General features: G+C 64.0%; 48 protein-coding genes and 1 other RNA gene. 33 read left to right on the top strand and 16 right to left on the bottom strand.

What is annotated here, in order from left to right:
* Positions 1-101 precede the first annotated feature (101 nt).
* On the top strand, positions 102-1,322 hold the full coding sequence (locus tag AC5E6W_RS00245; RefSeq protein ID WP_491750240.1) for a hypothetical protein: 1,221 nt from the start codon (positions 102-104) through the stop codon (positions 1,320-1,322).
* A 163-nt stretch (positions 1,323-1,485) separates the two neighbouring features.
* A complete protein-coding gene (locus AC5E6W_RS00240) occupies positions 1,486-3,009 on the top strand; it encodes a DUF8832 domain-containing protein (protein WP_491750239.1) in 1,524 nt (507 codons plus the stop codon).
* A gap of 189 nt (positions 3,010-3,198) precedes the next feature.
* Here AC5E6W_RS00240 and AC5E6W_RS00235 read toward each other — a convergent pair whose 3' ends face one another.
* Positions 3,199-5,256: an ATP-dependent DNA ligase gene (locus AC5E6W_RS00235; RefSeq protein WP_491750238.1), complete on the bottom strand. Its 2,058-nt coding sequence runs from the start codon at positions 5,254-5,256 to the stop codon at positions 3,199-3,201.
* 312 nt (positions 5,257-5,568) lie between these two features.
* Between AC5E6W_RS00235 and AC5E6W_RS00230 the strand changes: the two genes are divergently transcribed.
* The 3 genes from AC5E6W_RS00230 to AC5E6W_RS00220 all read left to right on the top strand — a co-directional run bounded on the left by AC5E6W_RS00230 (position 5,569) and on the right by AC5E6W_RS00220 (position 8,716).
* Complete coding sequence (locus AC5E6W_RS00230; RefSeq protein WP_491750237.1) at positions 5,569-6,654, top strand: carboxypeptidase-like regulatory domain-containing protein; 1,086 nt, start codon at positions 5,569-5,571, stop codon at positions 6,652-6,654.
* A gap of 419 nt (positions 6,655-7,073) precedes the next feature.
* On the top strand, positions 7,074-8,138 hold the full coding sequence (gene prfA, locus AC5E6W_RS00225) for a peptide chain release factor 1 (RefSeq protein ID WP_491750236.1): 1,065 nt from the start codon (positions 7,074-7,076) through the stop codon (positions 8,136-8,138).
* Between the two features lie 170 nt (positions 8,139-8,308).
* Positions 8,309-8,716, top strand: a complete 408-nt coding sequence (locus AC5E6W_RS00220; RefSeq protein ID WP_491750235.1) for a hypothetical protein — start codon at positions 8,309-8,311, stop codon at positions 8,714-8,716.
* A gap of 77 nt (positions 8,717-8,793) precedes the next feature.
* Here the strand turns inward: AC5E6W_RS00220 and AC5E6W_RS00215 are convergent, their stop codons facing one another.
* Positions 8,794-9,366, bottom strand: coding sequence for a DUF1003 domain-containing protein (locus AC5E6W_RS00215; RefSeq protein WP_491750234.1), 573 nt, complete (start codon positions 9,364-9,366; stop codon positions 8,794-8,796).
* A gap of 82 nt (positions 9,367-9,448) precedes the next feature.
* Between AC5E6W_RS00215 and AC5E6W_RS00210 the strand changes: the two genes are divergently transcribed.
* The gene (locus AC5E6W_RS00210) at positions 9,449-11,650 is read left to right on the top strand and encodes a S9 family peptidase (RefSeq protein WP_491750233.1); all 2,202 of its coding nucleotides are present in this window, start codon (positions 9,449-9,451) and stop codon (positions 11,648-11,650) included.
* 169 nt (positions 11,651-11,819) lie between these two features.
* Complete coding sequence (locus AC5E6W_RS00205; RefSeq protein ID WP_491750232.1) at positions 11,820-12,752, top strand: hypothetical protein; 933 nt, start codon at positions 11,820-11,822, stop codon at positions 12,750-12,752.
* A 235-nt stretch (positions 12,753-12,987) separates the two neighbouring features.
* Here AC5E6W_RS00205 and yiaK read toward each other — a convergent pair whose 3' ends face one another.
* Positions 12,988-14,007, bottom strand: coding sequence for a 3-dehydro-L-gulonate 2-dehydrogenase (gene yiaK, locus AC5E6W_RS00200; protein ID WP_491750231.1), 1,020 nt, complete (start codon positions 14,005-14,007; stop codon positions 12,988-12,990).
* A 212-nt stretch (positions 14,008-14,219) separates the two neighbouring features.
* Between yiaK and AC5E6W_RS00195 the strand changes: the two genes are divergently transcribed.
* The 6 genes from AC5E6W_RS00195 to AC5E6W_RS00170 all read left to right on the top strand — a co-directional run bounded on the left by AC5E6W_RS00195 (position 14,220) and on the right by AC5E6W_RS00170 (position 20,396).
* Positions 14,220-15,689, top strand: coding sequence for a metallophosphoesterase (locus AC5E6W_RS00195; protein ID WP_491750230.1), 1,470 nt, complete (start codon positions 14,220-14,222; stop codon positions 15,687-15,689).
* A 63-nt stretch (positions 15,690-15,752) separates the two neighbouring features.
* Positions 15,753-16,676 (top strand): methylisocitrate lyase, encoded by a 924-nt coding sequence (gene prpB / locus AC5E6W_RS00190; RefSeq protein ID WP_491750229.1) that lies wholly within the window; start codon positions 15,753-15,755, stop codon positions 16,674-16,676.
* Complete coding sequence (locus AC5E6W_RS00185; protein ID WP_491750228.1) at positions 16,673-17,179, top strand: DUF6197 family protein; 507 nt, start codon at positions 16,673-16,675, stop codon at positions 17,177-17,179. Before prpB ends, AC5E6W_RS00185 begins: the two co-directional genes overlap by 4 nt.
* Positions 17,180-17,213: 34 nt before the next feature.
* Complete coding sequence (prpC, locus tag AC5E6W_RS00180) at positions 17,214-18,392, top strand: bifunctional 2-methylcitrate synthase/citrate synthase (protein WP_491750227.1); 1,179 nt, start codon at positions 17,214-17,216, stop codon at positions 18,390-18,392.
* A gap of 83 nt (positions 18,393-18,475) precedes the next feature.
* Positions 18,476-19,930: a bifunctional 2-methylcitrate dehydratase/aconitate hydratase gene (locus AC5E6W_RS00175; protein WP_491750226.1), complete on the top strand. Its 1,455-nt coding sequence runs from the start codon at positions 18,476-18,478 to the stop codon at positions 19,928-19,930.
* Positions 19,931-19,934: 4 nt separating this feature from the next.
* Positions 19,935-20,396 carry a nucleoside deaminase gene (locus tag AC5E6W_RS00170; protein WP_491750225.1) on the top strand — a complete coding sequence of 154 codons (462 nt, stop codon included), beginning with the start codon at positions 19,935-19,937 and terminating at the stop codon, positions 20,394-20,396.
* A 583-nt stretch (positions 20,397-20,979) separates the two neighbouring features.
* Here the strand turns inward: AC5E6W_RS00170 and AC5E6W_RS00165 are convergent.
* Complete coding sequence (locus AC5E6W_RS00165; RefSeq protein ID WP_491750224.1) at positions 20,980-21,504, bottom strand: cupin domain-containing protein; 525 nt, start codon at positions 21,502-21,504, stop codon at positions 20,980-20,982.
* 221 nt (positions 21,505-21,725) lie between these two features.
* Here AC5E6W_RS00165 and AC5E6W_RS00160 point away from each other — a divergent pair, with 221 nt between their 5' ends.
* The 5 genes from AC5E6W_RS00160 (at position 21,726) to AC5E6W_RS00140 (ending at position 26,773) form a co-directional block, all read left to right on the top strand.
* On the top strand, positions 21,726-23,033 hold the full coding sequence (locus AC5E6W_RS00160; RefSeq protein WP_491750223.1) for an NCS2 family permease: 1,308 nt from the start codon (positions 21,726-21,728) through the stop codon (positions 23,031-23,033).
* Positions 23,034-23,205: 172 nt separating this feature from the next.
* Positions 23,206-23,631 carry an OsmC family protein gene (locus AC5E6W_RS00155; RefSeq protein WP_491750222.1) on the top strand — a complete coding sequence of 142 codons (426 nt, stop codon included), beginning with the start codon at positions 23,206-23,208 and terminating at the stop codon, positions 23,629-23,631.
* 118 nt (positions 23,632-23,749) lie between these two features.
* Positions 23,750-24,355, top strand: a complete 606-nt coding sequence (locus AC5E6W_RS00150; RefSeq protein ID WP_491750221.1) for an RNA polymerase sigma factor — start codon at positions 23,750-23,752, stop codon at positions 24,353-24,355.
* Positions 24,352-25,722: a putative outer membrane beta-barrel protein gene (locus AC5E6W_RS00145; RefSeq protein WP_491750220.1), complete on the top strand. Its 1,371-nt coding sequence runs from the start codon at positions 24,352-24,354 to the stop codon at positions 25,720-25,722. Before AC5E6W_RS00150 ends, AC5E6W_RS00145 begins: the two co-directional genes overlap by 4 nt.
* Before the next feature lie 205 nt (positions 25,723-25,927).
* A complete protein-coding gene (locus AC5E6W_RS00140) occupies positions 25,928-26,773 on the top strand; it encodes a hypothetical protein (RefSeq protein WP_491750219.1) in 846 nt (281 codons plus the stop codon).
* A gap of 142 nt (positions 26,774-26,915) precedes the next feature.
* On the opposite strand, the gene AC5E6W_RS00135 is transcribed toward AC5E6W_RS00140, so the two are convergent.
* The gene (locus tag AC5E6W_RS00135; RefSeq protein ID WP_491750218.1) at positions 26,916-27,887 is read right to left on the bottom strand and encodes a cation diffusion facilitator family transporter; all 972 of its coding nucleotides are present in this window, start codon (positions 27,885-27,887) and stop codon (positions 26,916-26,918) included.
* A gap of 217 nt (positions 27,888-28,104) precedes the next feature.
* On the opposite strand from AC5E6W_RS00135, the gene AC5E6W_RS00130 reads away from it, so the two are divergent.
* Positions 28,105-28,794 carry an MBL fold metallo-hydrolase gene (locus tag AC5E6W_RS00130; protein WP_491750217.1) on the top strand — a complete coding sequence of 230 codons (690 nt, stop codon included), beginning with the start codon at positions 28,105-28,107 and terminating at the stop codon, positions 28,792-28,794.
* Positions 28,795-28,803: 9 nt separating this feature from the next.
* Here the strand turns inward: AC5E6W_RS00130 and AC5E6W_RS00125 are convergent, their stop codons facing one another.
* Both AC5E6W_RS00125 and rnpB read right to left on the bottom strand, forming a co-directional pair.
* Entirely contained in the window at positions 28,804-29,526 is a 723-nt protein-coding gene (locus AC5E6W_RS00125) for a hypothetical protein (protein ID WP_491750216.1), read from the bottom strand.
* 77 nt (positions 29,527-29,603) lie between these two features.
* Positions 29,604-30,031, bottom strand: an RNA gene (gene rnpB / locus AC5E6W_RS00120) — RNase P RNA component class A.
* 226 nt (positions 30,032-30,257) lie between these two features.
* On the opposite strand from rnpB, the gene AC5E6W_RS00115 reads away from it, so the two are divergent.
* The 4 genes from AC5E6W_RS00115 to AC5E6W_RS00100 all read left to right on the top strand — a co-directional run bounded on the left by AC5E6W_RS00115 (position 30,258) and on the right by AC5E6W_RS00100 (position 34,758).
* Entirely contained in the window at positions 30,258-31,508 is a 1,251-nt protein-coding gene (locus AC5E6W_RS00115) for a sensor domain-containing phosphodiesterase (protein WP_491750215.1), read from the top strand.
* 262 nt (positions 31,509-31,770) lie between these two features.
* Entirely contained in the window at positions 31,771-32,997 is a 1,227-nt protein-coding gene (locus AC5E6W_RS00110; RefSeq protein ID WP_491750214.1) for an ABC transporter permease, read from the top strand.
* Between the two features lie 81 nt (positions 32,998-33,078).
* Complete coding sequence (locus AC5E6W_RS00105) at positions 33,079-33,462, top strand: four helix bundle protein (protein WP_491750213.1); 384 nt, start codon at positions 33,079-33,081, stop codon at positions 33,460-33,462.
* 81 nt (positions 33,463-33,543) lie between these two features.
* Positions 33,544-34,758 (top strand): ABC transporter permease, encoded by a 1,215-nt coding sequence (locus AC5E6W_RS00100; RefSeq protein WP_491750212.1) that lies wholly within the window; start codon positions 33,544-33,546, stop codon positions 34,756-34,758.
* 299 nt (positions 34,759-35,057) lie between these two features.
* Here the strand turns inward: AC5E6W_RS00100 and AC5E6W_RS00095 are convergent, their stop codons facing one another.
* The gene (locus tag AC5E6W_RS00095) at positions 35,058-36,485 is read right to left on the bottom strand and encodes an MATE family efflux transporter (RefSeq protein ID WP_491750211.1); all 1,428 of its coding nucleotides are present in this window, start codon (positions 36,483-36,485) and stop codon (positions 35,058-35,060) included.
* A gap of 83 nt (positions 36,486-36,568) precedes the next feature.
* Positions 36,569-37,555: a TolB family protein gene (locus AC5E6W_RS00090; protein WP_491750210.1), complete on the bottom strand. Its 987-nt coding sequence runs from the start codon at positions 37,553-37,555 to the stop codon at positions 36,569-36,571.
* Positions 37,556-37,917: 362 nt separating this feature from the next.
* Between AC5E6W_RS00090 and yajC the strand changes: the two genes are divergently transcribed.
* The 8 genes from yajC to AC5E6W_RS00050 all read left to right on the top strand — a co-directional run bounded on the left by yajC (position 37,918) and on the right by AC5E6W_RS00050 (position 45,116).
* A complete protein-coding gene (yajC, locus tag AC5E6W_RS00085) occupies positions 37,918-38,235 on the top strand; it encodes a preprotein translocase subunit YajC (RefSeq protein WP_491750209.1) in 318 nt (105 codons plus the stop codon).
* Positions 38,236-38,373: 138 nt separating this feature from the next.
* Entirely contained in the window at positions 38,374-40,002 is a 1,629-nt protein-coding gene (gene secD, locus AC5E6W_RS00080; RefSeq protein ID WP_491750208.1) for a protein translocase subunit SecD, read from the top strand.
* Between the two features lie 174 nt (positions 40,003-40,176).
* Positions 40,177-41,130, top strand: coding sequence for a protein translocase subunit SecF (gene secF / locus AC5E6W_RS00075; RefSeq protein ID WP_491750207.1), 954 nt, complete (start codon positions 40,177-40,179; stop codon positions 41,128-41,130).
* A gap of 365 nt (positions 41,131-41,495) precedes the next feature.
* Positions 41,496-42,227, top strand: coding sequence for an energy transducer TonB (locus AC5E6W_RS00070; RefSeq protein ID WP_491750206.1), 732 nt, complete (start codon positions 41,496-41,498; stop codon positions 42,225-42,227).
* A gap of 281 nt (positions 42,228-42,508) precedes the next feature.
* Positions 42,509-43,258: a MotA/TolQ/ExbB proton channel family protein gene (locus AC5E6W_RS00065; RefSeq protein ID WP_491750205.1), complete on the top strand. Its 750-nt coding sequence runs from the start codon at positions 42,509-42,511 to the stop codon at positions 43,256-43,258.
* Between the two features lie 232 nt (positions 43,259-43,490).
* The gene (locus tag AC5E6W_RS00060; protein WP_491750204.1) at positions 43,491-43,925 is read left to right on the top strand and encodes an ExbD/TolR family protein; all 435 of its coding nucleotides are present in this window, start codon (positions 43,491-43,493) and stop codon (positions 43,923-43,925) included.
* Positions 43,926-43,987: 62 nt separating this feature from the next.
* Positions 43,988-44,422 carry a biopolymer transporter ExbD gene (locus AC5E6W_RS00055; RefSeq protein ID WP_491750203.1) on the top strand — a complete coding sequence of 145 codons (435 nt, stop codon included), beginning with the start codon at positions 43,988-43,990 and terminating at the stop codon, positions 44,420-44,422.
* Between the two features lie 256 nt (positions 44,423-44,678).
* On the top strand, positions 44,679-45,116 hold the full coding sequence (locus AC5E6W_RS00050; RefSeq protein WP_491750202.1) for an ExbD/TolR family protein: 438 nt from the start codon (positions 44,679-44,681) through the stop codon (positions 45,114-45,116).
* 182 nt (positions 45,117-45,298) lie between these two features.
* Here the strand turns inward: AC5E6W_RS00050 and AC5E6W_RS00045 are convergent, their stop codons facing one another.
* The gene (locus tag AC5E6W_RS00045; protein ID WP_491750201.1) at positions 45,299-46,024 is read right to left on the bottom strand and encodes a hypothetical protein; all 726 of its coding nucleotides are present in this window, start codon (positions 46,022-46,024) and stop codon (positions 45,299-45,301) included.
* A 454-nt stretch (positions 46,025-46,478) separates the two neighbouring features.
* Here AC5E6W_RS00045 and AC5E6W_RS00040 point away from each other — a divergent pair, with 454 nt between their 5' ends.
* The gene (locus tag AC5E6W_RS00040) at positions 46,479-47,408 is read left to right on the top strand and encodes an oxidoreductase (RefSeq protein WP_491750200.1); all 930 of its coding nucleotides are present in this window, start codon (positions 46,479-46,481) and stop codon (positions 47,406-47,408) included.
* Positions 47,409-47,557: 149 nt separating this feature from the next.
* On the opposite strand, the gene AC5E6W_RS00035 is transcribed toward AC5E6W_RS00040, so the two are convergent.
* The 4 genes from AC5E6W_RS00035 to AC5E6W_RS00020 form a co-directional block, all read right to left on the bottom strand.
* The gene (locus tag AC5E6W_RS00035) at positions 47,558-48,958 is read right to left on the bottom strand and encodes an MFS transporter (RefSeq protein WP_491750199.1); all 1,401 of its coding nucleotides are present in this window, start codon (positions 48,956-48,958) and stop codon (positions 47,558-47,560) included.
* Between the two features lie 135 nt (positions 48,959-49,093).
* Complete coding sequence (locus AC5E6W_RS00030; protein ID WP_491750198.1) at positions 49,094-49,675, bottom strand: response regulator; 582 nt, start codon at positions 49,673-49,675, stop codon at positions 49,094-49,096.
* 250 nt (positions 49,676-49,925) lie between these two features.
* Positions 49,926-52,364 (bottom strand): phosphoketolase family protein, encoded by a 2,439-nt coding sequence (locus AC5E6W_RS00025; RefSeq protein WP_491750197.1) that lies wholly within the window; start codon positions 52,362-52,364, stop codon positions 49,926-49,928.
* Positions 52,365-52,419: 55 nt separating this feature from the next.
* A complete protein-coding gene (locus tag AC5E6W_RS00020; protein WP_491750196.1) occupies positions 52,420-53,655 on the bottom strand; it encodes an acetate/propionate family kinase in 1,236 nt (411 codons plus the stop codon).
* 386 nt (positions 53,656-54,041) lie between these two features.
* Between AC5E6W_RS00020 and infC the strand changes: the two genes are divergently transcribed.
* Positions 54,042-54,704: a translation initiation factor IF-3 gene (infC, locus tag AC5E6W_RS00015; protein ID WP_491750195.1), complete on the top strand. Its 663-nt coding sequence runs from the start codon at positions 54,042-54,044 to the stop codon at positions 54,702-54,704.
* A 144-nt stretch (positions 54,705-54,848) separates the two neighbouring features.
* Here the strand turns inward: infC and AC5E6W_RS00010 are convergent, their stop codons facing one another.
* Together AC5E6W_RS00010 and AC5E6W_RS00005 are read right to left on the bottom strand one after the other, a co-directional pair.
* The gene (locus AC5E6W_RS00010; RefSeq protein ID WP_491750194.1) at positions 54,849-56,288 is read right to left on the bottom strand and encodes a phytoene desaturase family protein; all 1,440 of its coding nucleotides are present in this window, start codon (positions 56,286-56,288) and stop codon (positions 54,849-54,851) included.
* Positions 56,289-56,422: 134 nt separating this feature from the next.
* Entirely contained in the window at positions 56,423-57,136 is a 714-nt protein-coding gene (locus tag AC5E6W_RS00005) for a YoaK family protein (RefSeq protein ID WP_491750193.1), read from the bottom strand.
* Positions 57,137-57,451: the final 315 nt, after the last annotated feature.

The raw sequence follows: 57,451 nt of genomic DNA, 5'->3' as shown, positions 1-57,451 counted from the left end.
GTACCCAGGCAACCCCAGGCACGATTCCTGACAAATGTCAGTGATTGCGGCCCATTTCCCCGGTTAGGATCGTTTTCAACAACTTCAAAGGAGACCCGCGCATGGCAGGATCTGCGGCAGGAACAGGATTTCTGGGCGGGGCGCCCCCCGCGGCAACGGTCGCTGGCCCGCTGCGCACCGGGAGCGCTGGTGTACCGTGGTACCTCTGGGTTGGCGTGATCGCCGTGACCTCAGCCTCCATCGGCGGCTCGTGGGACGTCTCCTGGCACCGCTCCATCGGCCGCGACACCTTCTGGACCCCCGCACACATGGCCATCTACCTCTGCGGCGTGCTGGCGGGAATCGTCGGTATGGTGCTGGTCACACGCGCCACCTTCGGCCGCAGCGCCGGAGCCGCCGAGCTCCGCTCCGAGTCGGTAAGCGTCTTCGGCCTGCGCGCCCCGCTGGGCGTCTTCCTCGCCGGCTGGGGTGGCGTGGCCATGCTCACCTCCGCGCCCTTCGACAACTGGTGGCACAACGCCTACGGGCTCGACGTCAAGATCGTCTCGCCGCCGCACACGCTGCTCATTCTTGGCATCCGCGCGGTCAGCCTCGGCATGATGTTCCTGATCCTCGCAGCCATGAACCGCGCCGCGCTCACGCAGACTTCGCTCTTCCCGAAGCTGCAGAAGCTCTTCCTCTACCTCGGCGGCATTGCGGTCGTCGGGCAGATGTTCTTCGTGCAGGAGTACACCTGGGACATCGTGCTGCACCAGGGCGTGGCCTACGTCGCGCTCGGGATCGCCGTCCCGGTGATCCTCGCGCTGCTGTGGCAGGCCTCGCGCTACCCGTGGGCCGCGACGGTGTGCTGCTCCATCTACATGGTCTTCCTCATCGGCGAGATCCTCCTGTTCCCGCTCTTCCCGGCGCAGCCCAAACTCGGCCCGGTGTACTTCCCGGTCACGCACCTCGTGCCGGCAAAATTCCCCGTCCTTTTGCTCCCCGCCGCCATCGCGCTCGATCTCCTCTGGCAGCGCACCACGACTTGGAAGCTGTGGCAGATCGCCATCGCCTCGGGCCTCCTCTTCATGCTGGTCCTCGCGCCCATCGAGTGGAACTTCGCCAACTTCCTCCTCTCGCACCACGCCGACAACCGCTTCTTCGGCTCGGCGTACTTCGACTACACCGCCCGTCCCGGAGGCTACGAGCGCACGCGCCGGTTCTTCAAACCCGCATGGGGTGTCCCACTGTTCCGCGGCCTCAGCATCGCAACCCTCTGCGCGATGGCCTCTTCCTGGATCGGCCTGGCCTTTGGCCGCTGGATGCGCGGGGTGCAGCGATGAGCGTTTCGACAAAGTCAGCCGTCACGCGCATCCGCTCTCGGTATCTGCCGCGCGGGGTGCAGCGATGAGGAACAGGCCACCGTCTCTGCTTTGTCAGGGCGGGGCTTCAGCCCCGCCATCCCCGTCCCCGAAAACCAGAGGGGCTTTAGCCCCTGAGGGACCAATGCCCCGCAACTGCGCGCGCTCCAGCCTCTGGATCTCCCTGCTCACGCTCTTCGCGTTGTGCTCCGCCCTTCCGGCCCACGCCCACGTCGGCAACAAGGACATCTTCGAGCAGGTCCTGGCCGGTCCCTACACGCTCTTCGTCACTATCCGCCCGCCCAACGTGATTCCTGGCGTGGCGACCGTCGAGGTGCGAACCTCCGGCGCCAGCGTGACCTTGCTTTCCGTCGCACCCATGATGCTCACCGGCGAGGCCTCGAAGCATCCCCCCACGGCCGATCCGCTCACCCGCTCGGCCGACGACCCCGGCTTCTTCTCCGGCTCCTGGCAGGTCCGCTTCACCGCCAACGGAGCTTCCGGGCCTGCAACCGCAAGCGTTCCCGTTCCCGCCGCCGCCCTGAGCATGCTGCACATGGACAAGAGCATGGGAGCCCTGCTCGCGGTGCTTGGCCTGCTGCTCGTGCTTGGAGCCGTGGGCATCGTGATGGCGGCTACGAGCGAGGCGCGCTTGATCCCTCAAGCTCAGCCCACGCCCGACCGCCGCAAGCGCGCCCTGCTCGCGGGTCTCGCCACACTCGCGTTGATGGTCGCGGCGGTATGGCTCGGCGGCAAGTGGTGGAACGTCGAGGCCGCGGATTACTCCGACCGCATCTGGCACGCCAGCGAGATGCGCCCGGTACTGAACGGCTCGCTGCTGACGCTGACCATCGGCGATCCCGACAAGGACGCCGAGAACGTCTGGAAGGCCCTGAAGAACAAGGATCTGCTGCCCGACCATGGCCACCTGATGCACCTCTACGCCATCCGCATTCCGGAGATGGACGCGGCGTATCACCTGCATCCCGCGCCGGTGGGCAAGGTGGGACTGAGCGAGACGCTCCCCGCGATGCCGGCCGGAACCTACAAGCTCTTCGCGGACATCGTGTATTCGAATGGCTTCCCCGAAACCGAGACAGCCACGCTGACGATTCCCGCTGGAGCCTCGACCGCTCCCCTTGCGCCCGAAGACGCGTCTGCCGCCCCGCCGCCGCTCTCCGCAGGTGATCTGGGCACAAGCTACAAGCTCCCCGACGGTTACACCATGGTCTGGAAGAAGCCCGACACGATCGCCGCCAACCGCGGCTACGCCTTCCAGTTCACCCTGCTCGATGCCACCGGCAAACCCGCCACCGACGTCGAGCCCTACCTCGGCATGCCGGGCCACGCGGCCTTCGTGAAGGCGGATCTGACCGCCTTCGCCCACACCCATCCCGAGGGTTCGGCGGCGATGCCCGCGGTGATGCTCGCCAACGCAAGCACCAGCGCAGGCATGACCGGTTCCGACATGACGCTGGGCTCCGCGCAGAACATGCCGGACATGCCCGGCATGGACATGAACGCCATGCCCGGGATGCAACCCAAGGCGCTCTCGCCGGTGGTCAGTTTCCCGTATGGTTTCCCCTCGCCCGGCCGCTACCGCATCTTCATCCAGATGAAGCACGCGGGCACGGTGGAGACGGGCGTCTTCGACGCCGAGGTAAAGTAGCGGCTACCAGGCAACGTTGGCATACTTCCCATCCCCAGTCACTACAATGGAGATAGAGGGTTCTCCAGACCGTAGCGTTCGGCCAACCCATACACCCGCCGCAAGGCAGGTCCGGACCTATCTCCCCTCGATGGAAGACTTTGCGCAAAAGGGGGGGAGGGGGGTACCCACCCTGCTCCGAACTTCGATTTACTCCTGCGGCCGATCTGGCTGCGAGAGATAAATCTCCTCCACGCGCTCCAGCGTGTCGATCTCGCCAACCGGTTTGTCATCGCGAATCCTGAGAATCCGCGGGAAGCGCAGCGCAAAGCCCGAAGCATGCCGCTCCGAGCGCATCACGTTGTTGAACGCCACCTCCAGCACTCGCAGCGGCTCGACAGTACGGAAGTGGCCATGGTCCTCCAGTGTGTGCGCCTTCAGCCAGCCGGTGAGTTCGGCAATCTCCTGGTCCGTAACGCCCGAGTATGCCTTGCCCACATTCAGCAGCAGCGGTTCGCCGTCCGGCCCCGCCGCTCCCTGCACTGCGAACGTGTAGTCCGAGAGCAGCCCCGCCCGCTTGCCGTGCCCGAACTCCGCGCCAGTGATCACCACATCCAGGGTGCCCAGCTCACGCTTCAGCTTCACCCACGCGAGTCCACGTCTCCCAGGGATGTACAGCGACGCCGCGCTCTTGATCATCACGCCTTCATTCGCTCGCGCGCGGGCTTCGGCGTATGCGAGGTCGATGGCCTCCGCGCTCTCCACCAGCTTCGCGGGTGAGAGCATCAGGCGCGGCATGTGGTCCTCATCCGTCGCCAGTGCGGCGAACAGCCCTCCGGGAGCGAATGCCGTGTGCTGATCGAGCGCCGCCGTGGCCCCAGGAGCCAGCCGCGCGACCACCTGCTCCAAACGCTCGCGACGCTCGCGCAACGGCCGCGAGAGCAGAAGCTCGCCGCGCTCGAAGAGCAGGTCGAACGCCATGAACACCACCGGGATGCGGCGGCGCAGCTCGTTGTCCACCTTCTTACGCCCGATGCGCTGGCCGAGGATGGCAAACGGCAGCGCCTTATTCGCCTCCAGGTCCCAGCCCAGAATCTCGCCATCCAGAATCATGCCGGCAGGCGCCTCGACCACATCATGGAACGCCTCCACGATCTCGGGGTAGCTCTGCGTAATGTCCTCGCGGTTCCGCGAGTAGATCGCTACGCGCCCCGGCGCAGCCGGATCGCCGAGGTGGATCTGCGCCCGCATGCCGTCGTACTTGTCCTCAAGGAATGCTTGGAGAACAGGCGGACCGGATTTGTCATCCTGACCCTGAGCATCACGGAGGGGAAGGGCCTGCTTCTCGCCCTCGGCTTCGACATCCTCCGCCAGCGTGTCGTCGTCCCGGCCCGCAAGCGCCTCCGGCCCACTGAGGTCCTCGAAGTCCTCATCTTCAGAAGAGGACTGGTCAGCGTCCGGCTCAATCTCCAATTCAACAACCGCCTTCGCCTTCGCAGGCTTCTCCGTGAAACGAGCCACCGCCTCTTCCGGGCTCGCCACCGGCGACGCGAGCATGAAGCCCAGCGGATGGAAGAGCCGCATGCGAGCTTCCGCCAGTGCTCCGCGAAAGGCCAGCGCCGTCGCTCGCCCAAGATCGGCTTCGAGCATCACGGCATGTCGTACCGCCGCGGGCTCGGAAGCCGACGCCACCGCGATGGCCTCCTCGATCAGGCTCTGCTTCACGCCGATGCGCATGTCGCCCAGCATCAGCTTGATGAGGTACTTCGCTTCGAGTGCGGTCGCGCGCCGCAGCAGGCCTTCGACCAGCGCGGCGCGCGAACTGGATTCTCTCGCCGACGCCATCGCCATGAAGACCTCGCCCACAGCAGACAAGGTCAACACAGCCTCGGTAGGTGCATTGCCGTAAGGAGGAATCAGCAGGTCGTGCGCGGCGGATCCAAGGTCGCCATGCCGGCGATACGCCGTGGTCAGCGCGGCATCCGTGCAGCCCGACACCGCCTTGACCGCTCGAGAGAGCAGCGCGCCACCGGCATTGAGCTTGCGAGGGTCAGCCTCTGGAAACGGCGTGCCCGCGAGGTATAGGCAGAAGCGACCCAACTCGCTCTCCACCTCCGGACTGAGCACGGGCGCAGCTTCGCCATGCAGCATCTGGGGCACACCCGCCACCGCTGCCACCGCCTGCGCGATGAGGGCGCGCTTCTGCAGCCGGCTGCTCTGGTGCGACAGGTTTTCAGCCAGCCGCGCCAGCGCGGAGAACAGGGCCATCCAGGAGAACCTCGCTGCAGCTCCCCGCCAATTTGCGCAAGAGTTGCTCAGCGGATTCTAGCGTTTCTGGTTGCTTCTCCGAAGCGGCGGCCTCTCGTAATGTTGTCGGCCGCTCCGTCGGTTCGCGACGTCGTCTCCGGTCTCGCAATCCGACACGACTCCGATTCACACGCTCCCGCTAAATTCTTCGCTATGAACGAATTGTCATACCGCTGTGCGAGTCCATCCGGCGTCCAATACAGTATTCCGGACGCAGTGAATCGCGGGCGGGGAGAGTCTTACGTGGGATATTCGCTTCGCGGAGTGGCCCTGGTGGCAGCTTCGTTGGTCGCTTGTTGTGCCCCGGGCTGCGGCCAGGGTGTCGTATCCAGCGCCATCGGCGCGCCGGTTCTTCCCAACGCTCCGGGGTTCCTGCTGCAGGCGGCGGGACAGGCCCAGCCCGGCAGCGGCATCATCGATGGTGAGGTAACCGACGGCCACGGCGGAGTCATTCCGGGGGCGACGGTAACGCTCTCCGAAAAGGGGTACGCAAACCTGCGGAGTACAGCCACTGACGGTACGGGGCACTTCCGCTTCACCAGCCTGGGTTTCGGGGAATACACGATGCTCATCGCGGCGCCCCAGTTCCGGACCCTGCTCACGCGGGCGGTGGGTCTCGCGCCCGGCGAGCACGCCGAGCTGCCGCCGTTCGCGCTGACGCCAGCCACCGCGGAGACCTCGATCACGGTCTCGGCCAATTCCACCGCCGTCGCCGAGGAAGAGCTCAAGCTCGAGACGCAACAGCGCATCGTCGGCATCATCCCGAACTTCTACACCAGCTTCATCTACGACGCCGCGCCGCTCGATACCCGGCAGAAGTTCAAGCTGAACCTGCGCAGTGTAACCGATCCAACGATCTTTCTCGGAGTAGCTGCAGCCGCGGGAGTGGAACAGTATCGGAACACGTTTCCGAGCTGGGGCAACAGCGATGCGGCCTCCTACGGCAAGCGCTTTGCGGCCGGCTATGGTGATGCGATCCTCACCCACACCTTCAGCTATGCGCTTTACCCCGCGATCTTCCACCAGGATCCGCGCTACTTCTACCTGGGTCCGACGAACAAGACCAGCACCCGGCTATGGCACGCGCTGTCCTACGGCGTCATCACCCGCGGCGACAACGGCCGGCAAGAGCTGAATTACTCGCATCTGCTGGGCAGCGCGTCCGCAGGAGCGGTCTCCAGCCTGTATCACCCGCGGTCGGACAGTGCGGGCTACCTGGCAGGGATCAACCTTGGTTTGGGCATCGGCACGAGCGCCTTCGAGGCAGTGTTTCGTGAGTTCGTGTGGCCGCACTTCACCACTCACGTCCCCGCGTATGCCAATGGCCGCACGGCTGAAACGCTGTCGAGCAAGCCATAAGTCTGCAAGGGCTCCGGAAACGCACCTGACGCTGCAGGTCGGATGCGACGACCGCGCACAATCGGCGTCCCACGAGAAAACGGATGCGATCCGAACGGTATGACGTTGGCCAGCAGTACACGCTGCTGTTCCCAGACGGGTCCATGCGAAGCTACCTGGTGACGGGGATTGGGCTTCTGCCCGCCGCGAATCCCCGGTAGTCGCGGTACCATCAAATAGACGATGACTTCGGCCTATGCCAAGCCGGTGGCTGTTCGGCGCGTTCCCGCTCCCGCGGTGAGCGCTCGCCACGATTTTGCCTAGCTGCGCCTGAGACCAGCCGCGCCTGCGCTTCGTCGCGCACCCCCGATACGATTCCTGAACTGATTTCGCTCGCCCGTTTCCAAGATCCAGGGCTGGAGCGATGGAGACCCAAAGCCATGTTCGACAAGCTCGATCAACTTGAAGCCAGATACGAAGAACTGGGCGCACAGCTCGGCGACCCTGCCCTGCTCAGCGACCAGAAGAAGTTCCAGGCCGTCGCCAAGCAGCACCGCGACCTGGAGCCGACGGTGGAGAAGTTCCGCCAGTTCCGCAAGCTCAAGGAGGGTATCAGCAGCGCTCGGGCGCTGCTGGATGATCCAGAGATGCGCGAGATGGCCGAGATGGAACTCGCCGAGCTCGAGCCCAAGCTGCCCACCGTCGAGGAAGAACTCAAGGTCCTGCTGCTGCCCAAGGATCCCAACGACGACAAGAACATCGTCATCGAAGTCCGCGCCGGCACCGGCGGCGACGAGGCCTCGCTGTTCGTGGCTGAGGTCTTCCGCATGTACCTGCGCTTCGCCGAACAGCATCGCTGGAAGGTGGAGGTGCTCTCCCAAACCGACTCCGATGTAGGCGGGCTGAAGGACATCACCGCCATCTTCGAAGGCGACAAGGTGTACTCGCAGATGAAGTACGAGAGCGGCGTGCACCGCGTGCAGCGCGTTCCGGCAACCGAGACGCAGGGCCGCGTCCACACCTCCGCCATCACAGTGGCCGTGCTGCCGGAAGCCGAAGAAGTCGACATCAAGATCGAGCAGAAGGATCTTCGCATCGACACGTTCTGCTCCTCGGGGCCGGGCGGACAGAGCGTGAACACCACCTACTCCGCGATCCGCATCACCCACCTGCCCACCAACACCGTGGTCAGCTGCCAGGACGAGAAGTCGCAGATCAAGAATCGCGAGAAGGCCATGCGCGTGCTGCGCTCGCGACTCTATGAGGTGGAGGCCGAGCGCGTGCACCAGCTGCAGGCGCAGGATCGCAAAGCGCAGATCGGCTCCGGCGACCGCAGCGAGAAGATCCGCACCTACAACTTCCCGCAGAACCGCCTCACCGATCACCGCATCGGGCTCACCAACCATCAGCTCGCGATGGTGATGGAAGGCCTGCTGCAGCCCACGGTGGACGCCCTCATCGCGCACGACACAGCAGAGCGCCTGAAGGCTACCGCCGAGGCTTGATCCTATCGGACGTTTGCCCGGTACGATCCTTCTTGCAGTCCTCAGGCAACCCCGGCAGGAAGCGTCGTGTAACCGCCGAAGAATCTTCGCGTTGTGGGCAGCAACTCGCTTGCCCTCATTTGTGTCCTAGACCGCATAGGCCATTTACGGCTCAAAGTGAGGTACCAACCATGAAGACCTTTTGGAACAAGTTTGCTCTGTTGGCTGCGATCCCGGCGGTAGCGCTGGGCGTAAGCGCGACGCAGGCCCATGCGGCTCCTGCGCCTGGCCAGATCTCCATCGGCGTGGGCGTCGGGCAGGAACGCCCGTGGGACGCTCCGCCGCAGGAGTTCGACGACATGAACCGCCGCGCCTTCCACGAAGGCATCGACTCCGCGCGCTTCGACTTCCAGAATCATCGTCCGCTGGACGTGGCCCGTTCGGGCAACTTCCGCCATCCGCCCGTGCCGCGTCCCTTCCGTGACCAATACCGCAACTCGTTCGCCCGCGGCTACCAGGCGGCACAGAACCGCATGATGTCGGACCATGATCACCCGGGCAACAACTGGGGTCACGATCATGACCACTGGCACTACTAGAACGTTGTTCGTGAGCTATCGCAGAAAGAGGCCCGCCATCATGGCGGGCCTTCTTGCTGTTCCGCAATCGTCGCCGGCTATCCCAGTTCTTCGGCGCGCTCGCCGCTGAGCCCCAGCCCGATGACGGGAGGTGGAGCGGCCTCGGCGCTCTCGCTGTCGGTGATCGTCTGCTGGATCACCTGCGCAACCTCTTCAATCGGAGTCTCCCGCGAAAGCTCGATCACCTCAGCCCAGTTCGCCACCTTCTCGAGGCCGATGTGGCGCGCGATCTGGCGCTCCATCCTCAGCACCGTGGTGATCTCCTTCTCACTGAGCAGCAGCAGCTGCAACACCAGGTGGTCGCGCTCGTCCGCGCGCCGCGCAAGGCGCGTCTGCCGGATCAGGATGAAGCTGGCCGCAAGCAACGACTCCATCGCCACGCAGGTCTGCAGTAGCGAAAACGGCCGCGGATCGAAGTGGCGCAGATCCGGCAGCAGATTCCACACAATCCACACCGTAAAGAGCGCGAGATGCAACACCACGAAGGGCAGGCTGCCGATGAAGCCCGCGATGGCGTCGCTGCGTCGTTCGGCCGGCGTGCGCCGGGCGAGGAACTCCTGCTCGTGCCGTGCGATGAGCTCGATGTGCTCCTGGACGTGCGGGTGAGGCATGGGTTCTCCGGCTTCTTCCTAGAGAGGTAGATGGCAGAAGTAAGGATCGAGGCTTCGCGTAGATTTCCTTTATCCTGTGCGCATGCGAAACAACTGGTTAGGTCTGGCGGCTGGCGCAGCTTCCTTTTCGTTGATGTGCCTCTCCTGCAGCGCGCAGGCGAAGCCTTCATTCACGCTGGAGCAGGCCCTCAGTGGGCCGTACTGCACGAACTTGACCGCTGCGCCCACCGGCGATCTCTTCGCCTGGGCCGAGCATCTCTCCGGCCGCAACAACCTGTATGTGGGCGGCCCCAAGTCTCCGGCCCGCGCCCTCACGCACAACACCGCGGACGACGCAATGGACATCCTCGAGGTCAGCTTCGCTCCCGACGCCAGCGCAATCGCCTACACCTTCGGCCCGGATGATGACGACCCGACACCCGATGGCAAGCCCGCCAACCCCGCGCACCTGCAGCGCAATGTCATGCCCGAGATTTTCGTTCAACCTCTCGCTATCGGAGCTTCCACGATCAAGATCGGCGAAGGCCATGGCCTGACCTTCACGCATGACGGCAAGAGTCTGCTCTTCGTTCGCGGCGGCCAGGTGTGGATGGTAGACCTCACCGCCAAGGATCCGTCAGCCAAGGACGCCGCCAAGCAGATCGTGTGGGATCACGGGAGTGCGAGCTCATTGACGCTCTCGCCCGATGGCAGGACGCTCGCCTTCGTCAGCCGCCGCCGTGAGAGCGGTCAACCCTCGCATGCGTTCATTGCGCTCTTCGACTTCGCCTCGCACACCATCCGCTATGCTTCGCCTTCGACCGGCGTGGACTCGGCCCCAAGCTTCTCTCCCGACGGCAAGACGCTGGCCTGGCTGCGCACTTCGTTCCAGCGCCCCGGCCGCCTCGACACCGGCCGCACCAGTCCGACGGTCTGGTCGATTGAGACCATGGAGCTGGCGAAATCCGACTACAACTCCGGCGCAAGCAAGACGATCTATAGCGCCACACCCAATCAGCCCGGCAGCGTGCTTCCGCACCTCGCCACAGGCTCCCCGAGACTCTTCTACGCAGCGAACGACCGCATCGCCTTCTTCAGCGAAGCCGATGGCTTCGTGCACCTCTACGCTGTGAACCCGGAGGCCGCGACGCCACAAGCCACGCTGCTCACTCCGGGCGATTACGAGGTCGAAGACGCGACGTTGACGCCCGACCACAAGGCGATCTTCTACGCCTCCAACGATGCACCCAAGGACCCGCTGGACGCCGACCGCCGCCACATCTGGTCGGTCACCTTCGGCGCCGCGCATCCGCAGCAGTACAGCTTCGGAGCCGGCATCGAGACGCGCCCCACCATCAGCGCCAACGGCTCGGTCGCCGCGCTCATCGCGGACGCCCGCGTGCCCATGCACCCCGCGCTGCTTGAATCCCACGGCGGGTCTACCGATCTCGACCCTGCGGCGATGCCCGCCGACTACCCGGCGAAGGAGTTCGTCACGCCCAGGCAGGCGCTCTTCCCGGCAGCGGATGGCTCCATGCTGCACGGCCAGCTCTTCCTTCCGCCGCACATGACCGAGGGCAAACACCCAACGCTGATCTTCGTGCATGGCGGCCCGCGCCGGCAGATGCTGCTGGGCTATCCGGCGATGGACTACTACTCCAACGCGTACGCGATGAACCAGTACCTGGCCTCCCGCGGGTTCATCGTGCTCAGCGTGAACTACCACTGCGGTGTGGGTTACGGGCTGGACTTCCGCCAGTGCATTCACGGCGGCCCAGCGGGCGGAGATGAGTTCGGCGACGTAATGGCCGCAGCGAATTACCTGCGCGCCCGCAAAGATGTCGACCCGAAGCGCCTCGGCATCTGGGGCGGAAGCTACGGCGGCTACCTGACGGCGATGGCGCTCGCCCGTGCCTCCAACGTCTTCGCCGCCGGCGTCGACTTCCACGGCGTGCACGACTGGAACCTCGAGGACAACGCCACCGACTGGCTCTCGGGCAGCTACGCAGACAGGGATAAGCAGGCCGCGCTCGGCCTCTCCGCCTCTCCGCTGGCCGACATCAGCCGCTGGCGCTCGCCCGTGCTCTTCATCCACGGCGACGACGACGGCAACGTAGCCTACGCGCAGACGCCGATCCTCGCCGACAAGCTCCGCACCCTCAACACCACCCTGCCCGCGAACGAGCAGATCGAGATCCACGAGCTGATCTTCCCCGACGAGATTCACGGCTTCCTGCTGCACTCCAGCTGGCTGGAAGCCTACCGTCGCGGGGCAGTGTTCTTCGAGGAGAAGTTCAAACCGTAGACGGGGCCTGGGGAATGGCCCTCGCTCCTGGTGACCTGTGCGCCTCGTTCCTCTACAGCTTTCCTGTAGAGGTGTGAGGTCATGAGGCATCAAGGGGCGAGGCGGGGAGGGGTAGGAGCGGCCGGAAACGGTAGAATAAAGGGGTCAACTTTTCTCTGAAGGAACCCCGATGTCCAGCCTCTCCGCACCTGCCGTTACGCTTGAAACCGCTGCCAGGGCCGCTGGCCTTGTCCTTACTCCGCTGGAGCCGGGCAAGGACTTCCACGGCGAGCCCACGGTGCGCGCGAGCCTGACCTCCGCCGCTGCTCCCGGCCGCTCTGTCACGCTGGAGCTCAGCCAGAGCTTCGACGCGTCGAACCCCAAGTTTGCCGCCGGCATCGCCGAGTTCTTCGCCGAGGCTGCCGTCCGCCTCGGCAACCCCCAACCCGACGCCGTCGTGACCGTACACGGCCTGCCCTTGAGCTTTGCGAACTTCGCCTGGCCGTTCCATGGCTCGTCCTCGGGTGCGGATACCTTCATCGTCCACGGCGATGTGAAGCTGGAGGATGGTCTGGGCTCGCCGTTGCACGCCAAGGTCTCGGCCTCGCTGACCCGCACCTTTGCCGAGGTCCTGCCCGCACTCGAGCAGCCCTTCGCCGAAAGCTTCATCTACAACGCCGTTCGCAAGGTGCTGGACCAGGGCCAGCTGGAGATGGTGAAGAGCGGTAACCGTCAGCCGGTGCCCGTGACCACGCGCTACTACTCCACCAAGCAGAAGAAGTTCATCTTCAACGACGCATCGCCGGAGCACCGCGGCCGCTTTCTCGAAACCAAGGTCTATTGGCTGAGCTACGTGCTCACCGGTGGCACGCCCACGCCCATCTGGATCGCCGACCCACGCGACGCGCAGTACCTGAACACCACCGCCGCCGACCTTCGCAAGATCGCGCTGGGGCTGCAGGCCGAAGGCAAGCTGACACTGTCGCAGGGTGGCGACTGGGCGACCGCAACGCAGGCCACCATCGACCGCGGCGAGTACTTCCGCGGCCTGCTCGAGGAAGCTCTGAGCTTCACGCGCCCCACCTTCAACGAAGACATGCGCGCCGGCAACACGAACATGTAAGCGCTGCCATTCAGGACATCCACGAAACGCCCCGTGGCCTCGCTCGGGGCGTTCGCATTTCTCGGCCGGAGCGAGCGTAAACCATCTATCTTTCTACCCGGTACCGTGTAGGCTCTACCCCTTTGCTATGAATACTTTACACGCAGACACTGGGCTTTGCGCGCACGCTCGCTCAAGGTCCACCCCTAACCTATTTGCTTTGAGCATTTACGTAAAAGGGGGGAGGGGGGACCCGCTATCGCGAGTTCTCAAGTTTGAGGAAAGCCTCCCACGCAGCATCCTCAATCGCGCAGCCCTCGCGCAGACTCTGTTCGCGGACAGCGAGCGTTCCTTCGCCCGGATAGCGAGCAGGCTTGCCCTCGGCAATCGGCGTGGCTTCGTGAACCTTGTCGATCGCGCCCTGAATCGTCTCCCGCGCGCCCGCCTCGTCGGCCTTCATCGCGAGGAAGATCTGCGACTGGCCGACTTCCTGCAGTGGGTCCTTGCCGAACTGCCAGGTAGCCCTTCCGCCGGAGAGCATTGCACCCATCGTGTCCAGCAGGAACGCGAGCCCCGAGCCCTTCCAGAAGCCGATGGGCAACGCCCGCTGCGTCTGCTCGATGGCTCCGGCATCGGTGGTCAGCCCGCCATGCTCGTCGTAGCCACCGGGAACCGGCAGCGGTGCCCCGCGCTGGCGGTAGGAACTCAGGCTGCCATAGGAGAACTGGCTCATCGCAATGTCCAGCACGATGGGAGTTTGCTGCCCCCGCTCGTCCACATGAGGCACCGCCAGAATGAGGGGGTTGTTGCCCAGCGCAGGCGTCGTCGCTCCCCAGGGCGGCAGGTTGGGCAGCGTGTTCGACCAGCACATCGCAGCGAAGCCCCGCTCGGCAGCCTGCCAGCCGAAGGCCCCGCCGCGCATCCAGTGGGTGGTATCGCCCAGGGCAACCATGCCCACGCCGAACTCTTCCGCGAGCTCCAGCGCCCGGGACATGGCGGCGTATCCGGCGACGTTGCCGACGCCGCGGTGCCCGGCCCAGCGCTCCAGTGCGCCCATCGAGGCCACGCACTCGGGCTCGGCGGTGGCGGAAATATAGCCGAGGCGAATGCCTTCGGCAAGCCGCGGCAGGCGGGCGACGCCATGGGTGCGGACGCCGTCGCGATCGGTCTCGGCGATCAAGCGGGCGGAGAGCGCCGCGCGGTCCGGAGTCAGCCCCAGGCCCAACAGCACGCTCTCGATCCGCTGGCGAAGTTCGTCAAAAGGGAGGCAAATCATGCACCCATTAGACCAGCGTCCGGAGCAGGTTCGTCGGCGGTCGCGCAGACGCGCAGCGTTCCTCGTGGCAAGGCCAGGGCTTCCCTAAAGATGACAACGATGTCACCCCGGTTCAAGCCGGAACCGTCCAAAGCCACTCGCCCGAAGGCCGAGCCGTCGTACACTCAACGTGTTGCACCATGGAGCGTTTGGAACTGAGGATCGCCGCCCTTTTGTCGTCGCTACTGCTGTTGGCCGGTGCCTGCACCGCAGCCGCGGAGGCGCATCCCGCACCCGGCGAGCCGGTGAAAGCGGTGATGCTTTCAGATATCCACTTCGATCCCTTCCATGACCCCGCCAAGTTCGCGCAGCTGGAGTCGACCACCGTCGACCGTTGGGCGACGATCCTCAGCGAGCCGGATTCCCGCACCCAGGCGGCGGACTTCGCCGGGCTGCAGAAGACCTGTCACGCCAAGGGCATCGATACACCCTGGCCTCTACTGAAGGCGAGCCTCGCGCAGGCCACCACGACAGAACCTGCCCCGCTCTTCCTCACCGTCTCCGGAGACCTGCTGGTGCACGACTTCGACTGCCGCTATCGCGCGCTGGTCAAGGACTACACGGCCGAGGAGTACTCGCGCTTCGCCGCGCGCACGGTCACCTTCGTAGCGCTGGAGCTGAAGCTCGCCTACCCCAAGGTGCCCGTGTACATCGCGCTGGGCAACAACGACTCCGGCTGCGACGACTACAAGGAGACGCCCAACAGCATGTTCCTCGTGACCTCGGCCTGGGTGGCTGCGGCGGCCGCGGGACAGGGCGTCAACGATTCCATCGCCATGGAGGCGCAGCACCTCGGCGACTGGAGCGTGGTGCTGCCCAAGCCGCTGAACCACACCCGACTGCTGGTGATGCAGGACCTCTTCGAGTCGAAGAAGTACGAACCCTGCCCCGGAGCTTCACCCGCTCTGAAGTCCGGCGCCGCCGCCAAGCTGCAGGTGATGTGGCTCAAGCAGCAGCTGGAGGACGCCCGCGCGCACCACCAGAACGTGTGGGTGATGGGCCACATCCCTCCCGGCGTCGATCCCTACCAGACCATCAAGAACGGGGCCAATGGATGTTCTGTGAAAAGCGCGCAGCCGGCGCTGTTCCTGGACTCTGAGTCGATGCTCGATACCATCACGGCCTATCCGGATATCGTGAAGCTGGCTCTCTTCGCGCACACCCACATGGACGAGATGCGGCTGCTGAGCGGACTGGGCAATGCCGGGTCCATCGCCATGAAGTTGGTGCCGTCCATCTCGCCCGTGAACGGCAATGATCCCGCGTTCACTGTCGCCGAGATTGATCCGGCCACCGCCGAGCTGAAGGATTACACCGTGTACTCGGCCTCCAACCAGAGCGCTTCGCTGTGGCACAAGGCGCCGGCATGGAGCACGGAGTACACCTACTCGACGACCTACCGCCAGCCGGATTACTCGGCGGCCTCTGTAAAGGCGTTGATGGGCGACTTCCTCGCAGACCGCTCCGGCAGCTCGGACCTGAGCAAGGCGTATCAGCAGCACTATTTCGTGGGCGATGTCGGCGTCAGCGCGAACCTGAAGGCCGCTGCGATGCAGATGCTGTGGCCGACGTATGCGTGCGCGATGGCGAACCCGCGCTCCGCGGACTTCTCTGCTTGCGTGTGCAAGAGCCCGGCCAAGTAGCGCTCCGGGCCTGCACAGGCCGGCCAGTCGAAACCCCAAGCTGCTAGCATCGTCTGCACAATCATGGACGATCAGACGCAGGCCGCAACACTATCACATACTCCAGGAGCCCGGCTGCGCGCCGCGGTGGCAGCAGAACGTCCGCTGCAGGTCGTCGGCGCGACGACCGCATACCACGCGCTAATGGCCGAACGCACGGGCTATGAGGCGCTGTATCTCTCCGGAGGCGGCGTGGCCGCGGGCTCGCTGGGTCTGCCCGATCTCGGCATCTCCACCATCGACGATGTCCTGGTCGACGCACGGCGCATCACGGCTGTCTCCAGCTTGCCTTTGCTCGTCGATATCGACACGGGCTTCGGCGGAGCCTTCAACATCGCCCGCAGCATTCGCTCGCTGATCCAGGCCGGCGCCGCGGGCTGCCACATCGAAGACCAGGTGGCGCAGAAGCGCTGCGGCCATCGGCCCAACAAGCAGATCGTCTCGACGGAAGAGATGGTCGACCGCATCAAGGCCGCGGTGGACGCGCGTGCTGGATCGGGCGATCCGCACTTCGTCATCATGGCCCGCACCGATGCCCTGGCCAGCGAAGGCCTGAACGCCGCGCTGGATCGCGCTGCAGCCTGTGTCGAGGCGGGCGCGGACATGGTCTTCCCCGAGGCTGTCGCGAAGCTTGAGGACTACACCGCCTTCGTGCGCCGCGTGAAGGTGCCGGTGCTGGCGAACATCACGGAGTTCGGCGCCACGCCAATGTTCACCACGGAAGAACTCCGCCGCGCCGAAGTCTCGCTGGTGCTGTATCCACTCTCGGCCTTCCGTGCTGCCAATGCAGCGGCCCTCAACGTCTATCAGTACATCCGGACCGACGGCTCCCAGAAGAACGTGCTGCGCACCATGCAGACACGCTCGCAGCTCTACGATTTTCTGGGCTACCACGCCTTCGAGAACAAGCTGGATGAGCTCTTTGCGAAGGAGGGGGACGAAGAATGACGCTCCGCACCGTTGAGATGACGGCCTTGCTCCTCGCCATGTGCGGGGCAACCATCTTGCCTGCGCAGACGGCAAGTTCCCCGTCACTGAAGCCCGCGCAATCGACGGAACAGAAGGACGATTCGGAGGTGCGGCCGCCCGTCTCAGCCGATGACATCCGCATCGTAGAACGCGCGAAGCAGATCCTTAGCTCGCCTGCCGTGTGGAACCGAGCCGACAACCGCAAGTGTCCTGCCGAGGCGAAGACCTACAGCTTGTACTGTGCGCTGGAGGTGGCATCGAACGAGATCTCCGGCACGTTCGCGCATCGGGAAGCCGCGATGCAGGAGGTGCGCTTCGTTGTCGATGCCATCGCCGCAAACCGCAACTACGAGCACCGGCTGATGAACTACAACAACGACCCCACGACCACATTCGCCGACATTCAACATGTCTTGGACGTGGCCGAAGCGAACATCCGCAAGCGGCTTGCCGAGCAGCAGGCCGCACCGCAAGCGCGCTAGCGTGCAACCCATTTTCTCCCGGAAGGCACATGTGATGAGCGAAGCTGTTACCCCAGCTGCAACCCCAGTCCCGTTCAAGCCCAAGAAGTCCGTGGCTCTCTCCGGTGTGGTCGCCGGCAATACGGCGCTGAGCACCGTCGGCCGCAATGGCAACGACCTGCACTATCGCGGCTATGACATCTACGACCTCGCCGCGAAGGCCGAGTTCGAGGAGGTTGCGTTCCTCCTGCTGTACGGTGCGCTGCCCACGAGTGATCAGCTCGGTGCCTACAAGGCGCGCCTGAAGACGCTGCGCGGCCTGCCTGCAGGCGTCAAGATCGCGCTCGAGCAATGTCCGAAGAACTCGCATCCCATGGATGTGCTGCGCGTCGGCGTCAGCGTGCTCGCGACGCTGGAGCCGGAGCATCATCTTGAGAACCTGACCCATGCTCCCGGCACTGGAGCGGCGGTGGCCGATCGCATCATGGCCTCCATGGGTTCGATGCTGCTGTACTGGTATCACTTCGCGAACTCGGGCAAGCGCATCGAGGTTGAGACCGACGACGACTCCATCGCGTCACACTTCCTCACGCTGCTGCACGGCTCCAAGCAGAGCCCCGAGTGGATCCAAGCGATGCAGGTCTCGCTGATCCTCTATGCCGAGCACGAGTTCAACGCCAGCACCTTCACCGCCCGCGTCATCGCAGGCACAGGCAGCGATATGTACTCGTCGATCGCCGGAGCCATCGGCGCGCTGAAGGGCGCGAAGCATGGCGGAGCGAACGAGGTCGCGCTGGAGATCCAGCAACGCTACGCGTCGCCTGATGAGGCTGAGGCTGACATCCGCGAGCGAGTCGCCCGCAAGGAAGTCATCATCGGCTTCGGCCACCCGGTGTACACCATCACCGACCCGCGCAACGTGGTGATCAAGAAGATCGCGCATGACCTCTCGGCCACTGCCGGCGATATGACGATGTACAACGTTGCTGAGCGGCTGGAGAGCGTGATGTGGGACGCGAAGAAGATGTTCCCCAACCTCGACTGGTTCTCCGCCGTGGCGTACCACGTGATGGGTATTCCCACGTCGATGTTCACGCCGATCTTCGCCATTGCCAGGACCAGCGGCTGGGGAGCTCACGTGATCGAGCAGCGCGAGGATGGCAAGATCATCCGGCCCACGGCAAACTACACCGGGCCGGAGGATACAGAGTGGGTGGAGATCCAGGAGCGGTAGAGGCAGCAATCTTGTTCGATGAATGCCTCGCTCGCTTGCAAGCTCAGGCTAGAAGCTAGAAGCTAACAGCTAAGAGCTTCCCTATGTCCGCACCCATCAGCAACGAGCGCCCTCCTTTCGATCAGCCGATCGTCGACATCGTCGACTACGTGCTGGGTTACAACGTCACGAGCGAGCTGGCTTACGAGACAGCGCGCTACTGCCTGATGGACACGCTGGGGTGTGGGCTGGAGGCGTTGGGCTATCCGGCTTGCACCAAGCTGCTGGGGCCGGTGGTTCCGGGGCTCACGATGACGAACGGCGCGCGTGTGCCGGGCACGGCGTATGAGCTCGATCCGGTGCAGGCGGCATTCAACATCGGCGCGATCATTCGCTGGCTGGACTTCAACGACACGTGGCTGGCGGCGGAGTGGGGACACCCGAGCGACAACTTGGGGGCGATCCTTGCGGTAAGTGACTGGCTTACGCGGAACGGTACGCCTCTGACGATGCGCGATGTGCTGACTGCGATGATCCAGGCGCATGAGATCCAGGGCTGCCTGGCGCTGGAGAACAGCTTCAACAAAGTCGGGCTGGATCACGTGATTCTGGTGAAGGTGGCCAGCACGGCGGTGGCGGCCAAGCTGCTCGGCTTGACGCGCGAGCAGACGCTGAAAGCGGTGTCGCTGGCGTTCGTGGATGGACAGTCGCTGCGGACCTATCGGCATGCTCCGAACACGGGGTCGCGCAAGAGCTGGGCTGCGGGCGATGCTACGTCGCGTGGGGTGCGGCTGGCGTTGATCGCGAAGACCGGAGAGATGGGTTACCCGAGTGTGTTGAGCGCGAAGACATGGGGCTTCTACGACGTGAGCTTCAAGGGGCAGCCGTTCAAGTTCCAGCGGGCTTATGGAAGCTATGTGATGGAGAACGTGCTGTTCAAGATCAGCTTCCCGGCGGAGTTCCACTCGCAGACGGCGGTGGAAGCGGCGATGACGCTGCATAGGCAGCTGGCGGCGATGGGCAAGACGGCTGCGGACATCGCCAAGGTGACGATTCGCACGCATGAAGCGGCGATCCGCATCATCGACAAGCAAGGCCCGCTGAATAATCCGGCGGACCGCGACCACTGCATTCAGTACATGGTGGCGGTGCCGCTGATCTTCGGGCGGCTGACTGCCGAGGACTATGAGGACAAGGTTGCGCTCGACCCGTTGTGGGGCAAGCGGATCGACGAGGTGCGTTCGCGGATTGTGTGCGTGGAAGACGCGCAGTTCACGCAGGACTATCACGATCCCACGAAGCGCTCGATTGCGAATGCTCTTACGGTGGAGCTGAACGATGGAACCTTGCTGCCTGAGGTTGTGGTCGAGTATCCGATTGGACATCGGCTGCGGCGCACCGATGGGATTCCGCTGCTGATTGAGAAGTTCCAGCGCAACTTGTCCCGTAAATTCGGCGCGCAAGAACAAGACGCGATCATGGCTGCCTGCAACGAGCAGGCGAAGCTCGAGGCGATGCGAGTGGATGACTTTGTTTCGATGTTCGTGGTGAAGGAGTAAGACCGTGGCAGAAACACCGGATTATGCGGCGATGCTGGCTGTGGCGATTGAGGAAGCGCGGATGGGGCTAGCGGAGGGCGGCATCCCTATTGGGGCGGCGATCTTCCGGCGCGATGGCACGCTGTTGGGGCGTGGGCGCAATCGGCGTGTGCAGCAGGGCGATCCGAGCGTGCATGGCGAGACTGACGCGTTTCGGAACGCGGGGCGGCAGAAGAGCTATCGCCACCTGATCATGGTGACCACCCTGGCCCCGTGTTTCTACTGCTCGGGGCTGGTGCGGCAGTTTGGGTTTCGCACGGTGGTCGTGGGCGAGAGCGAGACCTTTCAGGGCGGCATCGAAGAGCTGCGGGCGCTGGGGATCGAGGTCGTCGACATGAAAAGCCGTGAGTGCATCGAGCTGCTGGGCGGGTTCATCGCGGCGCACCCTGAGGTTTGGAACGAGGATATTGGGGTGGATGAAAGCTAGCTGCTCGCTTATAGCTTCTGGCTGCTAGCCTTTCGGTATCGGCTCCCGGGGGGTACCCCCCTCCCCCCCTTTTGCGCAAAGTCTTCGATCGGGAGACTTTAGGGGTGGACCTTGGTTTTGCGGCTCTTTGCTGAGCTGTTTCGTCACGGGGTCCCTCAGCGGCTGAAGCCGGGGTTTCGGCGGCGCGTTGATGTCACGGCTGAAGTCCTTCGATGACGCTCAGGACGACCTGCCGTTCGTGGCGGGGCCACGGGGGCGCGGTGGAGACGGTTCCTGGCAGGGGATTTATGGCGGCCATTCGTGCGTAGGAATGAAGCTCCGGCACCCGGACATTGGGGCCGCTCCTTCCATTGTAGGGAGTGGAGCGAGTAGAAGCGCCAAGTCGGTGGGGTGCGTTTCGCCTGTATTGGCGCTGGGTTTCGCGGATGCGCGAGACTCCGGGAGCTTGACAGCGCTAGTGTGCAGACTGGGAGGAATCGTCGCACCAGATCTTTAGCGAGAGGTTTTGCCTTCGCTGCAAACAACAGGTCCTTCGCTCTGCTCAGGATGACAAATTCTCTGTAGTGAGTTGAAAGTCAGGACGCTAGGCTCGCGTGAGGAGCTCCAACAAAGCGCGCTCGTGGGGCCACTTTGCGATGAGCTCTGCGCGGGGAGCGTCGGCGTAGTCTTCGAACTCGAAGCCGGGGGAGACGGTGCAGCCCAGCAGGGCCCAGCTGTTGGGTTCTTCGGGGTGGAGCAGGTGGGAGCCTTGCCATACGCCTCGCGGGACCACGGCTTGCAGCAGCTCGCCTGCGGCGATGTCCTTGCCGAGGATGATGCGCTTGCTCGTGCCGTCGGGGAAGCATTGCAGCATCTCCACTGCGTCGCCGAGATAGTGGTGGAAGATCTCGTCGCTCTTCAATACGTGCATCTCGGAGAAGGTGTGGGGCTCGAGGAGGTAATAGATGGCGGTGGAGGTGCGGCGCGGGCCGGTGTAACGGCCGTCGCTGAAGCTTTCGGGCGCGATGAGTTCTTCGCTCTCCCAGGTACGGATGTACCAGCCGCCTTCGCGGGGATGGGGCTGGAGGTGGAGGAGTTTTTTGACGTCGTCGGCGGTGAGAGAGGGCATGGAGAGATGGTAGCGGGTGGGTTCAGGGGCGCAGGGTCGAACACGAACGTGGGTGGGGCGGTCGCGCTATACGCGCGATGCCCACATCTCTTCGAGATATGGGGCACCCGGGCGTAGTGGTCGGGCTAGAGGTGGGAGGGCGGTAAAAGGGTTTGGCGGGGATTCGCGATATGCTGGCTGAACAGCCCTCCAAATCTGCCACGAAAAGAGACGAGCAGCCCATGCGCGAGCGCCTCGAACGCCACTTCGGTTTTGCCGAGCACCAGACGAACTGGCGCACGGAGACGCTGGCTGGGGTGACGACGTTCATCACGATGGCGTACATCATCTTCGTGAACCCGTCGATTCTGTCGCAGACGGGGATGCCGCTGGCTTCGGTGACGGTGGCGACTTGCTTGTGCGCGGCGATTGGGAGCTTCCTGATGGGGGCGCTGGCGAATTATCCTCTCGCGCTTGCGCCCGGGATGGGGCTGAACGCGTACTTCACCTACACGGTGGTGAAGGGCATGGGCGTGCCGTGGCAGACGGCGCTGGGCGCGGTGTTTCTCTCGGGCGTGATCTTCCTGCTGCTGACGTTCGGCGGCATACGGCAAAAGCTGGTGGCGGCGATTCCGTACCAGCTGCATGCTGCCGTTGCAGGCGGCATCGGCCTCTTCATCGCGTTCATCGGGCTGGTCAATGCGCACATCATCGTGCGTAGCGCTGCGACGACGGTGACGCTGGGTGACCTGCACCAGCACGATGCGCAGCTGGCGATCTTCGGGATTGTGCTGATTGCGATTCTGCAGGCGTATCGCGTGAAGGCGTCGATGCTGATTGGCGTGCTGGGCACGCTGCTGGTGGGCATCCTCTTTCACCAGGTGCACTGGCAGCCTTCGACGATGGACCCGATGGCGATTCGGGCGACGGCGTTTCAGCTCGACATCCGCGGCGCGCTGAAGATGAATGCGCTGGAGATCATCTTCGTGTTCCTGTTCGTGGATTTGTTCGACAATATCGGCACGCTGGTGGCGGTGACGGAGCGGGCGGGCTTGATCGCGGAGGATCATACAATTCCCCGGCTGGACAAGATCTTCTTCGCGGACGCGACGGCGACGGTGGTGGGATCGCTGGCGGGGACGTCGACGGTGACGAGTTATATCGAGAGCTCGGCGGGTGTGGCTGCGGGCGGGCGCACGGGTGTGGCGGCGATTGTGACGGGGCTGCTGTTCCTGCTGTCGATCTTCGTGGCGCCGCTGGTGGGACCGATTCCGGACTTTGCGACGGCTCCGGCGCTGGTGCTGGTGGGCGCGCTGATGGTGGCGGGGTCGGCGCGGATCGACTGGGACGAGCCGCGGGTGGCGATTCCGGCGTTTCTGACGCTGATCACGATTCCGCTGACGTACTCGATTGCGACGGGGCTGAGCTTTGGGCTGATCAGCTTTGCGGTGCTGGAGATTGCCACGGGACGGGCTCGGCGGCAGCACTGGATGCTGTATCTGCTGGCGTTGCTGTTCCTGGGGCGGTTTGTGTGGATGCATGCGGGGTAACGGGGCGGGTTGTGCGTTCTACGTTGTGCGTGTTCCGAGACTCCACGGTTGGCGTAGCCGTCTGTGGGGATGTACGCCGGGCACGATTACCGTGACAGCACGGTCAAAGTCGGTCGCGGATCTCGCAAGTGGCATCTCAGCCTAGGTACAATTCGCATCGGAGGAACACATTATGGACCGCACAGCATCCGCCATCTGGCATGGTGGCCTGAAGGATGGCAATGGCACGATCAGCACGCAGAGCGGCGTGCTGAAGGACGCCCAGTACAGCTTTACCACGCGCTTCGAGAACGGCATCGGGACCAACCCCGAGGAGCTGATCGCGGCGGCGCACGCGGGCTGCTTCAGCATGGCGCTTTCCGGCCAGCTGACCAGCGTGGAGCACGTGCCGCAGAGCATTGAGACGTCTGCGACCGTGACGATGGAGAAGACTGACGACGGTCCGACGGTGACGAAGATTCACCTGCAGACCCGCGTCCGCGTGCCGAACCTCGACGCGGAGAAGTTTGCGGAGCTGGCGAAGAAGGCGAAGGAAGGCTGCCCAATCTCGCGCCTGCTGAAGGCTGCAGAGATCACGCTGGACGCGCAGCTGGTGTAATTTTTTGAGCTCAACCGAGCGCTGATGGAAGACGAGCCTCCGGAGAGATCCGGGGGCTTTTGTTTTTTCTGACGGGGACGCCTAACTACCTCGTGCTCCGGATTGTCTAAGTGGGCGAATGGACAGCGTGGAGCTGGAAGCGATCCGTCGAGTACGGGACGGGGACCGGGATGCGTTTCGCATCCTGATGGACCGTCATCTGGCCGCGGTGCTGCGCGTGACGGAGAGGATTACGGGCAATGCGGTGGACGCGGAGGAGGCTACGCAGGAGGCATTTCTTGCGGCGTATCACCGGATCTCGAAGTTCCGCGAGGAGGCCTCCTTCGGAACGTGGGTATACCGCATTGCGGTGAACCGCGCGCTGAACCTGGTGGAGCGCAGGGGGCGCGAGGTGACGTGGTCGGCGAAGGCGGTGGAGCCGACGGACGAGACGGCCTATCCGGCCTCGGCTCTGCCCACGCCGGAGGCGGAGTTGCTGCGCGGCGAGGCGATCGCGCGGCGCGAACGGGCCATGCAATGCCTTACCCCGATGGAGCGCACGGCGCTGGTGCTGCGGCACCTGGAGGACCAGTCGATGCGCGAGGTTGCGGAGGCGCTGAACATTTCTGTCAATGCGGCAAAGCAGGCGGTCTTCCGGGCCGTTGCGAAGATGCGCCGCGAACTGAGCCCACCGGCGATGAAGACCCAGCCGACGAACCGCAACTACCTTGAGGAGGCACGATGAGTTCCTTCAACGAAAACGAGCTCATCGCGTTCCATCTGCATGAGCTTTCTCCGCAGCGGGCACGCGAGCTGTATGCCGCGCTGGAGAATGATCCGCAGCTGGCGGCGGAGTCGGCAGCGATTGCGGCTACGCTCGGCGAGCTGCGTGCCGGGAGCGAAGCGCCGGCGATGACGGCGGCGGGCTTGGCGGCGATCTCCGACCATCACTGGCAGAGGCTGCGGCCGGCGCTGGTGGAGGCGCGGGGCTCGGCGTTCGGGTGGTGGAAGCCGTTCACGCTGGGGACGCTTTGCGGGCTGGTGCTGCCGAGTTTGTTCTTCCTGTTTCATGCGGCGACTCCGGCGGTGCTGCCGCCTCCATCGCCTCCGGGTGTTGCGGCGGGTGGTGGAGCTGCTGCTCCTGCGCCTCAGGCCGTGCCGGTGATGGGAGAGCATGGCGGGCGTGGGACTGGCGGTGCCGCGGGGGGCCCGGTGAGGTGGCGTGTCGCTACGTGCGCGGTGACGCCGCTGCAGACAGAGGTTGCGGAGAATTCGGAGCAGAAGCCGCGGGTTGCGAATGAGCCGGGAGAGACGCTGATGCCGCCGCAGGTTGCGAGCTTCGATTGGAGGGAGGCTCCGTTGCTGCCGGGCAGTGGGGCCGGTGGGAGGGTGATGGCTTCTTCCGAGTTGAAGAACGATGCTGAGCCGCCGGTGGCTTTGCCGGTTGCGGTGAAGCAGCCTTCGCACCATCATCCGTTCTCGGTGACGGCGGCGGCGCTGGGGAATCTCACGGTGGGGCGGAGCACGGTGAATGTGACGGACTTCGTGGGGGTCTCAACGGGGATAGCGCAGACGGTGAGCGAAAGCTCAGCGCCGGGAGCGCTGGTGAGCGTGGAGACGCCGGTCTTCCGCATGATCAGCCTGCGGTTGGATGGAGCGATGCACACCAGCCGGTACACGTACACCGCGGGGAACTTCACCTCGAGCACATCATCGAGCTCGTTCTTCCAGACGGGCAGCATTCAGGAACGGCAGGTGGAGTTCACGCCGTCGGCCGTGCTGACGGTGCCGACGAGTGGAAGGATCTCGCCGTATGTCCAGCTGGGTGGAGGCATGCTGGTGTTTGCGCCGCACGACAACCCGAACATGGCCATCCATCGCGCGTATCGCTCGACGGGACTTGTGGGCGGCGGTGCAAAGATCCACCTGACCGATCACCTGGATCTGACCGCGGGGTATCGCGGCGTGATCTATCGGACGCCGGAGATCTCGTATGGCTACATCAAGCAGGCTTCGATCAACGAGTCGTTCCCGGTTCTGGTGCGGCGCACGTTGTCGAGCCAGCCGTTTCTCGGGTTGACCTACACCTTCGGCAAGGGGAGGACCAACTGACACGCTTCCTTCGACCTGTCTTGATCCTGCGTGATGCCCTGGCCGCCTTCGACGGAACATAAGAACACGGGTTCGCTGCGCGCGCTTCTTTCCACCGTTGGCTACTCACCACGAACGGCTTCTGGCTTCTGAAGCCTGCGCGGAGGTGTGCGCCGAAAACCTCGTTCTTGGCCAGAACGCTCATCCCCAAACGCTGGAGGTTTGTATGTTGTCTGCATCGTATTGCCATTCGTTGAAACGCCTTGCGGTGGCGGTGTTTTCGTTCCTCGCGATGGTGGCGGGCGCGCAGTCTCGTTCTACTGTGGTTGTGAGTCTGCCTGAGGCTTCGGGCGCAGTGTCGGAAAGCTCTTCGAGCTCCAGCGGCGATGCGTTGCCGGAGACGCCGGCGGCTGCACCCCGGACGGCAACAGCGAAGCACCACATAGAGACGACGATCTCGCTGGGTGCGTTTGCGAGCCTTACGCCGACGCGCCTGCAGAACGAATCCCAAGGCTTCATCGCCACGGAGAGTTCCAACCCTTCGGCGGGAGTGCTGGGCACGTTTCGGCAGAGCTTTACGCCGTGGTTGGGCTACTCAGTGAACATGGGTTTCACGCGCACCACGCTGCACTACACCAACGGAGCGAGCTACGGCAGCGCGGGTACGGGCGCCAACTACTACACGCCTGCCGACCAGTATGAGCTGAGCCTTTCGTACTTCGCGCAGAAGCACATTACGCCGCGGCTTACGGGATTCTTCGATCTCGGTGCGGGCATGCAGACGTTCCTGCCGGAGAACCGCGGCGCAAAGCCTCTTGGGACGCCGCTGTATGAGACGCCGCCGGTTACGTTCCGGCCGCTCGGAGTGGGTGGGTTCGGGGTCGACTATCACTTCAGTCCGGCGCTGGCGCTGCGGGCGGAGTATCGCGGGCTGCTCTCGAAGTATCCGGACTTCGCGGGCACGGGTCCGCGGCTGATCAGTGTGTCCAGCCAGCCGACGGTGAGTGTGACGTATACGTTTGGGGGGAAGAAGAAGGAGAAGTCGGCGGAGAAGAAGCCGACGTTTTATTGAGGTGGGCAGAGGGACGGCGCGGCAGGGGGTACTCTGCTCTCTATCTTCGGCGAGCAGAGGATAGCGCCGCTACGAGCGAATACAGGGGTTCCTCGGCTGCGCCTCGGAATGACAACCTGTTGCGCTAAGCCTCAAGCGAAGCTCAGTGGGCGTGGGCGTGATCGTGGGTATGGCCGCCGGGGCCGTGGTGGTGGTGGGAGTGGCCGTCGATGACCATGGGCTCGGGTGGGGAACAGCAGCCGTCGACGGTGGGGCAGTCGGTGACCTCGAGCTGAATGGTGGTGTGGTGGATGCCGAAGTGGTCGCGGACCTCGTGGTTGATGCGGGCGAGGACGGCTTCGCACTCGGCGAGGGTCATCTCGGTGACCTGCACGTGGCAGGCGAGCGCGTGGCTCTGGGAGGTGAGGCTCCAGACGTGGAGGTCGTGCACGTTGACCACTCCTGGGGTGCTCTTCATCGCGGAGCGAATCTCGTCGAGGTCGACGCCGCGGGGCGTGCCTTCGAGGAGGATGTGCAGGGTCTCACGGACGATGCCGTAGCTGCTCCAGAGAATGAGGCCGGAGATGATGAGCGAGAGGACGGGGTCGATCCACGACATGCCGGTGAGCTGGATGACGAAGCCGCCGACGATGACCGCGGCGGTGGAGATGGTGTCGCCCAGCATGTGGACGAAGACGCTGCGGATGTTGACGTCTCCGGAGAACTTCCAGAGCAGCGTGGCGATGAGGCCGTTCATGAGGACGCCGGCGGCGGCAACGTACATCATCAGGTGGGGCTCGACCGCGACGGGATGGAGGAAGCGGCCGATGGCCTCGATGGCGATCCAGGCGGCCAGCACCATGAGGCTGAGCGCGTTGACGAAGCCTGCGAGCACACCGGCGCGCTGGTAGCCGAAGGTGCGCTTGTCGGAAGGCTTGCGGCCCTGGAGCCAGACGGCGAAGAAGCTGAGCGCGAGGGCGGCGAAGTCGGAGAGATTGTGGCCGGCCTCGGACAGAAGTGCCAGGGAATGGGCGCGGAGGCCGAAGATGAAGGTCGCGGCGATGTACAGTGCTGTAAGAGCCAGCGAGATCTTGAGGATGCGTTGCACCGCGCCGCGAGTGGTCGATAGGGCCATCAATATCAGTGTACGCCGGGCCTTGGGCCCGAAGCATTCCTCCCAGGAATGGCGATTCCGACCAGAGCCAGGAAACCGTAGAGGGGGATGGGGCAAGTGCGCTCCGCCCTGCGCTCGTCGGCATCCAACCTGCAAAGAGCCTTAGGGCGGAAAGAACGACTACGTGAGGATCAGGGAAGTCTCAGACCATGCCTTCCAGTTAACGCGCCTGGGTCTGGTGAATTGTTATTTGCTGCGGGAGGCGGATGGGTACACGCTGATCGATGCTGGTTTGCCGGGGTCGGCGGAGGCCATTCTCGTTGCGGCGAGGCAGCTCGGCGTTGCGATGGAGATCCAGAGGATCCTGCTGACGCACGCCCACATGGACCACATCGGTTCGCTGGACCAGTTGACCCACCTGCTGGGGAACGCGAAGGTGGCGATCGGCACGCGCGAGGCGCGGCTGCTGCCGAAGAAGCCGGCCCAGGATCGCTCCCGCGATGCGGGTGAGGCTCCAGGGAAGCTGAAGGGAATGTATCCGGGCGCGACGTCGAAGCCGACCCACCTGGTCACCGATGGAGAGCTGTACGGTTCGCTGCGCTGCATTGCGACGCCGGGGCATACGCCGGGGCACTTCAGCTTTCTCGACGAGCGCGATGGCACGCTGTATTGCGGTGACGTGATGACGACGGTGGGAGGACACACGAGCCTCGCGGGCTGGGCGCCGTGGTACTTTCCGCTGCCCAATTTCGCGACGTGGGATCGGGAGACGAACCTGGTCAGCGCGCGGAAGCTCTTCGAGATGGCGAGCCTGACCTCGATGGAACAGATTGCGCCCGGGCACGGTCCAGTGTGCGCGCTGAACCCGAAGGTGCTGGCGGTGGCGATTGTCGAAGCGGAGCGGACCGGGAAGCTAAGGGCGGCGTAGCTAACGTAGCTAACGGGGCTTTGCGGCCAGCTCGTCGTGCGAGAAGTCGCGGCTGAGGCCGAGCTTTTCAGCAGCAGTGTCGAGGGCCTGCTGCGTGCGGAAGAACAGCTGGCGCGGGTTGGAGCGGGGGAAGAAGCGGATGACGACCTCGGGGTGCGTCACGGACTGGTCCTTGCCGTCGCGGAAGGGGTAGCCGAGGTCCTGCAGCAGGTGCAGCGAGCCTTCGTTGCCGCTGGGATTGCCGTCATCGGCGACGATGCCATAGACCGCGCGGTGGGTGCGGTGGGAGTAGACGGCGACGAAGTCTCCGAGCCGGGCTCCGCGGCGGCGGCCTTCGTCGCCGAGGACGACATAGTTGATGCGTGTGGCGTCGACGTAGCGGAGGGGGTCTTCTTCGCGGGTGCGCGCGGGGTCGGTGAAGGCTGTCTGCGAGATGTAGTAGCCCGGTGCGGGGTCGTGCGGTCCCTGCACGATGGGGATGCTGGGGTTGTCGTCGTCGGTGAGGTAGCCGACGATGGGCGCGCCGGGACGGGCGCGGTAGTGCGCATTCTTCAGGTAGTCGAGGGTCTTCCGGGTGGGCGGGCCATAGGCCGTGGGCGCGCCGTCGACATCGACATCCATGCGGCGGGTGAGGATTTCGAAGGATGCGGGCGCGGGCTGGGGAGGCTGAGCCTGCGCTGCGGAGAGCAGCGTAGCGATCGCGAGCGGAAGTGTGAGTCGGCGATGCGGCACAGGAGGCTCTCTGTGAGGTTAGACGAGGGCAGGTACTGGCCGGGTCTCCGAACCGGGAGTCATCCGTTGTGAGAATTTTGTGCAGGCGGCCCGTAAGCCGAATTCTGTTTTAGACGGTCATTCCTCTAGGCGCCGCATTACTACGACGCTCCAGCAACCTACCCGCAGGTTTCGACTCGCTTGCGCGTCTCTTCGTCTTGCCGTAACGGGCCGCTACGTGACATCGCCTGAAGAGGAGCGATTGTCTCCCTGCCTATTTGGTCTTGCTCCGTGTGGGGTTTACCGTGCCGTTGACATTACTGCCAACGCGGTGGGCTCTTACCCCACCGTTTCACCCTTACCTCTCACTTGCGCGAGGGGCGGTTTCTTTTCTGTTGCACTGGCCGTCCACGAGCCTTGACGCTCGCGTCCCGGACGTTATCCGGCACACTGCCCTGCGGAGTTCGGACTTTCCTCCCCCCGGCGTAGCTTGCGCCCGCCGAGCGGCGACCATCCGACCGCCTGCACCTGTTCAGTGTAGCAAGCGTGGGATTTTGGGGTATCCCGGATGCCTATCTCTGGACACAACTGGGCGCGATGGAGCAGTATGCCTTGCGCAGGTAACTGGTTAAAACTGGTTACTGTCTGGGGATGCTGGTTACCGTCTGCTAGTGCCAGCCGGGGTTCCCTTACGACCAACGGTCGCGGGGTGGCCCGCACAGGCGCTGCACTTGGCATTAGTCTGAATTTCTATGTTGGCCAAACTGAGCGATCTAATCCGGGCCCTGGAAGAAGACGAGATCGTTCCGTATTTCCAGCCGATCGTCGACCTGCGCTCCGGCGAGCTGCGGGGGTACGAGGTGCTGGCGCGGTGGATGCACCCGCATGAGGGCCTGATCCTGCCGATGAGCTTTATCGGTGTGGCCGAGGACAACGGCCTGATAGGCGAGCTGACCAACCAGGTGCTGCGCAAGGCGTTCCGCGAGGCGGGCGCGCTGAGGGTCCGGGCGCACCTGGCGGTGAACATCTCTCCGCGGCAGATGCGTTATTCGAGCCTTCCGCTGCAGATCCGGAACTCGGCGGAGGAGCAGGGCTTCCCACTGGATCAGCTGACGATCGAGATTACGGAGAGCGCGCTGATCGGCAACATCGAGCAGGCCACGCAGATTGCCAAGGCGCTGAAGGATATGGGCTGCCGGCTGTCGCTGGACGACTTCGGGACGGGCTACTCGTCGCTGGCGCATTTGCAGGCGCTGCCGTTTGACCAGCTGAAGATCGACCGGAGCTTTGTGGCGTCGATTGCGACACGGCGCGAGAGCCGCAAGATTGTGGCGGCGATCCTGGGCCTGGGCCACAGCCTGGACCTGGTGAACCTTGCCGAGGGCGTGGAAGAAGATGCGCAGGCGGAGATCCTGCTGCGGCTGGGTTGCGAGCTGGCGCAGGGCTGGCGGTACGGCAAGCCAATGGCTTCCGATGAGATGCCGCAGGCTGCGGCCACCGCGCCGCACGCTGTTGCGCTGGGCAGCCACCATGCGACCAGCGGGTCCGTGCTGGAGGCGTTGCCAGCGGAGCGGCTGGCGCAGATGCAGGCGATCTACGACGGAGCTCCGCTGGGACTTTGTTTCCTCGATCGCCGGCTACAGCTGGTGAGCCTGAATCATCGCCTGGCGAACATGCTGGGCCGCCCGGTGGAATGGCACCTCGGTCGTGCGCTGAGCGAGCTGTACCCCGAGACCTTCGCGCAGACCGAGCCGTATCTTCGCCGCGCTCTCAGTGGCGAGGCGGTGTCCGACGTGCGGATCTCCGGAGAGACCGTTGGTGGGCAGGATATCCTCATCAGCTTCCAGCCGGCACACGATGAGGCCAACGAAGTGATCGGGATCTCGGTGGCGGTCTTCGAGGAGAAGGGTTCGCACCGGGCTTCGGCGGAGCGGACTCTGCGTCGCGAGGCGAGCCAACGGCGTCAGCCGCGTGGCTGGCTGCTGGCTGCGGCCGAACAGTAGACCAGCCGGCGCTCCCGGCGCGACGGAACTGATCTTCCTGACTTCGCGTATCTGCTAACCATAGGAGACGTGCGTCCGCGGTCTGGCCCCGTCGTGCGCAGGATAGACTCGACGAAGGAATATCCGATCATGTCCCGGCCTTTTCCTCCGCGGCTAAAGCCGGATCAGTTTCTGGCTTTTGTCACGGCTGAAGCCGTGACCTGCCGTTCGTGCCGCTTGTTCAATGTTCCTAAGGAATTCTGCCCGGAAGGTCTGAAAGTCCATGGAGACCAAGGAAGCATTCAAGATCGCGGCCCAGTCTCTGTGGGCGAACAAGCTGCGCAGCGTGTTGACGCTGCTCGGCGTGGTGATTGGCGTGGCCAGCGTGATCGCGGTCGTGACGCTGATCAACGGGGCGAACAGCTACGTCGCGACGAAGATCAACAAGCAGGGTGCGGATGTCTTCACGATCTCGCAGCAGCCGGGCTTTACGACCAGCTACCAGGAGTACCTGAAGTACCAGAAGCGCAAGGTCATTACGCTGGATCAATACCACGCCATCCAGCAGGGCTGCTCGATGTGCCGGCAGGTGGGAGCGTTGCAGTCGACCACCGGCAAGATTGTGTATGGCACGCAGTCCAGCACGGACACGCAGATTCGCGGCTACACGGCGTACATGCCGGAGATGCAGAACCTGGATATTGCCGAGGGCCGCAGCATCACGCAGTCGGATGAGGACCATGCGACGAACGTCTGCATCGTGGGCTCGGACATCGAGGAGAACCTGCTGAAGTTTGCCGACCCGATCGGCAAGGAGATCCGCGTCGATGGCGTGCCGTGCACGATCATTGGCCTGGGCGAGAAGCAGGGCAAGACGCTGGGCCAGAGCCAGGACAACTGGGTGGCGATCCCTCTGACGGCGTACCAGAAGACCTACGGCACGAAGAAGTCCGTGACGATTTACTCGAAGGCCGGCAGCGGCGACGCCGCGATGCAGGCGGCGAGCGATCAGGCACGGGTGATCATGCGGCAGGTGCGGCATGACCGGCCGGGCGAGGATGACAGCTTCACGCTGGAGACCTCGAGCGCGCTGGCGGGGCTGTTCTCGACGATCAGCAACTACATCGGCGGCGTGGCGGTGGCGATTGCGGCGATCTCGCTGGTGGTGGGCGGCGTGGTGATCATGAACATCATGCTGGTGAGCGTGACGGAGCGGACGCGCGAGATTGGCGTGCGTAAGGCGCTGGGCGCGAAACGTGCCGATGTGCTGATGCAGTTCCTGATGGAGAGCGCCACGCTATCGCTGGTGGGTGGGATCTTCGGTGTCATCGGCGGCGTGGTGGTGGCGAAGGGCGTGTCGATCCTGCTGGGATTTCCGGCGGAGATTGCGTTGTGGAGCGTGTTTGTGGGGCTGTTTGTGGCGTTGTCGACGGGGATTTTTTTTGGGGTGTATCCGGCGCGGAAGGCGGCGGAGCTGGATCCGATTGTGGCACTCCGGAGCGACTTTTAGCGGGCAGTGAATAGTGAGTAGTGAATAGTGAAGTAAGGCGCAATGTCGCCGCTTCCGCAGAGCGCACCCGAGGAGAGCAGCATGTCGGTGCAGAGCTTTCGAGATTCCATTGCATGGCAGCGGGCCATGGATCTGTCATCCGCAATCTATGGGATGACGAGGACGTTTCCCAGGGAGGAGATGTTTGGCCTCACTAATCAGCTTCGGCGAGCGAGCGTTTCGGTCGCGAGCAACATTGCAGAAGGTCAGGGCCGGCTTACGACAGGTGAGTTTCTTCATTTTCTCGGAATGGCGCGAGGGTCTGCACTAGAGATCCAGACCCAACTCGAGATCGCAAGGCGACAAGGCTATGGCGATTCGAATGCGATTTCAGAAACTGACGGGATTGCTTCCGAGGTGGTAAAGATTTTGAATTCGGTCATCGCCACGATACGGAGTCAGAAGGCTTCTGCCTCGCGCCACTAAGTTTTTCTTCACTATTCACTACTTCACTATTCACTCCCTCATCTGCCTATGCGCACTACTGATCAACGCGAATCTATCCGAATGGCTCTCGATACTCTGCGCACCAACAAGGTGCGGTCGGGGTTGACGATTCTTGGCATTGTCATCGGTGTGATGACGGTGATTACGATCTCTTCGGTGATCAATGGGCTGAACAGCTCGATCTCCAACCTGGTCGCTTCGTTTGGCACGAATGTGTTGTGGATCTTCCGGTTTCCGGCGATCGGCGTGCGGCCTACGGCAGAGATGCTGGCACGAAAGCAGCTGACGTACGAGGACATGGAAGAGATTGCGAAGCTGCCGCACGTGGTGGCGGCGACGGCGTCGCTGCAGTACACGAACTACCAGTTCAACGAGGGTTCGGTGATTGCGAAGTGGGGCAATCGCAAGGTCGATAACGTCTCTCTCGAGGGCGATACGCCGAAGAACGCCGAGGTCTATGACCTGGTGCTGAGCCAGGGGCGGTACTTCACGGAGATGGATCAGACACGCGCGGCGGACGTTGTCGTGCTTGGTTCCGACCTGAAGGACGGCCTCTTCGGTCCGGTCGATCCGATCGGCAAGGACATCGTCGTTGATGGCCGCACGTTCACGGTGATTGGCGTCTTCGAGAAGCAGAAGACGGCGTTCGGCGGCGGGAAGAATCCTGCGGACAGCTATGCGTATCTGCCGGTGACGACGTTCAAGAAGTTGCACCCGGAGATTCTTGACTATTGGCTGAGCGCGAAGTTCGACGACCAGAAGAACAAGGGGCTGGTGGAGGATGAGATTCGCGAGCTGCTGCGGCGGCGGCGCAAGGTGCGTAATTCCGCGCCCGACAACTTTGCTATCTTCGGCTCGGACTCAATTACGCGGCTGTGGACGCAGATCACGGGGAGCCTGTTCCTGCTGATGTTCGGGTTGAGCGCGGTGGGCCTGATGGTGGGCGGCGTGGGCGTGATGAACATCATGCTGGTAAGCGTGACGGAGCGGACGCGCGAGATTGGCGTGCGCAAGGCGATTGGCGCCACGCGCGGCGTGATCCTGATGCAGTTCACGCTGGAGGCGATCGTGCTGTGCGCGATTGGCGGGGCGATTGGGATCCTGGTGGGGTCGGGGCTGGCGATGCTGGCGCGGTTCTTCATTTCGGCGACGGTGAGCCCGATCTGGGTGGCGGTGGCGTTTGTGTGCTCGTGCGGGATTGGGTTGGTGTTTGGGATCTATCCGGCGTACAAGGCGGCGAACCTGAACCCGATTGAGGCGTTGCGGTACGAGTAGGGTCGGCAGATTGCCTCAGGGGTTTTTAAGTCCCTTTGCACATCGGGTGTTTAACGCACGAGCTGAAGGTCGTACCCTTCAAAGGGTAGATCTTCCGGTCCCCCGTATAACGCCTACAGGGAAATGCTTCAGCGAAAGTTTGAGCCAGGCTCAAACGGTCCCTCAGCGGCTAAAGCCGCGTTGATCTTGCAGCTTTGTGTCACGGCTGAAGCCGTGACCTACCGTTCGTGCCACACGCCGTTCTATGGCGGCTTCGGTCTCATGGCCGAGTGCGAGATCCCCAATAGATCAGAGGCCTTCTAGGGCAAGCCGAGCCAGGCGGCTTTCTTGGTTGTGCGCCACCACACGTAGATCATCACCATGGCTGCGCCTGCCAGCGCGATGGCCAGGCCCATCCAGACGCCGGCGGCGGCCATGTGGAAGTGGTAGGCCAGCAGAGCACCCAGAGGTGCGGCGACGAACCAGAAGCAGACGAGCTGGGTGAAGAATGGGGCGGAGGTGTTGCCGGCGCCGCGGAGAGCTCCAGTGAGCGTGGTCTGGAGGCCATCGAAGAACTGGAAGCAGGCGGCGATGCCCAGCAGCGGGATTGCGGCGTGGATGACGCCTTCGTCGGGGGTGAAGAAGCGGGCGATGGGGCGGGGGAAGGTGAAGAAGGCCACCGCGCAGAGCAGCATGAAGCCGCCTCCGGCGAGGACTCCAGCCCATCCTGCGGCGGCGGGAGCGTCCTGCGGAGCGGTGGAGGCTGTGCCGTCCGCGTGGGCGCGAAGGCGGCCGATGGCGTGGCCTACACGCACGGCGGTCGCCGCTGAGATCGCGAACGGGACCATGAAGGTGGTGGCGGCGCACTGCAGCGCGACTTCGTGCCCGGCCAAGGGCAGGGAGCCGAAGGTGGCGATGATGGAGCTGGCGAGGCCGAAGATGCCGACCTCGACGAAGACTTGCGCGGCGGCGGGCGAGCCGAGCTTGAGCAGGCGGCGCATGTGCTGGCCTTCGATGCGGAAGCGCGTGGTACGCAGGCCGTAGTTGTGGCGATGGTCGGCCCAGAGAACGGCGACGACCAGGCAGAGCATCATGTAGAAGCGGGCGAAGCTGGTCGACCAGCTGGAGCCGGCGACGCCGTAGCCTGCGAGTGCCAGCGTGTGTGAACCGAGGCGCAGCGTGTGGGGCCAGCGCAGCACATGGGGATAGATCAGGAGCCAGTCTCCGGCGGCGTTGACGAGGTTTGCGGAGACCAGCGCGAAGGCGATGGGGCGGGCATGGTGCGCGGCCTGCAGGTAGCGGCGCAGGGTGAAGTAGAGGAGCAGTGGCAGCGCTCCCCAGCTGAGGCCCTGCATGGCGGGGATGGCCTGACGGCGGACCTCGGCGTCCATGGGCAGGAAGTGGAGCAGATAGGGGCCGGCGAAGAACAGGGCCATCAGCCCACCGGCCACGAGCATTGCCAGCACGAGCCCGTGTTGCAGCCAGCGATTGGCTTCGGCGATGTCGCGGGCGCCGAAGGCCTGCGAGATAAGCGAGTCCAGCCCCAACAGCACACCGCCGGCGCCGAAGGTGCAGACGTTGAACATCACCTGCGCGATGGCGGCGGCTCCCATGGGCACGGAGGAGTGGGGCAGGCGGCCGACGAGGACCGTGTCCACGACGCTCATGGCGTTCCAGCCAAGCTCAGCCAGGATGAGTGGGGCGGCGAGCGCCAGGAGGGGCTTAAGCTCGCGGCGGATGCTGGTCATTCCGGGCATGGTTGAGGGTAGCAAAGCTGGATGAGGACTTTGCTCCAACGTCTTGCCCTTTTCCATTCGCTGCGGGATTGTTGCTACAGCGTTCGCATGGGAATGGTCCAGATGTTGGTGTTGCTGTTGTCCCACAAGTCCAGGCGTGCGGCGTCCTCGATGGCCTGGGCGTGCGTTCGGGGGAAGTGCACGATGATCGTCCGGTCACTGGAGAAGTACAGCGTGCGGCGGTCGGGGCTGAGGCGAGGGTCGTTATCCTCGCTCGAGCCGTTGGCGGTGTCGCCTTCGTAGCGAATGGGCTGGATCTCTCCCCATCCGTTACCCTTGCGGGCGACGACGAAGAGGTGCTCGTGCGCGGTCTCGCCGGGGAATGGGCGGCGGCTGGTGAAGACGAGAAACGACTCGTCGGGGGCGATCTCCGGATCGACGTCCTTCACGCTGCCATCGCTGAAGGCCAGCGGCTCCGCCTGGCGATAGACGCCGTCGACGCACTTCGAGCGGAAGAGACTCAGCTCCTTCCCGGGCATCGCCGCGGTGAAGTAGAGGCTGCCGTCCGCGGCCACGCTGGGGCGGAAGATCTGCGGAAATGCGTTGACGGCTGGTGGCAGCTCCCGGGGAACTCCCCATCCCTGCGCGGTGCGGTCCACGCGGTACAGGTGCGAGGTAGCGCGGGGCGCGTCTGTGGGATTGGCAGGCGGCAGGCGGTGCACCGAGACAAAGACGACGTAGGAGCCATCGGGAGAGAACGCCGGCGAGGAGTCCGACCACTCGCCGGAGAAGCTGGCGACTGTCGGGCGGCTCCATCGGCCGTGCCCGAGGTGCGACTCCAGGACCACGGACCAGCGCGGCGCGGAGCGCGTAAACAGCAGCGTTCGGCCGTCGGGCGAAAAGCTGGGCGTGCCCTCGTTGGCTGGTCCGGAGATTACTCCCGGGGCAAAGACCGCAGGCTTGGGCAGCGGCGTGGCCTGCTGGCCGAGTGCGGAGGACAAGGAGCCCGAGGAGAGCGCGACCGAGGCTGCCGTAAGCAAAGGCAGGCCCGCAACGTGCTGGAGCAGACGAGTCATGGACATGGAACCTCGAAGGACTTGAGTGACTTGGAGAAGCGATGCGCGCCGAGTGAGCGAATATTTGCCCGCTGGCCGCTGCACGGCAGAGTACATCCAACCGAACCGTGCGAAAACCCGCGATTTTCTTGACAGCGCAACGCCGTTCCCTGATGCTTAACGCTCAGGTGCGATTGAGCCAGCGGTGTGCGTGTGTCCTGGGTGGGAGTCCGGGGCTGCAGAACTTCGCTGGTGTTCGGACGCCGATCTTGCAGGCGCGCCGGGTAAAACGGTCCCACGAAATTTTGATGAAAGACGCCGCGGATCTCCCCCAGCGGAGGGAGCCGGGCAGCCGGGCGCGCAAGGCGCCGGCGGTAAGGAACTGAGCGTTGAACGGTTTGGCGATGGCGTTGTTGGCGGCGGGCGGACTTGGGTCCCTCGGCAGCCTGATTTACCTGGTGCCCATCGTGGCGCTGTATTTTCTGATGATCGTCCCTAACCAGCGGAAGCAGAAGAAGTGGAATGAGATGCTGGCGTCGATCAAGGCCGGGGACAAGGTCACGACCAATGCCGGCATCAAGGGCACCATCGTTACGGTTCGGGACGACGTCTTCGTCATCCGCACGGCTCCCGACGGCATCAAGCTGGAGTTTGTGAAGAGCGCCATCGCGGCGGTTACGACCGACGAGCCGGTGGACAAGAAGTAGACAGGAAACAGTAGACAGTCAAAACACTAGACCGTCAGTAGAACGAAAGCAGTTCGGAAATCGCGAGCGTACGCATTTATACGCAGAGTTGGCGTTGCGGCCTTTGGGCCCGCGCGAAGTTGAAGGAAGTCAGGATCGATGGGTAAGAATCTGGGCACAAGGCTCGCGATCATCATCGGCATACTGCTGGTGTTCGCATATGGCATCGTGGGTATCCCTCACGGCGGTCTCAAGCAGTCGATCGCGGATCGCATCCACCTCGGTCTGGACCTGCAGGGTGGCATCCACCTGGTGCTGAAGGTCCACGTGACCGAGGCGGTGAATGCGCAGACGGATCGCGATGTGCAGCGGCTCAATACGGAGCTCGCGACCTACACCGCGACCGCGGCCAAGCCCAATGCGGCCGATGCGGCGGATACGGAGAAGGCCTCGCAGCAGGGCTTCGATGTGGCCAAGGCGAACCTGATCCAGATCTCGGGCGGGACGGCGGCGCAGCAGTCGGATATCCGCGGCGTGCTGAACGGCCAGGAGTATGCGAACTACGAGGTCAACTCGACCGGCAGCGGCTATACGCTGACGCTGAAGCAGCAGGCCGTTCGCGACATCGAGTCGCGCACGCTGGATGTCTCGATTGAGACGATCCGCGAGCGCATCGACAAGCTGGGCACGCTGGAGCCGGTGGTCGAGAAGTACGGTCTGGGCGACGACGAGATCCTGCTCGAGCTGCCGGGTGTGTTTGATCCGGGCAAGGTCGAGCGCATCATCGAGACCACGCCGAAGCTGGAGATCCACGAGGTTGTGGGCAGCCCATATCCCGATCCCACGCAGGCGCTCACCGCAATCGGCGGCGTGCTTCCTCCGGATGAGCAGATCGTTACCGGCGGCAACGGCATGGGCGGTCCCGACCAAGCCTGGGTGCTGAAGCGCGCAGCGGTGGTCGAAGGCACGGACTTCCGCGATGCGCAGCCCTCGACCGATGAGAATGGCCGACCTGACATTCGCTTCTCCCTGACGACGGACGCGGGCGAGCGCTTCTACAAGTACACGTCGAGCAATGTGGGCAATGCGATGGCGGTGGTGCTCGACAACCGCGTGCGCGAGGTGGCGAGCATCAACTCGGCGATTCGCGACGACGGCCAGATCACCGGCGGCTTCACGCAGGAGCAGGCGGAGAGCTTGTCGCAGGCGCTGCGCTCGGGATCGATTCCGGCAACGATTACGCAGATTGAGACGCGCGTCGTCGGCCCGAGCCTTGGTTCGCAGTCGATCCACGACGGCGTGATGGCTTCGATCATCGGCATGGCGGTCGTGATGATCTTCATGCTGGTGTACTACCGGGGCGCGGGCATCAACGCGGACCTGGCGCTGGTGCTGAACCTGCTGATCCTGCTGGGGTTCATGGGGTACACGCACTCCACGCTGACGTTGCCGGGCATCGCCGGCGTCATCCTCACCATCGGTATGGGCGTCGACTCCAACGTGCTGATCTTCGAGCGCATCCGCGAAGAGCTGCGCAGCGGCAAGAACTCCGCCGCCGCAGTGCAGGATGGCTTCGGGCATGCGTGGATCACGATTCTGGATACACACGTGACGACGGTGGTTTCAGCCGGCATCCTGTTCCTGTTCGGTACGGGTCCGGTGAAAGGCTTTGCGGTCACGCTGACGCTTGGTCTGCTGGCCAACATCTTTACCGCGGTGTTTGTCTCGCGCACCATCTTCGACTGGCTGCTCAGCAAGAAGGAACGCGGCGCGGCGCTGTCGATTTAGCGCTCCCGAAGGGAGCGAGCTTTTAGCCGTTAGCTTCTAGCTCCTAGCTAGGGCTGCGGCTGCAAAAGGATTCGCGGTTCCTCCGCAGACGTAAGCCGCGAGGGGAACCGCTCAAGTAAGGAAGTCACTAGCTAGAAGCTAAGAGCTAATAGCTAGCAGCTATGGAAGGCAAACGTGGAATTCTTTCGGAGCTCTAACATCGACTGGCTGGGGAAGAAGTGGTACTTCCTTGGCTTCTCGCTGATCTTCTCGGTCGCGGGTCTGCTCAGCATGTTCTTCTGGCACGGCGTTCCGCGCGGCGTCGACTTCAAGGGCGGCACGCGCATCACCGTCGAGTTTGCCTCGACGCCGCATGAGGATCACATCCGCCAGGCGCTGAGCGCTGCAGGTCTTTCGAGCGCGGGGGTGCAGCGCATCTCGGGCGCGAACGGCAAGGCTGCGAATGACGTTGAGATCGCGCTGCCGGAGACCTCCGACGCCGCGCACGACGCCGGCCGCACCCAGGTGGAGAACGCCCTGCAGGCGAACTATCACGACTCCACTTTCTCGGTGCAGCAGGTGGATATTGTGGGGCCGACGGCGGGTAAGCAGCTGACGCGGCAGGCAGGGTTTGCGGTGCTGTACTCGCTGATCGGAATGCTGATCTACCTGTGGTTCCGCTTCGAGCTGATCTATGGCGTTGCGGCTGTGGTGGCGGTGTTTCACGACACGCTGATCACGGTGGGTGCGTTCTCACTGACCAACCAGGAGATTACGCTGACGGTGATCGCGGCGATCCTGACGCTGGTCGGCTACTCAATGAACGACACCATCGTGGTGTTCGATCGCATCCGCGAAAACCTGGCGCTGAGCCGCCGCGAGACGTTGAGCTCAGTGGTGAACCGGTCGATCAACCAGACGCTGAGCCGAACCGTGTTGACGTCGGGACTGACGTTCCTCACCGTGCTGTGCCTGTTCCTCTTCGGCGGTGAGGTGCTGCACGGCTTCTCGTTCGCGCTGGTGATTGGCATCCTGATCGGAACGTACTCGTCGATCGCGGTGGCGGCTCCGATGCTGGTGGCGTACCAGGACTGGCGTGCGGCGCGCGGCAAGCGCGTGTCGCTGCCGGCGGCCAAGGGCGCGCGGTAGATCGTCTCATCGAAACAGACAGAGGACGGGCTGCGGCCCGTCCTCTTGCTTTGCGGAAGGACCTTTCGGATGCGGGAGAGCGCTCTTATGCGGTCCTCTTGCATCGCGTGTTGTGCAATCGATCATGCGGCGCTGCTGAGCGGGGATTGACTATCGCCCAGCGGCTGAGATTTTTTCGGGGACGCCTGCCGAAATGGGTCGTGGGCCATGTAGGATAGCCCCAACGCACCGACTTCCAGACATAAAAAATCCTCTGCCAATCTGGGAACAATTTGGCAGGGCGTGGTGTCTAAGGGTCACAGCGAAGCCCGGGTCTTGAACCAAAGGCCACGGGAATTGAGGGGTTGCCCATGTTCGAAGATTCCATGATGGAATCAGCGGGAAAGATCAAGACGAAGTCCAGATACTGGATGATCGGCACATTTGCCCTGAACGGGACAATTGTTGCCGCGCTTGCGATCGTGCCGCTGCTGTTTCCTGAGGCGCTGCCGAAGAACTCGCTCGCAGCGTCGATCGCGGCCCCGCCGCCACCTCCTCCACCCCCCCCGCCGCCGCCGCCGCCTGCTGCGGTCAAGCCGATGCCGAAGATGACCTCGGAGATCGACCAGGGCCTGCACGCCCCCACCAAGATTCCGAAGAACATCAACCTGGTCAAGGATGAAGCTCCGCCACCGCCTTCGAGCGGCATGGGCGTGGCCGGCATGAGCGGTATGGCCGGCGGCGCACCGGGCGGCATCCTGGGCGGCATGCCCGGCGGTACGGGCGCGGCTCCCAAGATCGAAGTGGCCAAGCCCAAGCCAACGGGTCCGGCGCGTATCTCGGGCGGCGTCATGCAGGGCCAGATCCTGGTGAAGACGCAGCCGATCTATCCGCCGATCGCCAAGGCCGCGCACGTTTCCGGTACAGTCGTGCTGCACGCCCTGATCTCCAAGAGCGGGTCGATCGAGAACCTGACCGCGATTTCTGGTCCGGACATGCTGAAGAGCGCGGCGATCGACGCCGTCCGTCAGTGGAAGTACAAGCCTTACCTTCTCAACGGAGAGCCGACCGAGGTCGACACGACGATCACGGTGAACTTCAACATGAACGGCGGTTGATTCCGTGGGACGTCCCGGGGCGGACCGTTCGCGGTCTGGCCCCTGGTCCAACCAGACAACGGTAAACGCTTTTCGATAATCTACGTCCCTTTGGAAGAGCAGGCGGCTCTCACGAGAACCTTCCTGTGCTTCTGCGAAGCATGGAAGCCAGGTACGGCGGTCCCGGTGGACCTCCAACCTGGCTTCGGATGAACCCCGGGCACGACCCAGGGTCTCTCCGCAAGATCAACCTTTCAACCGCTCGATAAAACAGAAGTATCCAGCCAGGAGGAACGAATTCCGTGATTCTCGCTCATCTCACTTCGATCTCGCACAACGCCATGGTCTCCCTCGCCATGTTCCAGGACGACGCCGCACCGCAGGTGGGTTTCAGCCCCATGCAGATGTGGGGCTCCATGAACTGGCCCGCCCGTTGCATCGTCATCATCCTGTTCATCATGTCGATCTGGTCGCTGGCCGTGATGATCGATCGCTGGCTGTACTTCAACGCCGCTCGTTCGCAGTCGCGTGAGTTCGCTCCCAAGGTTGCGGGCGCGCTGAAGGAAGGCCGTCTGGATGAGGCGATCAAGGTTGCCGACCGTTCCAAGAAGTCGCACCTCGCCGAGGTTGTGACCGCTGGCCTCACCGAGTTCCGTTCCTTCGGTTCGGGTGGCGCGATCACCACGGAGCAGATCGAGAGCTCGCAGCGCGCGCTTGAGCGCACCGAGTCGATCGTTCACGCGAAGCTGAAGAAGGGCCTCGGCGGTCTCGCCACCATCGGTTCGACCGCACCGTTCATCGGTCTTCTCGGAACCGTCATGGGCATCCTCCGCGCCTTCCAGCAGATCGCCACCTCGAAGAGCCAGGGCATCGCGGCAGTCGCCGGCGGTATCTCGGAAGCTCTCGTGACGACCGCCATCGGTCTGTTCGTCGCCATCCCCGCGGTTATGGCGTTCAACTACTTCACCCAGAAGGTGGAAGCGTTCGACGTCGAGATGGACAACAGCTCGTCGGAGCTCGTCGACTACTTCATCAAGCAGTCGCACCGCTAGGCTGAGCTTTCGGGGCGGCCTCTGGAAAGAGCCGCCGTGGGAACTCACCGAACGCACACGGAACGAACGCGAGAATCCTTTTCCTGCCAGGTCCGGTCCCCGAGTGAGAGGGGGCCGGAACCGCAGGGGACCCTGAAGAGGGTGTCCCGACAGGAAGCAGGAGACCACTCGCCGGCACGCACGCTGAATCAGGACGGGGGACAACGCAACCCCGGATTTGGAGCAAACGCTTATGGCAATGGCAAAGCGGGAAGAAGGCAAGAAGGTCAACTCGAACATCAACGTGACTCCCATGGTGGACGTCATGCTGGTGCTCCTGATCATCTTCATGGTCATCACTCCCATGTTGAACGACAAGGTGAGCGTCGATCTCCCGAAGGTCAGCGCAGCGATCATCATGGACAACGCCAACAAGGACGATGCGATCTCCGTCTCGGTCACCCGTGATGGAAAGACGTTCCTAGGCGGCGATCCCGTGGCGCTTTCTGACCTGGGCACCAAGGTCGCCGACCTCGAATCCAAGAAGACCAATCCGGGCGACGATAAGAGCGTGTACATGCGCGCCGACCAGCGGTCCAACTACGGCAAGGTGATGGATACGATCGATGCGATCCGCACCGCGGGTGTGAGCCAGGTCAACCTGCTCACGTCCATGAGCACGAACTAGGACCTGATCGGAACTCGCGCGCACGCGCTTTACAGAACGACCTCGGAGAGGAGGAAAAGCTTATGGCAATGGGTGGTGGAAGTCAGGGAGGATCGGTCTCGGAGATCAACGTTACTCCGCTGATCGACGTGCTGCTGGTGCTGCTGATTATCTTCATGGTGATCGTGCCGACCACGCCCCGCGGCCTTGAGGCCCTGGTGCCGCAGCCGCCGAAGAACAATACGCCGCCGCCGCCGGACAACGATCGCACCATCGTGCTGCAGATCGAGGGCGGTTCCGGCCTTCCGGTGTGGAAGATCAACGACCAGCAGTTTCAGAGGGATGATATTCCGAATCAGCTGACGAAGATCTTTGCGACCCGGCAGGAGAAGGTGATGTTCATCAAGGGCGACCCGAAGCTGGACTTCGGCACCGTGGCGGACGGCATCGGCTATGGCAAGCAGGCGGAAGTGACGAACATCGGTATCATCACGCCGCAGATCGAAGCCGGTCACTAAGAGTCACAAGTAGCAAGGCCTGATCTCAGGCTTCTGAAAGGCGCTCCCGCGCAGCGATGGTCCCCACGGACCGGACCTGCTGCAGGAGCGCCTTTCTGCGTTTGCGTTCGTTTGTGCGGACAGGGAACTCTGCGCCCCCCCGCGGTGTCTGATAGCCAGCAGAACGTCTACTCGCCGACGACGACCTGGGACCAACGACAAACGAGAGTGCGCGCCAAGGCCCCTGACAGGGCCACTGTGGCGTCGGAGGTGCGAGATGGCAATGTCGAGCGGGGAAGTGCGGGGAGGCGTCGCTGAGATCAACGTGACGCCATTGATCGATGTGCTTCTGGTGCTGCTGATCCTCTTCATGGTCATCGTGCCGGCGCTGCCGCACGGTTTGGAGAGCGCGGTGCCGCAGCCGGCGAAGGGCGCTGCAGAGCCTAGCGTGGGGCCGGTGATGCTGGAGGTCCGGCTGGCCACTGGCGCGGCTGGGGCGGCGTACGTGTATCGGGTGGATGGGCGTCCTGTGGAGCTGGTTGCGCTCGGGGAGGCGCTGCGGAGCAAGCTTGGGGTGCGGCAGGAGCGTGGGCTGCTGGTTGCTGCGGATCGTGGCCTGACGTATGACGTCGTGGCCCAGGCTATTGGCGTCGCGCGGGAGGCGGGGGCTTGGCCGATTGGGATTGTGGGGAAGGAGTTTGCGGACCGGCAATAGGTGTTGGGCGTCAAGGGCCGAGGGCCAAGGGTCCAGGGTCCAGGTGTTGGGTGACACTCGCCAGAAGCCAGATGGCCAGTCACCAGTGTGGTGGTTGGGTGATGCAGGCGTGCAAACACTGAGGCCTCCCATGCGGGAGGCCTCAGGTGTTGAAGATTGTCGGCATGTCTGCCGGTTGCGAGCTACTGTGCCGTGATGCCGCCGTGCGATGCTGCCTCTTCCTTCTTGGCCTCATTCGCCTTGCGGGCGCCGATGGACTTCTGCACCCAGGCATCGGCCTGCGCGAGGTCGGCCTTGCGGGCTGCGTCGTCGCCGCAATCCAGGTCGGCCTTGCGGCGGTAGCTGAGGTTCATGTAGCTCATGGCGTCGTCGTAGTTCTGCCGCAGGCCGATGGCCTGGGCAAGGTACTTCTGCGCTTCTTCGACCAGCGGGGTGTTCAGCTGCTTGATCTTGGCGCAGGTGTCCTTGGACATCTTCGGGTTGCCATTGCCATCGTCCTGCAAGCCGGCGGCAGCGAGGGCGGTGGTGGCGTTCTTGTAGGACTCGGTCCAGTCGATGACGCCGATGGTGTAGGCGGCTTCAGCGTCGTTCGGAGCGAGCTGAAGGACCTTCATCTCGATCTCCTTGGCCTTGTCGAACTGCTTGATGTTGCGATAAATCGAAGCTTCCTGGCGGAGCGCGCCGAGATCGTTCGGAGTATTCGCCAGCACCTGATCGAAGCCCGAGAGGGCCTTGTGCGCGATCTTCAGGTTCTCAGGCGTATCCAGGTTGGGAACAACCTGGTAGCTGTAGGCAGTAGCGAGGTACAGCTTGGCGACGTCGTAGTTCGGATCGAGGGCGATGGCCTGTTCGAAGCGGTTGGTGGCTACCTCATACTGGCCAGCCTTGAACGCTTGAACACCCTTCACGAGCTGATCGCGTGCCTGCAACTTGGCACAACCGACAGTGCTCCCCAGGATCACTAGCAGCGCTGCCGCTGCCGAAATGCGCGCACACAGTTTCATCGGAAAACCTTCCTATTGGACAGAATCGCCTTCGGCCCCGCACCTGGAGGCAAGTCTCGGTGTGTGAATGAGGGCCTTTCGGTGTGATTGTAAAGGGAGAGAACGGCCATTGACCAGCGGTGGCATGTCAATTTGGGCAGCCTCTCCTCATCCTCCGGGCGTTCAGCACATGGCTTCGCGCCTCGGCAGGAGGAAATTGTATGACGCCGAAGCCCAATACAGAAGAGGCTTCGACCTTATTTGCAAGTGGTGACGAAAGAGGATGACGAGGAGCTATGACGAAAAGACGCATGGGGCGGATATCGGGCAGTTGGTAGCATCGAGCGTGGTAATAGGAAGTCGGCAACACGGAGGCAGTGTGGCACAGGGAAAGTGGACTGCAGCGCAGATGGCATCGCAGACGGGCAGGACGGCTCTCATCACCGGGGCGAACAGCGGCATTGGGTTCCAGGCCGCGAGCGAGCTTGCCTCGCACGGAGCGCATGTGCTGCTGGGCGTACGCAACACGGCTAAGGGGGAAGACGCGGCGGCGCGCATCCGCAGTGCTTCTCCTGGCGCGAACGTCGAGGTGGCTACGCTCGACGTGGCTTCGCTGGCTTCGGTGCGTGCGTTCGCTGAGGGCTTCCTTGCCAGCGGCCGTGCGCTGGACCTGCTGATCAACAATGCGGGTGTGATGGCGTTGCCGAAGCGCGAGCTCTCGGTCGATGGCTTCGAGCGCCAGTTTGCGACCAATCATCTGGGGCATTTTGCGCTCACGGGACTTTTGATGCCGGCGATCGAGAAGGCGGCTGCGCCTCGTGTCGTCACGGTCGCTTCGCTCGCGCACCGCAACGGGAAGTTTGAGCTGGACAACCTGCAGGGCGAGAAGAAATATGTGCCGTGGGATGTTTATGGCATGACCAAGCTGGCGAACATTCTCTTTGCGACGGAGCTGGAGCGCAGGGCTCGCAAGGCGGGGCTGAAGCTCATCAGCCTCGCGGTGCATCCGGGGATTGCGCGGACGCAGATCTTCGAGAACGGTCCGGGAACGGGCGACATCAAGGCCATCATTACCCGACTGCTCGCGCCCCTGATGACCCAGGACGATGCTCGCGGCGCTCTGCCAACGCTGTATGCCGCGACGAGCCCGGAAGCACACGGCGGCGAGTACATCGGACCAGATGGTATGGGCGAGCTGAAGGGCTGGCCGAAGGTGGTGCAGCCGCGCGCGAATGGCAAGGATCCGGTTGCGGCGAAGCAGCTTTGGGACGTGAGCGAGACGCTAACCGGCGTGCGATACCTCGATTAAGCAGAACAGCAGAACAGCAGAACAGCAGAACAGCAGAACAGCAGAACAGCAGAGCAGCAGAGCAGCAGAGCAACGCATCGGCGATTGAGGATGCGCTCCGCCGGTTTTCGCCGTTCCGTTTCTCAGCTATTCCGCTGCCCCTGCTGCTCCTAGGCGGCCAGCTTCTCGGCCGGTGCGAGGGCTTCGTGCTCGATTTCCTCGAGGCTCTTGCCTTTGGTTTCGGGAAGCATGGTTGCGGTGACGATGAGGCCGAGCACGCTGGCTGCTGCGGCGGCGGATTCCGCGGCGCGCAGGCCTCCGGAGTGCAGCAGGAACGGGAATACGAAGACTCCGAAGAAGCCTCCGAGCTTGCCCATTGCTGCCGCGATACCGTGGCCGGTGGTGCGTACGCGAACGGGGAAGATCTCCGACGGATAGACGAAGGTCGTGGTGTTGGGGCCGAACTCGGTGAAGAAGAAGCTAAGGCCATAGATGATGAGGAACGGTGTGACCTGCTGCTGCAGGCCTGGCCAGAAGGCGAGCACGAGGAACGCCACGCTCATCATTCCGAAGCCGAGGCACTGGATCGTCTTGCGGCCGAGCCGGTCCATCGTGAGTGCGGCGATGACATAGCCGGGGGCGGCGAAGATCACGAAGATGCCGAGCTGGGTCAGAGTCTTCTGCAGCAGCGTGTGATCGCTGTTGAGAGCGCTGAGGACCATGGGGCTGGAGACGGTGTTGCCGTAGTACGCGGCGTCCATGAGGAACCAGGCGGCGGAGGCTCCGATGAGCCGGATAAGCAGGCGGTTCTCGGTGGCAAGGCGGTGAAAGCCGTCCCAAAAGCTGACGGAGTGCTGTTCCTCATCGAAGTGACCGGCGCGCTTGAGTTCGCCATTGTCGCCTTCTTCCATGCCGGAGGCGGCGAGGTAGCGTGGCGACTCCTTGAGATGGCGACGCGACCAGTAGACGGCCAGCGCTGGGACGGCGCCGAAGCCGACCAGGATGCGCCAGATGATGTCGTGCGAGAGGTTCGTGGCCAGCAGGGCCGAGGCGAAGAGTGGACCGAGGATAAGTCCTGCAGCCTGCATGGCGAAGACCAGCGAGACCATCATGCCGCGTGACGCCTTGCCGGCGTACTCGGCCATGATGGTGGCGCTGACGGGATAGTCGCCGCCGATGCCGATGCCGAGGATGAAGCGGAAGCCGATGAGCCACCAGATGCCGGGGGAGAACGAGCAGGCGATGGCGCCGGCGGCGAGGACGAGTACCTCGACGCCATAGATGCGTTTGCGGCCGAGCATGTCGGCGACGCGGCCGAAGAGCAGGGCTCCAATGGCGGATGCAAGGAGTGCGGTGGAATCGACCAGCGCCTCTTCGATCTTTCCGGTGTGCCACAGGGGCTTCACGAGGCTCATCACGACGCCGATGATGAACAGGTCGTAGGCGTCGGTGAAGAAGCCCATGCCGGAGATGAACATGATCTTCCAGTGTTCGCCGGAGATCTTGGCGTTGTCGAGGTGGCTGAAGTCGGAGGCAGGAGCGGTGCGGGAAGGGACAGCGATCGGTGGCATGGCAAGGGCCCTCAGTTCCTGCTGAGGATGGATGCCCCTGTTTGTTACCGGCGTGTGAATGAGAGGTTCGGCAGACAATTCCGTGCTCATCTCATCGACAAGCTGTTTCGCTCATGAATCCCTGACGAGATCTTGCTAGCGGGAGCGTTTCTTCGAGGTCGGCTTCTTCACGACGGTGCGCTTGGCGGGCAGCTTGCGGGCGACAGCTTTGGTCGCGGTCTTCTTGGCGGCCTTCTTCGCTGGGGTCTTTGAGGTTGCGGAGGTTGCGGCCTTCACGCTGGTCTTGACCGTGGTCTTCGTCGTGGGCGACTTAGGCGCGGAGGCGGAGGCGGAGATGCGGGACAGCTTGGCGGCGTGCGACTCGAACAGCTTCTCGATCTGCTTGAGCAGCAGTGCGGTCTGCAGGGGCTTGACCAGCATCTTGTCGGCTCCCATGTCCTGCCAGTCTTCGTCGGCGAGAGGATACGCGGTGAGCAGGGCGACGGCGGGGTGGTAGGCCGCGGTGCGGGCGGCATGGATGACCTCGCGGCCGGCGGCGTCGGACTCCATGCGCATGTCGGTGATGACCATCTGGTACTCGTGCGCACGCAGCTTCAACTTGGCCTCGCGCGCGCTGGCGGCGGTCTCCACATCGAAGCCGGAGATCTCGAGCACGGCCTTCATGGTGAGTAGAACGGTGACTTCATCGTCGACAAGAAGAACGCGGCGCTTCGGCAAAGGAGTAGCTCCTGGAACGGGGTAACGAGCTGAGTCACAAGTGAGATGCGGCTCGCGGGGTTCGACTGGTATGTTCGCAGGTTGCCGCGCGCCGATGCAAGCCGCAGGAGCTGGTGGCGCGGCCATCGGTCATACCGCGACGGCACTAGCGCAGATGCGAACACCTCGCAGCTGCGCAGAAAAACGTGTGTCTGCAGAGCTGCGAGGTATGAGGTAACGAGCGACGAGGGTCGAGGGCCAAGCTCTGCTGCTATTGCTTGCAGAGCTCCAGCGGCCAGGTCCAGTTGCGGTGCTCGGGAGAGTCGATGCCGTTTTCGTGGGCGTAGTTCACGGCTTCGATGATCTGGTCCTTGAGCCATTCCTTGGTGTGGGAGGCGTTGGCCTGCAGCTTGGGCACGCGGTCGATGATGTCGATGGCGAGGTCGAAGCGGTCGACCTGGTTGAGGATGGCGAGCTCCAGCGGCGTGTTGATGTTGCCCTTCTCCTTGTAGCCGCGGACGTGGATGTTGGCATGGTTCGCCCGGCGGTAGGTGAACTTGTGGATGAGCGACGCATAGGCGTGGAAGTTGAAGATCACGGGGCGGTCGAGCGTGAAGAGCGAATCGAACTCGCGGGCTGAGAGGCCGTGGGGGTGCTCTTCCTCGGGCATGAGGCGGAAGAGGTCGACGACGTTGACGAAGCGGATCTTCACCTCAGGGCACTTGGAGCGGAGGATCGCTACGGCAGCGAGCGCTTCGGCGGTGGGAATGTCTCCCGCGCAGGCCAGGACGACGTCGGGCTCGTGGCCCTGGTCGTTAGAGGCGAAGTCCCAGATGCCGATGCCCTTGGTGCAATGCTTCACGGCCTGATCCATGTTCAGGTACTGCAGATGCTCGGCCTTGTCCGCCACGATGACGTTGACGTAGTTGGAGGACTTCAGGCAGTGGTCGGCGACGGAGAGCAGGCAGTTGGCATCGGGCGGAAGATAGATGCGCGTGACCTCAGGGCTCTTGTTGGTGACGACGTCGAGGAAGCCGGGGTCCTGGTGGGTGAAGCCGTTGTGGTCCTGCCGCCACACGAGCGAGCTGATGAGGATGTTGAGCGAGCTGATGGGAGCACGCCAGCGCAGCTCCATCTTCGACTTCTCCAGCCACTTGGCATGCTGGTTGAACATGGAGTCGATGATGTGCACGAAGGCTTCATAGGTGTTGAAGAGGCCGTGGCGTCCGGTGAGGACGTAGCCTTCGAGCCAGCCTTCGAGGGTGTGCTCGCTGAGCATCTCCATGACGCGGCCGGTGGGCGAGAGGAAGCCGCCGTCGAGGTCCTCGGGCTTGTACTCGGCCATCCAGGCTTTGCCGCTGGCGTCGTACATCTGCTGCAGCTTGTTGCTGGCGGTCTCGTCGGGGCCGAAGACGCGGAAGCGGTCCATGTTGCGCCGGATCACATCGCGCAGCAGCGCGCCCAGCACGAAGGTGGAGCTGACGCTGAGCTGGCCGGGCAGCTTGACGTCGATCGCGTAGTCCTCGAAGCAGGGCATGTCCAGCGGCTTGCGCAGGAGGCCGCCGTTGGCGTGCGGGTTGGCGGTGATGCGGCGCTTGCCTTTGGGCGCGAGGGCGCGCAGCTCGGGGATGAGGCGGCCGCTCTCGTCGAAGAGCTCTTCCGGCTTGTAGCTGCGCATCCACTTTTCGACGATGGCGAGGTGAGCCGGATTGGTGGCAGGATCGAGGATCGGCACCTGGTGGGCGCGCCAGAAGCCCTCGACCTTGTGGCCGTCGAGCTCCTTGGGGCAGGTCCAGCCTTTGGGGGTGCGAAGGATGATCATCGGCCAGCGAGGACGCTCGGGGCAGGTCTGGCCGGCCGCTGCGGCCTCGCGGGCGAGCCACTGGATCTCGCGGATGCGCAGGACGACGTGCTCCAGGGTTTCGGCCATCTGCTGGTGGGTGGGCTCGGGGTCGTCACCTTCGACGACGTAGGGATCCCAGCCGTAGCCGCGGAAGAGCTGCTCCAGCTCCTCGCGCGTGATGCGGGCGAGGATGGTGGGGTTGGCGATCTTGTAGCCGTTGAGGTGCAGCACGGGAAGGACCGCGCCGTCGGTGACGGGGTTCAGGAACTTGTTGGAGTGCCAGCTGGTGGCGAGCGGGCCGGTCTCGGCTTCGCCGTCGCCGACCACGACGGTGGCGATGAGGTCGGGGTGATCGAAGACCGCGCCGAAGCCGTGCGAGAGCGAGTAACCCAGCTCGCCGCCCTCGTGGATGGAGCCGGGAGTCTCCGGGGTGCAGTGGCTTCCAATGCCGCCGGGAAAGCTGAACTGCTTGAAGAATTTCTGCATGCCGGCGATGTCCTCGGACATCTGGGGGTAGACCTCGGAGTACACGCCTTCTAAGTAGCTGTTGGAGAGCGTGGCGGGTGCCCCGTGCCCGGGGCCGGAGAGATAGATGACGTTGAGGTCGTACTTGTTGATGAGCCGGTTTAGGTGGACCCAGGTGAAGCTCTGGCCGGGGTCGGAGCCCCAGTGGCCGAGGAGGCGATTCTTGATGTGCTCCGGCTTGAGCGGCTCGCGCAGCAGGGGATTGCTGCGCAGGTAGAGCATGCCCACGCTGAGGTAGTTGCAGGCGCGCCAGTAGGCGTCGATCTTGCACAGCTCCTCAGGTGCAAGGGGCGAGGAGTGGGTTCCGTGGAGTGTTGCGGCCGGGGTACCTTCGAAGCTCATCTGGGTTCTCCTCACGCCAAGTATGGGATCTCCTCGCGCGAATTGTGGGTTGAGTCTACGTCGCTTCGTGCAACATGCGGTCAACGTGGCGGGCGATCGTCCAGTCCTCCTGCGCGGGCAGGACCAGAATCGCAGCCGTTCCAGGAACAGGTTTGCCGCTTTCTACCTTGGATGCCGTGATGTCGCGCACGGCACCCCTCTGGCTGGCTGTTGGGTCGTCATTCTTTGCGGGGTCCAGGGCGAAGCCGAGGGGGTCGAGTCCGGCGATGACCTCCGCGCGGGTGGCGGCGTCGTTCTCGCCGATGCCTCCGGTGAAGACCAGCGCATCCATGCCGCCGAGCACAAAATGCGCTGCGCCAAGGGCTTTGCGGATGGACCGCACGAAGACGGCCAGCGCCAGCTGGGCGTTCTCATCGCCGCCGGCAGCGGCCCAGCGCACCTTGCGCATGTCGTTGGGCTGGCCGCTGAGGGCGACCATGCCGGCGCTCTTGTTGAGCATGGTCTCGACGGCGGTGGCGGGGTCCGGCTCGTGGTCTTCGACGGCGTGGCGCTCGAGGTAGAGCATCAGGCCGGGGTCGAGATCGCCGGGCCGGGTGCCCATCACGATGCCGCCGGTCGGCGTGAGGCCCATGGTGTTGTCGACAGACTTGCCCTTGAGCAGGGTGGTGACGCTGCAGCCGGAGCCCAGGTGGGCGATGACCATGCGCTCCGGGACGCCGCCGTAGACCTCCAGCTGGGCCACGATGGACTCACAGCTGAGCCCGTGGAAGCCGTAGCGGCGCACGCCCTGGGCGCGGACCTTTTCGGGCAGGGGATAGGTGTAGGCCGCGGGCGGCATGGTGCGGTGGAAGACGGTGTCGAAGCAGGCGAACTGCGGGACGTTGGCGTAGCGCTGCAGGCCCAGTTGAATGAGCTTGCGGGCGGGAGGGTCGTGCAGGGGAGCGAACGGCGTCGCGGCCTTCAGCTGCTTGAGGAGTTCGGGGGTGATCCGCTGGTGATCGGTGATGTTCGGCCCGGGATGGACGACGCGGTAGCCGATGGCCTCGATCTCGGGGACCATCTGGGCGGCGAGTTGGTCCAGCACCAGTGCGAGTGCGTCGTAGACCGTGCCTGCCTTGACCGGGCCGCGGCGCTGGCCGAGCCCGCTGCCTCCGCGGGCGCGGATTTCCATCTGGGCGTCGCCCCCAACCCCGGAGACATCACCCTCGAGGACGAACTCCAGCGCGGGAAGGCGATCGAAGAGAGAGAACTTCAGCGAAGAAGACCCACTGTTGAGAACAAGAATCGCCATGCGGCCTCAAGGTGGAACAAAGGTGATGAGGGGGAAGGAGTTGGAGGCGGGTCAATGCCAGCCCGTTTGCTCCGAGGCTACCGCGTTTCCTTGGCTTCTGCTACCGGCGGCGGGGCCGCCGCGTCTCTGGAAGTACCAGCGAGGGTGTTCCGGCTCTGCACGTGCCGGACCGAATCGGGACGGTGCGGCCGCTGAGCGGCCAGCCATGCCCCCGGATTTCCGGGCCCGCTGCATTGCGCCTGCGATACGCTGGACATACCTGCTATACTCGCGTGTGCAGATCCTCGCCATGTGCGAGCAGTCGCCGTCGATGCTTCCCGCTTGTTTTCCGTAGGGGATCCGGTCGCGACGATCCCCAAAAACTTCAAACGGGCCGCCCAACCGGCGTGCCGGAGACTATACCTATCCCACCTCTCGATAAACGCGCGCAAAAGTCCTTCATCCGTACCAACGAACGTATCCGCGCGCGCGAAGTGCGCGTGATCGACGAGACCGGAGCCCAACTCGGGGTGATGGCGCCGTTTGAGGCGCTCAAGATCGCCCGCGAGCGTTCGCTCGACCTGGTAGAGATTTCGCCCAACGCTGTTCCTCCCGTCTGCAAGATCCAGGACTACGGCAAGTTCCTGTATGAGAAGGACAAGAGCGAGCGCGCCGCCCGCAAGACCCAGAAGGTCATCGTCATCAAGGAAGTCAAGTTCTCGGTCACCGTGGACGAGCATGACTACCAGACGAAGAAGAACCAGGCCGTCCGCTTCCTGGGCGACGGGGACAAGGTGAAGGCCAGCCTGCGCTTCAAGGGCCGGCAGATGGCGCACCGCGATCTCGGCTACAAGATCATCAACCGTCTCATCCAGGACGTGAACGAGGTGGGTGTGGTCGAATTCATGCCGCGCATGGAAGGCACCACGCTGCACGCCATCCTTGCGCCGATCAAGGCCAAGCAGATTCAGGCGCCGGCGAAGCCCAAGCATGCCGAGCCTCTTGCTCCAGCCACTGAGGCAGCGCCGGTCGCAGCTGAGGCCCCGGTTGCCGAGACGACCACCGCATAGAACAAGCCGCAGGACGATTCTCTGACGACGCATAGCGCCCGCTCGGCCCCACGGCCTGCGGGCGTTTCGCGTTCTGGGGATGGCGTCCTGGATGATTCTTTCGGGACTCAAGCCCTGACCGGCCGGCAATCGCGCGAGGGAGTTTTAATCCGCGTGGCCGAGTTTCCTGAGCGCCGTTAGTGCCGCCAGGTGGCCGCACATGCCGTGCACGCCGCCGCCGGGAGGCGTTGAGGCGCTGCATAGGTAGAGCTTGGGGTTGGAGGTCTCGTAGAGGTGCGCGGTGGGGCGGCTGACCAGCTGCGAGAGGGTCATCGCTCCGCCCGAGAGATCGCCGCCGATGAGGTTTGGGTTCCAGCTTTCGAGCGACTGCGGCGTGTGGACATGGCGGGCGAGGATGGTGTCGCGGAAGCCGGGAGCGAAGCGCTCCACCTGCGCTTCGATGCGCTCGGTGTAGTCCTCCTGGGGAGTGTGGCCTTCGGCGTTCGGGACGTGGCAGTAGGCCCAGGCGGTGTGTCTGCCTTCGGGGGCGCGCGTGGGGTCGAAGAGACTTGGCTGCACCAGCAGGACGAAGGGCTTGTCGCAGCTTTTCGACCGGAAGGCCGCGGCTTCGGAGAGGGCGATCTCGCGCTGCGTGCCGCCCAGGTGCACGGTCGCCGCGCGCTCCACGCCCTTGGCTGTCCAAGGGATCGGCTGCGAGAGCGCCCAGTCCAGCTTGAAGGCTGCGGGGCCGTAGGAGTAGTGGCGCATGCGGGTACGGAAGCCGGAGGTGAGCTGGCCGCCGGCCACGCGGTCCAGCGCGCGGGGGCTGGTGTCGAAGAGTGTGGCGTCGGCGTCGTCCATCTGGGAGAGGCTGCTGATATCGGCGTTGAGCTCGATGCGCCCGCCGAGCGAGAGCAGGTAGCCGGCCATGGCCTGCGTCAGGCGGCCTGCGCCGCCTTCCACCAGCGGCCAGCCCACGGCGTGGGCCGCGGCGGCGAGCACCAGTCCGGCAGCGGAGCTTGCAGGTCGCTCCAGCGGCAGCACCGAGTGGGCTGCGTTGCCCGCGAAGAGCGCACGCGAGCGCTGGCTACGGAAGAGTAGCCGCGTGAGCATCGTGGCGGGCATCATGGCGTTGATGCCGAAGGCGGCCATGTTCAGCGGATGGCTGGGAACGCTGCGCAGCGGACGCATGACCTGATCGCTGAAAGAGGGCCAATCGTCCACCAGCGGCGAGAGCAGGCCCAACCACGCGAGGCGGTCGTGATCGATGAACTGGGCGGAGGTGGCGGCGAGGTCGCGCTCGAGGAAGACCGCGGTGCCGTCATCCAGCGGGTGCGCCAGCGGCGCGGGCGAGTGCACCCAGCGCAGCCCGAAGTCCTCGAGCGGGAGCTTCGAGAGGAACGGGCTGCCGATGCCCATGGGGAAGGAGGTCGCGCCAACGTCGTGGTGGAAGCCGGAGAGCGTAAGCTCCGCCGTGGTGCAGGCTCCGCCGACGTGGGCCATGCGCTCGTAGACCGTCACCTGCACGCCGCGCTGGGCGAGGGTGATCGCAGCCGCGAGGCCGTTGGGTCCGGAGCCGACGATGTTGGCCGTGCGCAGGGGCATGGGAGATAGGATGCCGGTAACTTGCGGTGGCAGCAAACCTTTGGCGGGGATCTCTTCTGCCTTGTGCTGTTCAGCTTATGTTGAACGCGAAGCACTTGTGGGCGCAAATCGTGGGAGGCAACGTCGGCCTGCGGTCACTCATGAATGCCGCGCAGATCGTCCAGGATGGGGAAGACGGTGGGCGTGGCGAGCACCATGGCCAGCGGGACGAAGGTCACGAATCCGAAGCGCGGAAAGGTGACCGCTCCGAGCAGGCCTCCGGCGAAGAAGGAGCCAATCAGCAGCCCCAGCATGCCGATGCGCTCGCGATGCGCGCGGACGGGCTCCTGGAAGGGATTGCGGCTCAGGTAGAGGGCGCGGCCGAGCTCGATGCCCATATCCGTGACCATGCCGGTGAGGTGGGTGGTGCGAATCTCGGCGTCGGAGATCTTGGTGATGATCGCGTTCTGCAGGCCCATCGCAAAGGCCAGCACACCGAGCAGCAGCAGGACATGCGATTGCCCGCGGGTCACGCCTACCGCCCCCAACAGCAGGGCTTCGAGGAACAGCGGCAGGGCAAAGAGGCTTTCACGCTGACGCCGGCGGGCGAAGTTCACCAGCAGGGCACATACGGCAGCACCCGCCAGGAAGCTGAGGAAGATGACCGAGGTGTGGGCGAGCAGCACGGGAGCATCGGTGCCGGCGGCGGCGGCCAGCGTGGCGGTGATGCCCGTCATGTGCGAGGTGAACTGGTGCAGGCCCAGGAAGCCCGAGACGTCCACCAGGCCGGCGGCAAAGGCCAGCATCGCCGCCAGCCGCACGTTCGCGATGCGCGACCGGACACGGGCTGTGAGATGACGAAGCGGCATGGCACTGGGGTCAGTATCGCAGGGGGTGGCTCGGCTAGATGTGCGATGCCGCACGGAGTCGGGGTGCGATTTGCGCTATTCAGGAGGGGCTGTCAGCCGTTGCGGCTCCGCTGACAGGGGCAGCGAGCAGCTCGCGCCGGCATGGCACGCGAGCTGATCCCGATGCTGCTTTCACGTTGTCCTCAGGGCTTTGTCAGGGCGGGGCTTCAGCCCCGCCATTCAAGGCCCTAATGTCAAGTTCCACGAGATGCTTTACACCTCGTTATCAGGACATCCTTTACACATGGAGGTCTGGTGGCGTCGCGCAGCGGTCCA

It is taken from the genome of Bryocella sp. (assembly GCF_058498515.1).
This window is presented reverse-complemented; position numbering and strand designations above follow the sequence as displayed.

Excerpts from the sequence above, each read along its gene's own strand:
- AC5E6W_RS00115 (WP_491750215.1), top strand. The coding sequence starts at position 30,258 with ATGTTGGCCAAACTGAGCGATCTAATCCGGGCCCTGGAAGAAGACGAG.
- AC5E6W_RS00105 (WP_491750213.1), top strand. The coding sequence starts at position 33,079 with ATGTCGGTGCAGAGCTTTCGAGATTCCATTGCATGGCAGCGGGCCATG.
- prpB (WP_491750229.1), top strand. The coding sequence starts at position 15,753 with ATGGACGATCAGACGCAGGCCGCAACACTATCACATACTCCAGGAGCC.
- AC5E6W_RS00090 (WP_491750210.1), bottom strand. The coding sequence starts at position 37,555 with ATGTCCATGACTCGTCTGCTCCAGCACGTTGCGGGCCTGCCTTTGCTT.
- AC5E6W_RS00145 (WP_491750220.1), top strand. The coding sequence starts at position 24,352 with ATGAGTTCCTTCAACGAAAACGAGCTCATCGCGTTCCATCTGCATGAG.
- AC5E6W_RS00165 (WP_491750224.1), bottom strand. The coding sequence starts at position 21,504 with ATGCCCTCTCTCACCGCCGACGACGTCAAAAAACTCCTCCACCTCCAG.
- AC5E6W_RS00025 (WP_491750197.1), bottom strand. The coding sequence starts at position 52,364 with ATGAGCTTCGAAGGTACCCCGGCCGCAACACTCCACGGAACCCACTCC.
- AC5E6W_RS00240 (WP_491750239.1), top strand. The coding sequence starts at position 1,486 with ATGCCCCGCAACTGCGCGCGCTCCAGCCTCTGGATCTCCCTGCTCACG.
- AC5E6W_RS00210 (WP_491750233.1), top strand. The coding sequence starts at position 9,449 with ATGCGAAACAACTGGTTAGGTCTGGCGGCTGGCGCAGCTTCCTTTTCG.
- secD (WP_491750208.1), top strand. The coding sequence starts at position 38,374 with ATGGGTAAGAATCTGGGCACAAGGCTCGCGATCATCATCGGCATACTG.
- AC5E6W_RS00005 (WP_491750193.1), bottom strand. The coding sequence starts at position 57,136 with ATGCCGCTTCGTCATCTCACAGCCCGTGTCCGGTCGCGCATCGCGAAC.
- prfA (WP_491750236.1), top strand. The coding sequence starts at position 7,074 with ATGTTCGACAAGCTCGATCAACTTGAAGCCAGATACGAAGAACTGGGC.
- AC5E6W_RS00185 (WP_491750228.1), top strand. The coding sequence starts at position 16,673 with ATGACGCTCCGCACCGTTGAGATGACGGCCTTGCTCCTCGCCATGTGC.
- prpC (WP_491750227.1), top strand. The coding sequence starts at position 17,214 with ATGAGCGAAGCTGTTACCCCAGCTGCAACCCCAGTCCCGTTCAAGCCC.
- AC5E6W_RS00220 (WP_491750235.1), top strand. The coding sequence starts at position 8,309 with ATGAAGACCTTTTGGAACAAGTTTGCTCTGTTGGCTGCGATCCCGGCG.
- AC5E6W_RS00235 (WP_491750238.1), bottom strand. The coding sequence starts at position 5,256 with ATGGCCCTGTTCTCCGCGCTGGCGCGGCTGGCTGAAAACCTGTCGCAC.
- AC5E6W_RS00205 (WP_491750232.1), top strand. The coding sequence starts at position 11,820 with ATGTCCAGCCTCTCCGCACCTGCCGTTACGCTTGAAACCGCTGCCAGG.
- AC5E6W_RS00140 (WP_491750219.1), top strand. The coding sequence starts at position 25,928 with ATGTTGTCTGCATCGTATTGCCATTCGTTGAAACGCCTTGCGGTGGCG.
- AC5E6W_RS00150 (WP_491750221.1), top strand. The coding sequence starts at position 23,750 with ATGGACAGCGTGGAGCTGGAAGCGATCCGTCGAGTACGGGACGGGGAC.
- AC5E6W_RS00135 (WP_491750218.1), bottom strand. The coding sequence starts at position 27,887 with ATGGCCCTATCGACCACTCGCGGCGCGGTGCAACGCATCCTCAAGATC.
- AC5E6W_RS00035 (WP_491750199.1), bottom strand. The coding sequence starts at position 48,958 with ATGCCACCGATCGCTGTCCCTTCCCGCACCGCTCCTGCCTCCGACTTC.
- AC5E6W_RS00055 (WP_491750203.1), top strand. The coding sequence starts at position 43,988 with ATGGCAATGGGTGGTGGAAGTCAGGGAGGATCGGTCTCGGAGATCAAC.
- AC5E6W_RS00010 (WP_491750194.1), bottom strand. The coding sequence starts at position 56,288 with ATGCCCCTGCGCACGGCCAACATCGTCGGCTCCGGACCCAACGGCCTC.
- AC5E6W_RS00020 (WP_491750196.1), bottom strand. The coding sequence starts at position 53,655 with ATGGCGATTCTTGTTCTCAACAGTGGGTCTTCTTCGCTGAAGTTCTCT.
- AC5E6W_RS00110 (WP_491750214.1), top strand. The coding sequence starts at position 31,771 with ATGGAGACCAAGGAAGCATTCAAGATCGCGGCCCAGTCTCTGTGGGCG.
- AC5E6W_RS00070 (WP_491750206.1), top strand. The coding sequence starts at position 41,496 with ATGATGGAATCAGCGGGAAAGATCAAGACGAAGTCCAGATACTGGATG.
- AC5E6W_RS00160 (WP_491750223.1), top strand. The coding sequence starts at position 21,726 with ATGCGCGAGCGCCTCGAACGCCACTTCGGTTTTGCCGAGCACCAGACG.
- AC5E6W_RS00060 (WP_491750204.1), top strand. The coding sequence starts at position 43,491 with ATGGCAATGGCAAAGCGGGAAGAAGGCAAGAAGGTCAACTCGAACATC.
- AC5E6W_RS00100 (WP_491750212.1), top strand. The coding sequence starts at position 33,544 with ATGGCTCTCGATACTCTGCGCACCAACAAGGTGCGGTCGGGGTTGACG.
- AC5E6W_RS00245 (WP_491750240.1), top strand. The coding sequence starts at position 102 with ATGGCAGGATCTGCGGCAGGAACAGGATTTCTGGGCGGGGCGCCCCCC.
- AC5E6W_RS00095 (WP_491750211.1), bottom strand. The coding sequence starts at position 36,485 with ATGACCAGCATCCGCCGCGAGCTTAAGCCCCTCCTGGCGCTCGCCGCC.
- AC5E6W_RS00050 (WP_491750202.1), top strand. The coding sequence starts at position 44,679 with ATGGCAATGTCGAGCGGGGAAGTGCGGGGAGGCGTCGCTGAGATCAAC.
- AC5E6W_RS00175 (WP_491750226.1), top strand. The coding sequence starts at position 18,476 with ATGTCCGCACCCATCAGCAACGAGCGCCCTCCTTTCGATCAGCCGATC.
- AC5E6W_RS00155 (WP_491750222.1), top strand. The coding sequence starts at position 23,206 with ATGGACCGCACAGCATCCGCCATCTGGCATGGTGGCCTGAAGGATGGC.
- yiaK (WP_491750231.1), bottom strand. The coding sequence starts at position 14,007 with ATGATTTGCCTCCCTTTTGACGAACTTCGCCAGCGGATCGAGAGCGTG.
- AC5E6W_RS00215 (WP_491750234.1), bottom strand. The coding sequence starts at position 9,366 with ATGCCTCACCCGCACGTCCAGGAGCACATCGAGCTCATCGCACGGCAC.